We start from the raw sequence: 57,671 nt of genomic DNA, 5'->3' as shown, positions 1-57,671 counted from the left end.
TGTCGTTGTATTGGTTTTGGTGGGCTTTGCGAGCTTGCATTCATGGCGTATTCGGCGTTTAGCTGCGAGTGCTCGGCGTACGCTAGGTGAGCAAGGTGAATTGAGTATGCACTTGATTGCACAAAATTTTAAAGCCAGTAAAAGCCCCGATGAAATTGGCCAGCTGTCACGAAGCTTGTCAGTGTTGTTGATGCGTTTAAGTCGTCAGCAAGCGTACTTACGCAACTTGGCCGCTAAGTTATCGCACGAATTAAGGACGCCAATAGCGGTAATTCAAAGCTCATTGGATAACCTTTGTGCGCAAGGGCTCGATGACGGTCAAGCTCAATATGTCAAGCGAGCTGGCGAGGGGGCTAAGCGGTTATCACGTACATTAAACGCCATGAGTGCTGCGAATGCCCTAGAGCAAAGCTTAGAGGCTGTTGAGTGTGAGCGCGTTGATATGCGGGCATTGCTCGGTGATATTGTGGCGGCTTACCAAGAGGTGTATGCCCCGCAAACGATTGTGGCGCATATTTCTGATGAGGCCAGTACGGCGCAATCGGGGCCCTGGCCTCTTGAGGGTGCGCCCGAGCTGTTGGTACAAATGTTTGATAAGTTAATTGAAAACGCCTGCCAATTTGCCGCTGATAAGACGCCTATTCATTTTGAGTGCACGCGAATATTTGATGCGCACCAAGGGGGTGAGTGTATCCGGGTATCGATCCGAAATATTGGGCCGGCTTTGCCAAAGGGTATGGAGCAGCAGGTTTTTGACTCGATGGTGTCGGTGAGAGCGCCGACGCCAAGCACACACGCGAGTGAGTCGCACAGTGAGAGCGAAGCAGTCAAGCCGTTGCATTTAGGGTTGGGCTTGTATGTCGCCCGCTTGATTTGTGCGTTCCATCAGGGCAGTATCCGCGCCTTTAGCGAGCCTTATGCGCAGAGTGAAAATAGCGATGCGCCTCAGAGTAGTCATAGGTTGGCAACGGTGACGTTTGAAGTGCTGTTGCCAATAAAACAGTAATGTTTAAGTGAGAAAAGTATGCAGCAGCAATTATTAAAAATGTTAGAAATGCAAGATGCCATGAATGCACGAGTAACAGCCCAGTGGCGTGACGAGGGTTACCCGTGGTACCGCGCTATTTGGGTTGAGTGTGCCGAGATGCTAGATCATTACGGTTGGAAGTGGTGGAAAAAGCAATCACCCGATATGGAGCAGGTGATTTTGGAGTTGGTGGATATTTGGCACTTTGGTCTCAGCGACTTGCTGCAAAACAACAAGGAGGCTCACGCGATTGCACAAACGTTAAGTCAGAGTATTGCTGCGCACGCTAGCGCTGCAGGTGACTTTAAAACAGCACTTGAAGCCTTTGTCGCAAAAGTGCTGAGTGATAAGGCCTTTGATGTGGAAGGTTTTTGCCGTGTGATGGCAGTTGCTGGTTTAAGCTTTGAGCAGCTTTATGTGCAGTATGTGGGTAAAAATGTGTTGAATTTTTTTCGCCAAGATCATGGCTATAAAGACGGCACTTATCGCAAGCGTTGGTTGGGCCGAGAGGATAACGAGCACTTAGTTGAAGTGTTGCTTGAACTTAATGCCTCGAGTGATACTTTTCAAACAGATGTTTATGAGGCGTTAAAAGTACGCTACCTCCAAGGTTAGCCCAAGGGTTTTTCTTCAAAATACGTAATAACAGGCGTTCATTAATGGCAATGAACGCCAAAATACGCCTAGGCTAGGCACTTACTGTAACACCTAATGACATTTTAAGGGCATGCTCTATAATGTTGCCCGAAAACCCCTCTTCTAAAGGGTTGCTCAGTTGTATTGACTGTGTCGAATTTAGAAGTTTTTTATCCCAAACGGAGATTAATTGTGAAAGCACCCGTTCGTGTTGCCGTCACCGGCGCTGCAGGCCAAATCAGCTATTCCTTGTTGTTTCGTATTGCCGCTGGCGAGATGCTGGGTAAAGACCAGCCTATTATTCTACAAATGCTAGAAATCACGCCTGCTTTGGGCGCGCTGCAAGGCGTGGCTATGGAGCTTGATGATTGCGCATTTCCTTTATTGGCGGGCATGGTGACTACCGATGACCCTAATGTTGCGTTTAAAGACGCCGATTATGCTTTACTTGTTGGTGCGCGTCCGCGTGGCCCAGGCATGGAGCGTAAAGACTTATTAGAAGCGAATGCCGCTATCTTCTCTGTTCAAGGTAAGGCCATTAATGACCATGCTTCACGCGACATTAAAGTGTTGGTTGTTGGTAATCCTGCCAATACCAATGCCTTAATTGCACAGCGTAACGCGCCTGATATCGACCCCCGTCAATTTACCGCCATGATGCGCCTAGATCATAACCGCGCTATGACCCAGCTGGGCCAAAAAGTGGGTGCATCGATTAACGATATTACCAAGATGACGATCTGGGGCAACCATTCTTCTACGCAATATCCTGATTTGCACACCGCATTGGTGGGCAGTGATGCAGCGATTGATAAAGTGGATACAGCTTGGTATGAAGAGACTTTTATCCCCGAAGTTCAACAGCGTGGTGCAGCGATCATTAAGGCCCGCGGCGCGTCTTCTGCAGCTTCTGCGGCCAATGCAGCGATCTTCCATATCCGTGACTGGGCTCTAGGTACCCCTGAGGGTGACTGGGTTAGCATGGGTGTTTATTCAGACGGCAGTTACGGTATTGAAGAGGGTTTAATTTACTCTTTCCCTTGTACCTGTAAAGACGGCGATTGGCAAATCGTGCAAGGTTTAGAGATTAATGAGTTTTCTAAAGCGCGCATGAAAGCTACCGAAGACGAATTAAAAGAAGAGCGCAACGCGGTTAAATCTTTGTTGCCTGCTTAAGCGTAAGTGTTTGAGCTGAGTTTTAAAAACCGCACTGAGTTGCGGTTTTTTTATACCTGTTATTTGTTCAACGTGATGATCCAAAATACAGTGGAGCTGCAATGGAATTCCCAAAAATTGGTAATAAAGCCCCGGCTTTTAGTTTAAAAAATCAGCAAGGCGAGTACGTTAAGCTGGCTGACCTTAAAGGTAAAAAGGTGGTGTTATATTTTTACCCCAAAGCGATGACGCCAGGCTGTACAACCCAAGCCTGTGGTCTGCGCGATACAAAAGCCGAATACGAAGCGGCTAATGTGGTGGTCTTAGGCGTCAGTCCAGACCCTTATGAGCGCTTAAAAAAGTTTGAAGACAAGCATGAGCTCAACTTTGATTTGTTAAGTGATGAGGATCATGCCGTTGCTGACAAGTACGGTGTGTGGGGTCTGAAGAAGTTTATGGGGCGTGAATTTATGGGTATTCACCGAGTAACCTTTATCATTGATGAGCAGGGGCGCTTGGCGCATATTATGCCTAAAGTTAAAACAAAATCGCATCATGATGATGTGCTTGCATTGATTGCTGAAAGTGGCAGTTGAATCGTGCATTGTGTTTTAGCCGCCTAGCCAAGGTCGTGTAGTTAATGTTGTCTAGATGTAATAGCTCCTGCGAAGGGGCTATTTTTTTGCTTTTTGATTAGCTTTTGGGTAAAGGTTTTTACTTTTTTTTTAAATTTTTTTAAGGCTTAAGTAAATTGTTGATTGTGAGCGGCTTGCTGCAAATCAAAAAGCTGCGTATTAATGCGGCCATTAAGGCATCAAAGGGTTTTTTTTGGCGCTATTATGCTTATTGTTAAGCAGGGTTGCGGCGCTCAATATCGCGTCACAAAATCTAAATATAAAACGTTTGTATTAAAAAAACCTTTGTGTTGATGGGTTTTATTCATTAGATTTGGCGTATGGACTACTTTACTTGTTTTTTGACGCCAGTGTATTTTCAAGAGTATGTATGTGTATTTCTGCCAATAACAACTCTGTTTTGGGGTTATCCATTTACTTGTTAACTAAATGGTCGGCATGTAACATATCAATTAATGGCGCTAAAGGCCGTATTTTGGCGCGAGTCGTTCTAGTCCCTTTGTTTATATGGCGCATAATTCGCCATGTCGAAAATTGATACTTTAGATTGATTTTTAAATTTGATTAATGCTTACAGGTGGTGGAACTTTGAAACTTCATGCTCATATACATACTCACTCTATGCCAGCCTCAGGCTTCACACCTGATTTGTCTGGTTTAACCTTTAATGACTCCGAATCACGCTTAAAAGCTTTATTTAAGGTGCTCGTGCGCTCAAATCACAGCGATGAGCGTACTTCGGGCGTTATGCACTACTTGAATTTAGGTTGTGCCATGTTTGGTATGGATTATGGCTTGTTGCTTAGGCCGTTATCGGGCCAAGTCGCTGAGGTCATGGCGGTAGGTGATAATGCCGATAGCTTTTATGTTGGTCAGCACCTCACTATAGAGAATACATTTGCCGCTGAAATCTTTGAAGACGAAGAGCCCAAGGTAAGTGCGCGAGTGATACCTACGCCATCCTCTGTGCCTGTATGTACGTACAATGGTCATATCGTCAATAGTTACGTGGGTGCGCCACTGTATACGGCTAAAGGCGAGACTTGCGCGGTCGTGTTTTTCGCTTCATCCTACTTGACAAAAGAGTTACAATCTTCCGACATTGAGTCACTTGAGTTACTGGCAGAAGGAGTCGCCTGCATGAATGATTTACATAAATCGCAATCTCAGCGCAAAATGACCGATCAAGCAATGTTCGCGTTAGGTTCTGTCAAGACGCTTGATGAGTATTTAGAGCAGTCGCGATTGCCTGAAGTGTACGGTATTCCTTCGCGTGTTGTTGAAGTGTTGCGCAAGCGCATCGCTCAAGCGCCACTCGGGATTGGTGATGTTGCTGAAGAACTCAATTTATCTAAGCGCACTTTGCAGCGTCGGTTACAGCAGCAAGATATTAGCTTTGCTGATTTACGTGATCAGGTGCGCTTTCATTATGCCGTTGACTACTTGGTTAAGCAGCATATGAGTATTGACGGTATTTCGGTGGCGCTCGATTTTTCTGATCGTACAAGCTTTACTAATGCCTTTAAGCGGTGGACAGGTCTATCCCCGAGTACTTTCCGTAAATTATTCCGCGATTACGTATAATCGCGGCTATTGACTGTCAACAAAAGCCCGCCTCGAGGGCTTTTTGCTTTTGTGGTGAAGAGTTTGTGTTGATGCTTAATAGCAAACTCTGTAGAGTTGTGCCTTTTTTAACTGCCGTTTAATATAAAAGGGGCGCAAAAATGTCTTTTCTAGTTTCAGAAGCCGTAGCTCAAACCGCGCAAGGTGCACCGCAGGGTGGCGGAGATATGTTCTCGCTATTGATGTTGGTGGGTTTGGTTGTATTAATGTATTTTATGATGATTCGTCCGCAGCGCAAGCGTCAAAAAGAGCATGAGGCGCTTGTGAGTGCAATCGCTAAGGGTGACGAGGTGGTGCTTACCAGTGGTATGCTCGGTAAGGTTGTTGAGGTCGATGATGCTTACGTGGCTGTTGATACGGGTGAGGGCGTTAAGTTGCGCTTTCAAAAATCAGCTGTACATGCAGTCTTGCCCAAAGGCACGATGAAATCACTCTAGCCACGAGTGGCTAGAGTAGCGACTCGTCAGATGCCATACTCTCAGGATAAGTGATGTACGCGCACAAAAAAACCCGCTGTTGCGGGTTTTTTTGTGCGCGTACATGATGGTTGTTGACGTGCGTGAGGGTATGCCTAAGGCTATACTCGGTCAATTGTGCGTAATAGCCAAGGTGCCAAAGGTGAGGGGGGATGGGGTGAGTCAAGTGCAGGCGACGAAAAAGCTCGTGGTTGCGATTAGTTCAAGAGCATTATTCGACTTAAGTGATAGTCATGAAGTGTTTGAGCGCCAGGGCCTAGAGGCGTATTCGCAGTATCAAATTCAGCATGAAAATGACGTGCTAAAACCCGGTCAGGCGTTTGCCATGGTGAATAAGTTATTGGCGATCAATAAATTGCTAGGGCGTGAATGTGTTGAGGTGATTTTATTGTCGCGTAACAGTGCCGATACAGGGCTGCGGGTATTTAATTCTATACATCATTATGGCTTGAATATTGTGAGGGCGGCATTTACAGGAGGAGAAAGTCCTTTCCGCTATATTAAGCCTTTTAATAGTCAATTGTTTTTGTCGGCGGATGCTGATGATGTAGGCCGTGCGCTCGAGCATGGAATAGCGGCGGCGACGCTGCTGTCTGCGGGCGCTACTTCTGAGTCACAAGCGCAGCTGCGTTTCGCATTTGACGGGGATGCCGTATTGTTTAGTGATGAAGCTGAGCGTATTTATCAAGCGCAAGGACTGGAGGCATTTGCGCGCAGCGAAAAAGCATCGGCTAAAACCCCTTTAACGGGAGGGCCATTTAGGTCTTTTTTAGCCTCTTTGCAAGCTATTCAGCAGGAGTTTTCGGAGTCTGACTGCCCGATTAGAACTGCCTTAGTCACGGCGCGTTCGGCGCCTGCTCATGAGCGAGTTATTTTAACGCTGCGAGATTGGGGGGTGAGAATTGATGAGTCACTATTTTTAGGCGGACTAGATAAGGGGATGTTTTTAAAGGCTTATGGTGCGGATGTGTTTTTTGATGATCAGCGCAGTCATTGTGATTCGGCGGCCGAGCATGTGACCGCAGGCCATGTGCCGCATGGAATATCGAACGAGTAGCACGTTTTTTTGAGGGTCAGCCTTGCAATTATGGGGTTTTTTTGGTAAATTCCGCGCGCCTTCTCTTAGGTGAAGGGTATTTAAATATTCAATATTTCATACATGGCAGACCCACCAGCATCCGCTGCCATTATGAAGCTTATTCATAGACCCGTGTAGCTGGAACACGGTGAGTGACAAAAATGCATTAACTTAGGCTTAATCCTTTTTTTATGCTGAGTCACGCAAAAACATGACAGGTATCGCAATGAGCGAAAGCTTTGCAGAACTCTTTGAAGAAAGTTTATTAACCGTAGATATGGTTCCCGGTTCAATTGTAACGGGTGTTGTTATCGACATTGACCAAGACTGGGTGACTGTTCACGCAGGTCTTAAATCTGAGGGTGTTATTCCCGCAGAGCAGTTTTACAATGACGACGGTAAGCTGACTTTAGAATTGGGTGATGAAGTACAAGTTGCCTTAGAAAGCGTAGAAGATGGTTTCGGCGAGACGCGTCTCTCACGTGAAAAAGCCAAGCGCGCAGAAAGCTGGAAAGTACTTGAAAGTGCACATACAGCTGAAGAAGTGGTTACAGGTATTATTAACGGTAAGGTTAAGGGTGGCTTCACCGTTGACGTTGCTGGTATTCGTGCATTTTTGCCGGGTTCTTTGGTTGACGTTCGTCCAGTACGTGAGACCACGCACCTCGAAGGCAAAGAGCTTGAATTTAAAGTTATCAAGTTAGATCAGAAGCGCAACAACGTTGTTGTTTCTCGTCGTGCTGTTATGGAGCAAGCCAACTCTCACGAGCGTGAGCAGTTGTTAGCCACCCTTCAAGAAGGCCAATCTGTTAAAGGTATTGTTAAAAACCTTACCGATTACGGTGCTTTCGTTGACTTGGGCGGCGTAGATGGCTTGTTGCATATCACGGATATGGCGTGGAAGCGTATTAAGCATCCTTCTGAGATCGTTAATGTTGGTGATGAAATCGACGTTAAAGTTCTTAAGTTTGATCGCGAGCGCAATCGTGTTTCTCTTGGTCTTAAGCAATTGGGTGAAGATCCATGGGCCGACATCACAGGTCGTTACCCAGAAGGCGCCAAAGTTAAAGCGAAGATTACTAATCTTACCGACTACGGTTGTTTTGCTGAGATCGAAACCGGTGTTGAAGGTTTGGTTCACGTTTCAGAAATGGATTGGACCAACAAGAACATTCACCCCTCTAAAGTTGTGCAGTTAGGCGACGAAGTTGAAGTGATGATCTTGGATATCGACGAAGAGCGTCGTCGTATTTCTTTAGGCATTAAGCAATGTCAAGAAAACCCATGGGATGCTTTCTCTAACCAATTCGCTAAAGGCGATAAAATCAGCGGTAAGATCAAATCTATCACTGACTTTGGTATCTTCATCGGCTTGGATGGCGGCATTGATGGTTTGGTTCATTTATCGGATATTTCTTGGAACGAGACTGGCGAAGAAGCCGTTCGTAAGTTCAAGAAAGGCGATGAGCTCGAGACTGTTGTATTGGCCATAGACCCTGAGCGTGAGCGTATTTCTTTAGGTATTAAGCAATTAGACGAAGATCCGTTTAGTGCTTATGTTGCTGAGAACGACAAAGGTACTATTGTTACCGGTACTGTTAAAGAAGTTGATGCCAAAGCGGCTATCATTACTTTAGCCGACGATGTTGAAGCGACTTTAAAAGCGTCTGACATCAGCCGTGATAAGATCGAAGATGCACGTAATGCCTTGAAAGAAGGTGACGAAGTTGAAGCGAAGATCACTAATGTTGATCGCAAGAATCGCGTTATCGTTCTTTCTGTTAAAGCAAAAGATGTGGCTGATGAGAAGCAAGCGGTTAAAGAGCACAATAAGCAAGCCCCTGATGCGGCTGTTTCTGGTGCCACAACCATTGGCGACTTGATTAAAGCGCAAATCGAAAGCCAAGATAAGTAAGTTTCACGGCACTTAGCTTTCTAAAACCCGCTTACCGTAAGGTGAGCGGGTTTTTTTGTGCTTGAATTTTTTACTGCCTAGATATTATGGGAAAGCTCTTGCGCCGAGTGCTTGTCGCCAGTATGCTGCGCGCCTGTTTTTAGGTGCCTCGTTTGATGTTAAACGGGAAGCAGGTGAGAGTCCTGCGCTGCCCCCGCAACGGTAATGGGTTGAATTGCTTTATGAGCCACTGTGTTTTTTTAGCCTTAAGGGTTAATTAAAACATGGGAAGGCAAAGCAAGCTGTGCAGGTCACTGCATAAACCATAAGCCCGGATACCGGCCTAAAAACGTTTCTCGATGTTGCGGTGGGCGACATCAGCAGTTCCTGCGTATCATTTGCGCCCGTTCGGCTATTCCTGCCTGTAGCATCATAGTCTCATCTGTTTTTAGAGAACGCTATGATCCTTTTAAATCACAAAAAATCGACCCTTGGGGTCTTAATAGCTGCTGTAGCGATGAGTCATACCGCTGCATATGCTGCTGAATCAGAAAATGACGCGACCTCTCAAGCGGCGCCCACAGAAGAAATTTTTGTTACTGCTGCGCGCGCTGAGCAATCCATTAATGATGTTATGGGTTCGGCATCGATTATTACCGAGCAAGATATTTTTAATATTCAGCCCTATGACCTCAATGATATGTTTGAGCTGCAAGCGGGTGTTGATGTACTGCGTACAGGTAGTCGGGGCTCTACCGCGAGCGTTCAAGTGCGAGGCGCGAGCTCTGCTCAAACGTTAATGCTTGTTAATGGTATGCGCATTTCGAGCGCGACCTTAGGGGTGGCAAACTATTCACTGATTCCGCCTGAGCTAGTGGCTAAAGTCGAATTATTACGCGGTTCAGCGTCTTCATTGTATGGCAGTGATGCAATAGGCGGTGTGTTTAATATATCAACACACGCTGATGCGGGCACTAAGACCGGCGTGCGTGCCGGCGTGGAATACGGCAGTCACAATTATCATCGCGCCGCGATTGTGGGCAATGTGAATGGCCAAGCATTAGATACTGCGGTTGCCGTGGTGCGTGAAAGATCAGAAGGCATTAATAGCATTATTAGTAGCAACACCCTTGACAATATTGCTGACGATGATGGCTACGAACGCTTAGGTGGTGTGATTAGCTTAAACTATAAACCTAATGAAGATTCTGAAATCAAGGTGTTAAGCCTCACCAATAGTGGTGAGTCGGAGTACGATAGCGGTTTTAATGTCGAGTCTTTACCTTATTCTGATCAAAAATTGTCGGTCCATCAGCTAGCGGTCACTCAGCGGGTGAATGCATTTTATACCACCGATTTTATGATTGGCCGCTCGACAGATGAAAACAATGTTAAAGAAGATAACCCCGCGCTCACGCCTTTCCCGAGTGAATTTAAAACCACTAATCAAACGGTATCGTGGTTGAACGAATTCAATGCTTATGGCCAGACGGTGGTGGTGGGTTATGACAATGTTATCTCGACAGTTTCAGGTTCGGGTAATTATATCGATAAAAACGGTGAGCCCATCTCGCGTCGTCAGTCGCAAGCCGGTTTTATTCAGCTAACCGGTAGTATCGCTCGTTTTGGTTATGCTTTGGGTGTTAGGCGTGATGATGTGGGTGAGCTAGGGCAGGAAAGCACACCTAACGCAGCCGTTTCTTTTGAGTTTGGTGGTGGCCATACACTTTATAGTCGTTATGCCGAAGGGTTTCGCACGCCTACCTTTAATGATGCTTTTTACCCGTATGGTGGCAACCCTGATTTAGAGCCCGAAGCCTCTGAAAGTATTGAAGTTGGTTATAAATTGGCTTTATCGAGTGCCTCTTTCGCTTTGGCCGCTTATGCCCGGGATGTGACTAACCTGATTGAGTGGGTGCCGCAAGCCGATACTACATGGGCGCCGATTAATATCGGTCAAGCAAGCTTTGAAGGTGTCGAATTAACACTGGATGTTGAACTCGGGTTTTTAGGCCACTTAACGTTAGCGACCGATTATTTAGAGGCCTTAGATACCACCACACAAGAAAAGCCACTAGAAAATCACGCCAAAAAAACGCTGCGCATGAGCTGGCTCAAAACCTTAGGGCCAGTCTCTTTGGGTTTGCAATCTAAGATACAATCGGGCCGCAAAGTTTCTACCGATGTTGACTCGAGTGGTTATAGTGCGGGTTACGGTATTTTAAATGTTACAGCCGCTTACCAAGTGAGCAATGTATGGTCGGTGCAAGCAAAGGTCGGTAATGCCTTTGATAAGGCCTACACGTTAAACCCAGCCTATCATGAAGACAGCAGAAACTGGCAGTTGGCTTTTAAAGCGGCTTTTTAAGGCCGCTTTTTTAAACTGCTTTGAATGAATGACTTTAATGCACACATTTGCACACGGATGTGCACAATTATAGAGGCATACCATGACAGACGATAAAAAAAACGCAAAACATAAAGCCGCGATGGAAAAACAAAAAGCCAGTGTCGATGCCAATATTGCAAAGGCCGATTTAGAACGTGGTGTCGCTGTTTTATTAACCGGCAATGGTAAAGGCAAAAGCAGTAGTGCTTTTGGCATGGTGATGCGCGCTTTAGGCTATGGCCAAAAAGTCGCGGTTGTACAATTTATTAAAGGCGCGCAATTATCGGGCGAAGAAATGTATTTAAAAGAGCATTGCCCGCACGTTGATTTTTATCAGATGGGGACGGGTTTTACTTGGGATACGCAAGATCGCACAGCCGATATTGCAGCGGCAGAAGCGACTTGGATAGAGGCACAAAAGTATTTGACCAGCGACAAGCATGACCTCGTCGTACTTGATGAAATGACCTACATGCTCGCTTACAAATATTTAGATGAGGCGAGTATCTTAAAGGCTATAACGGCACGGCCGTATGAGCAAAGCGTTGTCGTCACAGGGCGCGGTGGCGGCTCTGCTTTGCAAGATATTATGGATACCGTCTCTGAGGTAAAAGACACGAAGCACGCTTATGCTAATGGTATTAAAGCGCGTAAGGGTGTTGATTATTAATGTTTGATTTGGCGCAGTGCGGTATAGGTGTTATCGCCCCCTTAGATGAAAGCTTTCGTGAGCGAGTGCAATACACGCTCGATCATAAAACAAAACCGGTGGGCTCACTTGGGGTCGTTGAAGAGCTGGCACTGCATATTAGCCTCATTCAAAAAACACTCACACCGAGCCTGCAAAAACCCCACGCATTAATTTTTGCCGGTGACCACGGTATTTGTGATGAAGGTATTAGCGCCTTTCCTCAAGCGGTAACATCGCAAATGGTGACTAACTTTTTAGCTGGTGGAGCAGCCATTAGCGTGCTGGCTCAGCAAAATAATATGGCCTTAAATGTGATTGATGCAGGGGTCATTGGCGAGTTCGAAAGTCACCCTAAGCTGATCAATAAAAAAATTGCACCAGGGACAAAAAATTTCGCATGCGAGCCCGCGATGAGCTTGGTGCAAGCTCAGCAGGCAATCGCGGCCGGCGCTGATGTGGTGCAGTCGGTTTTTACGCAAGGGTGCAATACCGTATTGATGGGCGAAATGGGTATTGGTAATACCACCTGTGCCGCCGCTTTAATGCACTGGATAACCGAGCAACCTATTGAGCAGTGTGTGGGCGCAGGTACCGGCTTAGCCTTGCACGGCGTGCAACATAAAGCAGCGGTGATTAAAGCGGCCATGGTGTTGCATCGCCCTCAATTAATAACGCCCTTGCACGCCTTGGCGACATTAGGCGGTTTTGAAATTGCGATGCTCGTTGGCGCTTATTTAAAGGCGGCGAGTTTAGGTATGACTATTTTAGTGGATGGTTTTATTTGCACAGCGGCTTTGGCGATAGCCTCGCAAATGAATAAGCAGGTGTTGGCATATTGTATTTTTACCCACAGCTCGGCCGAGCAAGGCCACGTTTTATTATTGCAGTATTTAAAGGCTAAACCTTTGCTGAATTTAAATATGCGTCTAGGTGAGGGCAGTGGTGCAGCCATGGCGTATCCGCTGTTAGCCTCTGCGGTGGCTATTTTAAATACGATGGCAAGCTTTGATGAAGCGGGCGTAAGCGGCAAAAATGCTTGAGCGTTGTTGGTCTAAACTCACAAAAAAGGCTCGTCGATTTTTAGTGTTGTTTTTTAATGCCAGTGTTTTTTTAACGCGCTTACCTGCGCCTCAGTGGGTGCCCTTTAATAATGGCTTATTACGCCTATCAGCGGTTTACTTTCCTTTAGTGGGAGTGATGGTTGGGTTTTTGGGCGCGCTGATGTGGTGTGTATTGGGTGGTTTGTTTCCGGTGCCGCTTGCGTTAGTGCTTACGTTGTGTTTTTGCATTTACTTAACCGGGGCTTTTCATGAAGATGGTTGGGCAGATAGCTGTGATGCGCTAGGTGGTGGCTATAGCAAAGAGGCTGTCCTTAAAATCATGAAAGACTCCCGCCTAGGAACATATGGGGTGGTCGGTTTACAGGGCATGTTGGCGGTAAAGTTTTTATCGTTGTGGGTGCTGGCTGAGCAGTACGGTATTTTAAGTGCAGGTTTATTGCTGGTCGTGGGGCAGGGCCTGAGCCGATGGTTTGCATTAGCGGTCATGGCAACACTGCGTTATGTACGTGATGATTTTGGTAAGTCTAAACCCTTGGCGCACAGCATATCGCTCGGCAATTTGGTTTGGGCTGCTTGCCCGGTTATTGTTGTGAGTGCGTGGGCGGTATATTCAACAGTACTTACTATAGGCGTTATGGCTTTAGCTTTTTTAGTGGCTTATGGCTTTGTGGTGTATTTTGCACGACAGTTAAAAAAAGCCATTGGCGGCTATACCGGCGATGGCTTAGGTGCCGTGCAGCAGTTATCTGAGGTAGGGTTTTATTTGGCGGTTATAGCGTTACAGGGCGTGTAAAGTGGCGGTTAAAATTTACGCCATTCGCCATATGCCGGTCGATATGAGCGGTATATGTTATGGCCAAAGTGATGTACTTGCGCAAGCGGCTAGCGCGCAGGTGCTGTGCAAGATCCATCAGCAATTACCCTGCGGCTTTAGTTTACGCACTTCTGTATGCAGGCTATATAGTAGCCCCTTACAGCGATGTGTGGCGTTAGCCCAAGCGCTCTTTCCAGCACAAGTGCTGATCAGTGATGTGCGTTTACAAGAGTTGAACTTTGGGGATTGGGAATTGCAGCCGTGGGATGCGATTGAGCGTGCTCAATTAGACCTATGGGCGCAAGAGCCACTGGCTTTTTGTATGCCAAATGGCGAGAGTTTTGCGCAATTGATTGCACGTGTTGAGCGGTGGTTAGCGAGTTGTGTGAGTCACGAAGAGAGTGAGGCTAATAACCCGTTAGTGGCTGTAACCCATGCAGGGGTGATTCGCGCCTTGGCAGTTATTTGCGGCGGCGCGAGTGTTAAGCAGGCGCTAAACCTTAAAGCGCCTTTTGCGAGCGTGCATGTTTTTGAATACGCATCGAGCGGCAAAAGCCATTAATAACACGGCCAAATATAAAGGCGACCCGCTACCGCCGCTACTTGAACGAGTGCGCGTTGTGGTTTTGGGGTTAAGATTCGCTGCACTGTCAGGGTCTGCATTTAACACCACAATACTCTCGACTATAATCAGGTGCTCTGTGACATTGCTGCCAGCTGTCCAATCTTTTAAGGGGATACCGGTAAAATCGCCGCCTTGATTTGACGGCGGGACCGCTGCAATCGCATCAACAATAGCCATGCCCTGCGTCACCTGACCAAAGACAGTAAAGCCGCCATTTTGATTGTCGAGGTTGCCGGTATTGTCGGCTAAATTAAAAAACCACTGGTTAGTGGCGCTATCGGGGTTGCCGCCTTTTTTTGCCATAGCAATAGTACCGCGAACATTGGCGTAAACGGGTTCATTGCTCACATTAGGCTTGCTAGCGATAGGGGCTATTTTTTGCTCATCATTTAAATAAAAGCCACCACCTTGCACAATAAAGCCCGGAACCGAGCGATGGAAAAAAGTATTGTTATAGCTGTCATCTTCGACATAAGCTAAAAAATTAGCGACAGTCTCGGGGGTGGCGCTGTCAAAAAGCTCGACTTCGATATCGCCCATATTGGTTTGAAACTGCACACTGGTCGCCAATGCCAAGGTGGGGCACAGTAGGAGGGTGGTTGCAATAAGGTGTCTGATCATAATGCCTCTCTTATTATAAATGGTGTGAGTCTAACACGCGTAAACACCTATTTTGTGAAGGTTTGTAATCACTGTAAAGGTTTTTGAGTGACTTTTGCTATTGGGGGCGAAGCAATAATAGTTTGTTCAATGAAACGTAGCGTTCTGTTTTTTCGGCAAAGCGCTCGAAGGGGTGAATGCTGGGGCGCGTAAGGCTTTGAGCAACGTAGCAGAGGAAGCACAAAATAAGTATTATTGGATAATGTATTTTTTCCTTGTCCCTTAGGTCGCTGTTGTTGGAAAGTCGCGTAATTAAGCCTTCAAACCGTCGGTCGCACAGGGTACACACTTGATAAGGCACTTGTCTCTAAAGCGCCAAAGCTCAACTAAGCTGAATAGACTGTTGTATTCGAGGCTTGTGTGGTGCGTTTACTAGACACTTTTCTTGTTCGTTGTATAGCCACTGTTCTTGCGGTTATTACGCTGTATTTGCCATATAGCGCACATGCGTCGCTGGCGGCGCAGTGGCACTTTAATGAAGACGCTTGGAATGGCACCGCCGGTGAAATTAAAGACAGTAGCGGCCAAGGCTATAACATGAGTTTGGTGAGCAATGGCGGCTACCCCAGTAATGCGCTAACCGCGCCAGCGATCACGGGCGACCCAGGTACTTGCCGCTACGGTGTTTTTGATGGTGCCAATGATGGCTATGCCACAGTGAGTGACCCAGGCGTTAATTCTAATTTAGATTTAATGAATAATTTCACAGTGGCGATGTGGATTAACCTTGATGTGATTCCTAGTGACCATGTTTTTGCCATGGAAAAGGGCGCAGGCTTTGCGCTTGAGCTGACGCCTTATGGCAGCGTAGAGGCTTGGTTAAAAATTGATGGTTACTTTAAGTATATCGATACACCGCGCGATACTTTTTCGGTGGGTACATGGGTGCACCTGGCCCTGACTTTTACGAGTGGCCAGCAATACTTGTACATTAATGGCGCTATGGTACGTAGCAGTGCGCATGTTGGGACTTTAGCCGATAATAGCGACCCGCTTAATATTGGCTCAATCAGTTGGGCATCAGAGTATTTTGATGGCTCAATGGATGAAGTGCATATTTATCAGAGTGTACTTAGTGGTGCCGAAATTTCAGCGCTAATGAACAGTACCCAGCCGTGTACAGCGCTCACCCCCTCGCCAGAGCCAACCTTGGTGGGTGAATGGCGCTTTGATGAAAGTGTCTGGGATGGCACCGCCGGTGAAGTTAAAGACAGTAGCGGCCAAGGCTATAACATGAGCTTGGTGAGCAATGGCGGCTACCCCAGTAATGCGCTAACCGCGCCAGCGATCACGGGCGACCCAGGTACTTGCCGCTACGGTGTTTTTGATGGTGCCAATGATGGCTATGCCACAGTGAGTGACCCAGGCATTAATTCTAATTTAGATTTAATGAATAATTTCACAGTGGCGATGTGGATTAACCTTGATGTGATTCCTAGTGACCATGTTTTTGCCATGGAAAAGGGCGCAGGCTTTGCGCTTGAGCTGACGCCTTACGGTACCGTAGAGGCTTGGCTAAAGATAGACGGCTCTTTTCAGTACCTCGATACCGGCAATGTTTTTTCGGTGGGGACTTGGGTGCACCTTGCTTTCACCTTTACCAGTGGTCAGCAATATTTGTACATTAATGGAGCTGTAGCCGGTAGTAGTACGCATGTTGGATCCTTAGCTGATACAAGCGACCCGGTTAACATAGCTTCAATGAGTTGGGCGTCAGAGTATTTTAATGGCTCGATTGATGAGGTGTATATGTATCAAGGTGTTTTAGATGCTACCGAAGTATCGACGCTAATGAACACGACACGACCTTGCTCGGTTAGTTCGCCAGAGCCCACGCTAGTAGGCGAGTGGCGCTTAGATGAAACCGTTGCTTATAGTGGTATTGCCAATGAGGTGCTAGATAGTAGCGGTAATGGTTTGCATGGTGCGGCGAATACGGTGAACCCACCGACAACATCATTTGCCAATCCTGTAACAGCGGGTTCACCGAGTCAGTGCCGTTACGCCGAATTTGTGGAAGGCGTGACTAAAAATATTCTTGTGACTGATAACGATGCGCTAGATTTTGCTGTTGGCGATGAAATCACCCTCATGGCATGGGTTTATCCTACCGCCGCCTCGTTAGCGATAGATGCCGTATTACTCGAGAAATCTAACAACTACATGCTTTATTTAGAAACGGATTTGGCCATAAAGCTATGGGTTTATGGCGATGCTGATCAAAAGGTTTGGAGTAGCACGAAACTGCCAGTCAATACATGGAGCCATGTGGCGGTCACATTCAAAGATGGCGAGCAAAAAATTTATATCAACGGCATGTTAGATAACAGCGCGTCAAGAAGTTTGGCGGGTGCGGCTGGCAATACCGAAATGTTTAAAATTGGAGATGGCACGCAAGATTTGGGCGCTAATGTCGATGAAGTACGCTTTTACCGAGGGTTGCTCACTGCGAGTGATATTAGCGCGGCGATGAATGAAACACGGGCGTGCCCAGCCGGTACAGAGCCAGTTGCTTTGGTGGCGCAATGGAATTTTGATGAATTGAGTTGGGATGGCTCGCTAGGCGGTATTCTTGATAGTAGCGGTAATAATTACCACGCCACAGTGGTTTTAGATGGTGTGTTGGGGCCCAATACGGCAAACACCGATCCGGTGGTTGCCGGCGGTACAGGCACCTGCCACTACGGGGTATTTGATGATAACGATGGCTCTTATATTGAGCTCGTTGACCCTGGGGATAGCTCGGTATTTGATATGGGGCCTAGCGATAGCTACTCGATTGCTGCTTGGGTACGGCTCGATACCGAGCCGACCTCGCGAGGTCAAATATTACGCAAGGGTAAAAACTACCGTTTTTACGTCGAAAATGATAAAATCCTAACACTGCAATGGTCGATGAATGATATCGAGTATTTTGTTGCAGCGGATAGTCATATATTAAACCTCGATACTTGGTATCACGTGGCCGCAACAGTTACGCCAGATGAGCAAAAGCTCTATATTAACGGAGCTCTCGTCAAAACGGCTAATATCGCGATTGTAGCGACACAGACGAACAATGCTAAAGTGACGCTGGGCGATTCGCTCAGCGGTAATGCCTCAGGGTTTGAGGGAGCGATTGACGAGGTGCGCCTATTCAGAGGCGCCCTGAATATTGATGAAATAAATAACCTCAAAAATCAGACGCGAACATGCCCTGTTGAGGCCGCGGTGCTGATTGCTGAATGGCGATTTGACGAGCCCCTTTGGAATGGTACCGAAGGGGAAGTGCTTGATAGCGCGGGTGCTCATCCAGCCACCTCGACCCTTAAAGGCGATTACCCCACAACAGAGCTCGCGACACCGGCGCTAGGTGCGAGTGTGGGCACTTGCCGCTATGCGCAGTTTAATGGTGCCCAAGATGGCGTGATTACATTAGACGATCCCGGTAACAATTCTGATTTTGATCAGCTGTCTTTATCGGTTAGCTTTTGGCTTAATCCGTCGGCATTTCCAGTGAGTGACTTTCATACGGTATGGGCAAAAGGTGACTCTTTTGATGTGCTATTAACCCCTTCACAGACTGTGCGATTATCATGGTTTGATAGCGTGGCGTGGCACAATTTGGCGAGTACAACGGTTTTGCCTGCGAATACGTGGACGCATGTGGCCCTCACATTTACCAATGGCGCACAAAAGTTATATATCAATGGCGTTTTGGATAATAGCTCTGGCTTCGCGATGGATATGAAAAATAATAACGCGACTATTTTCTTAGGCGGCGATGACTTGATTGATAGCCGTTCATTAGACGGCTTGTTGGATGAATTTCGTTTTTATTCGGGGGTTTTACAGGCTTCAGAGGTCGCGGCCATTTATACGGACACACGTCCCTGCCCTGCAGGCAGTATGACAGAACTCATAGCCCAGTGGCGACTCGATGCATTAAGCTGGGACGGCACGGCCAACGAAGTACAAGACAGCAGTACGAATGGCTACCATGGCGCGGCCAATAGTGCCGAAACCCCGCCTGTTACCGCTAACGAAACGCCAGTTGTGGCCGGTGATACTGGTACCTGTCGCTACGGGGTGTTTGAAGCTTCGACTAATACAGAGCTTGTTATTCCCGACCCGGGAACCGATTCAGACTTTGATTTTGACGACAGCGATGCCTATTCGATGGCTGCTTGGGTGTATTTAGATGGCGAACCTGCGTTGCCAGGTACGGTATTACGTAAAAATAATAATTACCAATTACTCATATCCGATGCCAAAAAAGTCGTTTTATCGTGGGGTGATCAAGGCGGTCCACAGACGCTTAAGGGAGATATTGCACTGGCAATTAATACTTGGCACCATATTGCCGTCACGGTGACACCTAGCGCGCGGACTATTTATGTGGATGGCGTTCAAGATGTGGTGAGTGCACAGACTGTTAACGGTGTAGAAACTGACGACTCGCCTATCATGATCGGTGGTAAAGAAGCGGGACTGAGCGCCTACGATTTTAATGGTTACATCGATGAGGTTAATCTCTACCGCGGTGAGTTGACGGCGAGTCAAATCAACACGCTCAAAAATGATGTGCGTACCTGTCCTGATGAACCTGCTGCGCTTATTGCCGAATGGCGCTTTGATGAGTTTGTGTGGAATGGCTCGGCCGGTGAGGTGCGCGATAGCAGCCCCAATGAGCTACATGGTACTGCCGAAGCGGGCGTGACGCCAACAACTCACAACGTTAACCCCGCGCTCAGTGGCGCGGTGGGTACCTGTGGCTATGGTGAGTTTTTAGCCGAAGGCAATACTAAAATTGATGTGGCCGATCCTGGTATTGAATCCGTCTTGGATATGAGCGAGAACGATTCGCTCTCTATCAGTGCGTGGGTCAATATTGACCCTGCGGCCTCGCAGGCAGGTTTTATTGTGCGCAAGCATGATAATTATCGATTGCTCGTAGAAACGGATAATACTATTGGCTTTCGATGGAAAGACAGTGGCACCAACTTTCAGTTTAACTCGACAACGGCACTCACGCGGGGCGAGTGGTATCACGTGGCAGTGGTGATTAAACCTAATTTACGCACCATCTATATTAATGGTGTAGCGGATGCAACTGATACCCGTATAGCGGTTGATCTGCTAGAAACCGACTTTCCACTGTATATCGGCGGTATTGCCGATGGCGGGGGTGATACCTATGGTTTTTATGGTTTATTAGATGAGCTCCGTATTTATCAAGGTGCGCTAACGAGTGCACAGGTGAGCGAGCTAATGACGCAAAGTCGGACATGTCCGCAAACCGCGGATAGCTTAGTGGCGCAGTGGAGTTTTGAGCAGTGGGAGTATAATGGTACCGCCGGCGAGCTATTGGACTCTACCAGTAATGCCTTGCATGCCGACGGTATTACTGGAGGGACAGCACTCTATCCGCCCACAAGCTCAGTTAACCCTGCAATAGATGGCTCGCCGGGTACGTGCCGCTATTTTGATGGCTCGCGTAGTAATGGCGCTTTTACATTACTTGACCCTGGGAACGATTCGGCACTTGATGCCAAGTCATACACTATTAGTGCATGGGTTAAATTAAAGGCGTCAGGGGGGGTAGACAGCGCGATACTCACTAAAGGAGGAAACTATAGTTTGCGGGTGACAGGTGAAGGAGGCCTGAGTAACTGGCTGTGGGATACCTATTCATCGGCGTGGGTCGGGCACGAGTCAGCGCCAGGTTTACTGACCGTGGGTACATGGCACCACGTTGCAGCGACTTATACCGATGGCGAGCAAAATTATTATGTGGATGGGGTTTTAGCTCAAAGCTTAGCGCTAGCGAGCTCACCAGATATTACCAATAATGAGGTCTATATAGGGACGAACTTCGACAATAGCCGTTTAGCCAACGTGGCACTGGATGAATTGCGCTTGTATAACCGAGTGTTAAATGCATCTGAGGTGAATGCTGTCATGGGCGAAACCCGTGCTTGCGCTACACTTGCCGATTATTTGGTGGCTGAATGGCGCTTTGATGAAGACGAACAGTGGCGTGCAGTTGCCAACGAAATGAAAGACAGTGCAAGCCAGAGTTTGCACGGTGTTGCAGTCAATGATGGTGGCGTACCTCAGCGCGCCTTTACCTCGCCGGCGGTAGGCACTGTAGGGGCGGGTACCTGCGCCTATGCCGATTTTTCAACCAATGATGGCTACTTTAGTATTGCCGACCCAGGCCCTAACTCGCCACTGGATATGGCGACTGAGTATTCTATCGTATTGTGGGCTAGACCTCATGAGCATCCAGGCGCTAATGCGACCAACCTATACTCTAAAAATACCCAAGGTGAGTTACGTTTAGTGAAAAACACAGGCCAATTAGCCTATTTTTGGCGGCACGATGGCGACTGGTACAATGTTAAAACCCCCAATGCCGTCGCATTAAACACTTGGCAGCATATTGCCGCGACCTATAAAAACGGTTCGCAAAAAATTTATATCGATGGTGTAGAAATTGTTGCACAAACGCATACAGGGGGTGTTGAGGTTAACGATACTGCTATATTGGTTGGCCGCGATGACGGTGCACTTGACACTTTTGTGGGCGATATTGATGAATTACGTCTTTATAGTAAAGCCCTGACTGCCGAGCATATTCAAAGTGTCATGAGTGATACGCGTACGTGTTCTACGGCGTATCTTCCTGCCAGTATTGAGGTCAGCAGCCTCAGTACTGCTAGCACTTGCGCCCCGCATGCTATAACGGTGAGCATTAAAAATGATAGCGGTAATATTATTACCGATTATGTTGGCACCGTAACGCTAAACACCAGCACAGGCCACGGCGATTGGGCGACTACCGGTATTGCAGGTGATGCCTACGGTAGCTTAAGCGTTGGCAGTAGCGATAGCGGTACAGCCACTTATACCTTTAGTGCCGATGATAAAGGGAGTGTGACTTTGCACTTAGCAAACCCGCGCTCGGAGTCGTTGACAGTGGCCGTTGTGGAATCGCTCGCTGGTGCTACAGGTGTCTCGTCTGCGATTGGTTTTACGACGAATACGTTTGAGTTGACGTTTTTATCGCACGGCAATCGCACGGTGGGTTTACCCGGTATTTGGCGTCTCGATATGTTGTCGGTAGACCCCGATACAGGAAGTTGCTCGGTCAATAATACCTACAACCAAACCAATATAAAAATATGGCTCGATCGTCGAGACGGTGATGGGGGGGGCGCGGTGCCGACAGTGGTCGATAACAACTCGGGCAGCACAGCCACGGTCGTTGATAGCGAGCCTGCGAGCAACAACTTTAACTTAACCTTTGTGAATGGTAGTGCGCAGTTTACTTTATATACCACCGACGTCATTCGTTTTAGATTGCGTGTTGCCGACGATTCGCTCAGCTTTGCGCAAACTGTACTCAGCGACTCGGCAGATGATCAAAACTATACGCCATTTGGGTATTTTGTTTCTGTGAGTGGTAACCCATCGGCAACGACGGCAGCTGGGGCAAAGTTTAAAGATGCAGGCAGCCCCTTTAGCGTCACTGTTAGCGCGGTAGCTTGGCAGGCCGAAGATGATCTTGATGGTAACACGATACCCGATGGTCACAATACCGCGGGGCTCTCCACACGCGCTGACCTATCTAATAACCCCGTTATTGCGAGTATTGGTAGCGAAAACCCACCCGAATCGATTACATTGACTGCGTCGCTGTTGTTGCCTGCCGGTGGTAATAACCCAGGTTTGCAAGATGCGGCTGGCGGCAATGGCCATATTATTACTCAGTTTAGTCAAGGTACCGGTAGTGCTGATACCTTATATTTTGATGAGGTAGGCATTATAGAAATTAAAGCTGAGGTGACCGACGGCAAGTATTTTAGTAAAACTGCGGATAAAACGGCTACCAGTCAAAGCTACTCGCAGCCGGTAGGGCGTTTTTCAGCGGCTAAGTTTATGTTTAACTCGGGCACCTTAGCCTCGGCATGCACTACGGGGTTAGATTTTGCGTATATGGAACAAAACTTTACCGGTGAATTTACGTTTACCCCTCAAAGCAAGAATAACAATACCCTACAAAACTATCACAGTGGATTTAACAAATTAACGATCGGGGATTTTGAGTTTTATGCTCGCGACAATAATACCGGCGCATTGTTAACCGACCGCTTAGCGGCGACGGTCAATAGCTTGTCATGGTCGGGTAGTACTGGCACGGCGAATGCCACGTTTAATATTGCACGTGCGAGCGCCCCCGATGGGCCCTATACAACAGTCGGTGTGAGTACGTATTTTAATGATATGGATAATAGTAACCTTAAAAATGCGAGTAAGAATACCGATGGCGATGGTGATGGCTCTGCTGAAAGTGCGTTAATTGAGGCTACCGAGCTACGCTTTGGTCGCTTGCGCTTAGGAGATGCCCATGGCCCCGAAACATATCGCTTGAATGTACCGTTGGTCGTGGAGTATTGGCAAAACCCTGACTGGCTCATTAATGAAGATGATAGCTGCACAGTGTTACCGCTAACAGCTATTCATTATCCAAGTGGTACAGCGAATGCGTCTGCTAATCGAACAGTGACGTTAGGTGGTGGCTCAACGGTGGGGCAGTATGCGGGCTTAGGAGCGGGTGTTGTTCCTTTTATTGCCGGTGAAATCGAGCATAGTTTTAGCGCACCTGGTGTGGGGAATGTGGGTAGCTTCAATACCTTTATTGATTTAACGACCTTCCCTTGGTTGCAGTATGATTGGAATGCCGACGGCAGCTATACCGATAGCCAGACACCCGACAACCATGTTAATTTTGGGAGTTATCGAGGTCATGACAGAATGATCTTTTGGCAGGAATATTAAACAGCCAGTCAAGGGCCTGAGTAGCTGGCTGTTTAATGACTCGCGTTTGACACACACAAAACACACAAGCGTTTAAAAGCCAAAAGCCAGTGTACTAGGCGCGGGCTTTTGGCGACAGTGACCGATGGCCGGTCTATAGCTCGTAGGTAATTTAGCCTGTGATTTTAGCGATTAATGTGTCCGCAATCGCGCTGGCCTCAAGTTGTGTTGACTCGGCATCGCGACGGTATTTATACTCAATCTCACCTTTTTCTAAGCCTCTATCACCGATAACCACGCGATGAGCAATCCCTACTAGCTCGATATCGGCTAGCATACTGCCTAAACGTGCCTTAGGTTCGTCCATCAAAATAGCATCGATACCTTGCTGCTTTAAGGTGTTATACAGTGTTTCGCAGGCTTCGCGTACGGCTTCTGACTTATGGATGTTGATCGGTACAATAGCTACTTGAAACGGTGCAATAGCTTCAGGCCAAATAATACCGGCGGCATCATTATTTTGTTCAATGGCTGCGGCGACAACACGGCTAATACCAATCCCGTAACACCCCATCGTCATTACGCTATCTTTGCCGTTAGCATCCAATACCGAAGCTTTCATGGCTTGTGAGTACTTGTCGCCCAGCTGAAAAATATGCCCCACTTCAATACCGCGTTTAATGATGATGTTGCCGCTACCACAAGGCGATGGGTCACCCGCTTGCACGTTGCGAATATCTTCAGTACGTGTGTAGCTGGCATTGGTTGTCCAGTTGCTATTTAACGTGTGAAAGCCGTCTTTATTGGCGCCGCACACAAAATTGACACATGCAGCGGCTGTGCGGTCGGCAATCACCGTTATCTCGGCAAGCGCGCCATCGCGGTTAATCGGCCCCAGCGAACCTGGCGCAACACCGGTGGCAGCCAAAATTTGTGTATCGGTGGCAAAAGTTAAAGGTGCTGCAATTTCGGGTATTTTTTCGGCTTTCACTTCATTAAGTTCGTGGTCACCGCGCAGGCACAGCGCAACAAGCGGTTGCTTGCCTGTGTCGTCGTCTTTCTCGCCCAATACAAATAACGTTTTGACAATAGAGGTGGTGTCGATTTTTAAAAACTGTGCGATATCATCGATTGTTTTTTGGTTTGGCGTGGCGATATCTTCGGCATTGGGGTTGACCACTTCTGTGCTAGGTGCCGGCGCTAGGGCTTCGGCCTTTTCGATATTAGCGGCGTAATCACTGCCGTCACTAAAGGCAATGTCGTCTTCGCCGCTTTCGGCTAGCACGTGAAATTCGTGCGAACCCGAACCGCCAATCGAGCCGGTGTCAGCTTCTACGGGGCGAAAGTTTAAACCTAAGCGGGTAAAGATTGCACAGTAGGCGCCATGCATTTTTTGGTAGGTGTCTTCTAATGAAGCCTGATCAACATGGAAAGAATAAGCATCTTTCATGATGAATTCTCGCGAGCGCATGACACCAAAACGAGGCCGTACTTCATCGCGAAATTTGGTTTGAATTTGATAAAAGTTTGCAGGGAGTTGCTTGTAACTTTTGAGTTCGCTACGGACTAAATCGGTAATGACCTCTTCATGTGTTGGGCCCAAGCAAAAGTCATTGCTATGGCGATCGTTAAAACGTGTCAGTTCTGCGCCAAATTGCTCCCAGCGGCCAGACTCTTGCCAGAGCTCGGCCGGCTGCACCACGGGCATCAGTACTTCTTGTGCACCGACGTTATTCATCTCTTCACGCACAATTGTTTCAACTTTACGTAACACTTTAAGGCCCAAAGGCAACCACGAATAGAGGCCAGAAGAGAGCTTGCGGATCATACCGGCGCGTAGCATTAATTGGTGGCTAATGACAACGGCATCGGAGGGGGTTTCTTTTTGGGTCGCGATTAAAAACTGGCTTGCGCGCATAATGTGTGGCACCTAGTAAAAGCAATGTGCTTGTTGATGAATTCAAAAAGTAGAGTGTCGCTAATGCGCTAAATATGAACTAGCAGTGAGCGCATTTGGGGTGTTAGTGTCATTTTAAGTGAGCTTAGCGAGCTTGTCAGCGTCTAAGTTGTGACTTTTAGAGCAGGCATAAAACGGCAGGCACAAAAAAAGGGGCAACGCCCCTTTTACAATCACAAAATAGTCATTGTGTTTATAGCGCCATTTCTTTTAGTTTTTTGAGTGGGCGCACTTTTACCGCAATACTGGCAGGCTTCGCTTTAAAGATGGTTTCTTCGCCATTAAAGGGGTTGATGCCTTTGCGTGCTTTGGTTGCTGGCTTTTTAACGGTCACAATTTTTAACAGGCCAGGTAAAGTAAACTCGCCGACGGCACGTTTTTTAATGTGGGCTTCAATAATGTTATCGAGTTCGCCAAATACGGCAATGACGTCTTTGCGGTTGAGCTCGGTCACTTCACAAATGCGGTTGATAATGTCCGTTTTAGTATAGCGCTCTTGTAAGGCTTTTAACGCTTTTACTTTGGCGGCGGGTGCGGGCTTAGCAGCTGCTTTACGCACGGGAGCTTTCGCGGGAGCTTTGACAGCAGCTTTGCGAGCCGGAGCTTTACGGACAGGGGCTTTGGCTGGCGCTTTACGTGGTGGCATGTGGTTTCCTCTTGTGTGCTTCAATGATCAAAATTTTGTTATTAAAATATATTATGTGGTGCGCGGGGCGCGCGCAACAACCTCGGTACTGGCTGTTTTGCGGTATATATAGAGTAAAGTAGCCTATGCAGCAATAAAAAATTCTAAAAACCCCTATAAAACAGGCTAAAACACGATTTTTTTATAGTTAAGCGACAAAAGAGTCTTTTTTTAGGGGCGATCGCTCGCTGGCGTGATGATGTATATCACTGAGGATTGCTGTGATTAGCACTTGCTTGTGCTTGGGTGTGCTCATGTATAATGCCGCACTTTTGTTTTGCTATGATGCACGCTTGAGCATTGATTGAGCAAAACGCGCTGTTAACAAGACTGTAGGAGTGAGTAATGCCTATTTATGAATACCGATGCACTGAGTGTGGTCATGAGTTAGAAGCGTTGCAAAAAATGAGTGATGCCCCATTAATTGACTGTCCAGAGTGTTCAAATCCGTCGCTCAGTAAAAAAGTATCGGCCGCAGGGTTTAGGCTGAGCGGTAGTGGGTGGTATGAAACCGATTTTAAATCAGGTAGCAAAAAGAACCTTGCTGGCGATAAAACCGCCCCCAAGGCAGAAAAAAAGACTGACGCTAAACCCAAAGCCGCCAGCAGCAGTAGCTAAGGTTGCGATTAAACATAGATTAAAACACAAGCAGAGTTTGTGATTTTACCCATTGAGAAGGTGATTATAGGAATGAGTATGCGCAGTATTTATTGTGGAGCGGTTCGCCCTGCACAGATCGACACAGAAGTAACACTTTGTGGTTGGGTAGATCGTCGTCGAGACCACGGCGGTGTTATTTTTATTGACCTGCGCGACCGTGATGGCATTGTGCAAGTGGTGTTCGATCCCGATGACCAAGCCAACTTTGAGCTGGCAGATAAAGTTCGTAACGAATATGTCATTCAGGTTAAGGGCATTGTACGTGCACGCTCTGAAGCCACCGCCAACAAAAATATGGCCACGGGCGAAATCGAAGTTTACGGTAAAGCGATTGATATTCTCAATGTGGCTCAAACGCCGCCGTTTCAATTAGATTCGCATATTAGTGTAGGTGAAGATGTTCGTTTGAAGCATCGCTATATTGATTTGCGCCGTTTAGATATGCAGCGCAACTTGCGCTTGCGCTCGAGCATTACAACCGAAATTCGTAACTTTTTACACGATAACGGTTTTTTAGATATTGAAACGCCTATCTTAACGCGTGCGACACCGGAGGGTGCTCGTGATTATTTAGTGCCATCACGTACCCATGAGGGCAAGTTTTTTGCGCTACCTCAGTCACCACAGTTATTTAAGCAGCTACTCATGGTATCGGGGTTTGACCGCTACTACCAAATTGCTAAGTGCTTTCGTGATGAAGATTTACGTGCAGATCGCCAGCCAGAATTCACTCAGATCGATATCGAAACATCGTTTATGTCTGAAGATGAAATCATGGCGATTACTGAAACAATGATTCGTAAACTGTTTAAAGAAACGCTGAATGTTGAATTTGGTGATTTCCCGCGTATGACATTTGCTGAAGCCATGGATAAATACGGCTCAGACAAGCCGGATCTACGTATACCCTTGCAGTTAGTAGAAGTGAAAGACTTAATGACAGAAGTCGATTTCAAAGTCTTCTCGGCTCCTGCAAAAGACCCTAAAGGTCGCGTAGCTGCACTGAAAGTACCGGGTGCTGCAGAGAAGCTTTCACGTAAAAATATCGATGATTACACTAAGTTTGTGAGCATTTATGGCGCCCGCGGCTTAGCCTATATTAAAGTCAATGATGTCACTGATTTAGAGGAAGGTTTGCAATCCCCAATTGTGAAGTTTTTACCTCTAGAAGTACGTAAAGCGTTGATGGAGCGTTTAGAGGCGCAAAATGGCGATATCATCTTCTTTGGTGCTGACAAAGGCAAAATTGTCTCTGAGGCACTCGGTGCATTGCGCTGTAAAATTGGTGCTGATTTAGCCTTGTATACCACCGAGTGGGCACCTATGTGGGTGGTTGATTTTCCGATGTTTGAAGAGTTAGACGGCGGTAAATTTACAGCGTTACATCACCCGTTTACCGCACCATCTTGTTCACCTGAAGAGCTAAAAGCCAACCCAGCCACTGCGTTAAGCCGCGCTTATGACATGGTCGTTAACGGAACTGAACTCGGCGGTGGCTCTGTGCGTATTCACAATCAAGAGATGCAACACGCTGTGTTTGAAATTCTGGGCATTGAGCATGATGAGCAGCGTGAGAAGTTTGGCTTCTTATTGGATGCCCTAAGCCATGGTGCTCCACCGCACGGTGGTTTAGCCTTTGGTTTAGATCGCTTAATTATGCTGATGACTGGCTCTGAATCTATTCGTGATGTGATAGCGTTCCCTAAAACGCAATCGGCAGCGTGTGTCATGACTGATGCGCCAGGCGCAGTGGATACGTTGCAATTGCATGAATTAAACATTGCACTCAAAAAGAAAGCGGATAAAAAAGCGGACTAAGATAATCAGCGCAATGCGTCACGTTTGAGTATTACCTTAAAACCCTGCAGGGCTCTGTGGGGTTTTTTTATACGTTAAAACTGGCGCTTTGAGCATCGGGGGCTGGTTGTGCCCGTGCTATAATCGCGTCGATAAAGAAAGTTCCCTAAGGCTGTTACTGCTTACCTGAGCGGTTACTTTGCGGTAGCACTGAATGGGGTTGTATTATTTTGATTGAGATGAACCTATTGAATACTTCAAATATCACGTTAACCGCAAGCTCCCCTGTTGTCGTTGCTTTAGATGTTGATAATGAAAAAGCCTGCTTAGCATTAGCACGTAAGCTGTCACCGAAACTCTGTCGTGTCAAAGTAGGTAAAGAGCTGTTTACCGCATGCGGGCCTCGTATTGTTGAGCAGTTGCAACACTTAGGCTTTGAGGTGTTTTTGGATTTAAAATTTCACGATATCCCCGTCACAACAGCAAAAGCGGTGAAAACCGCCGCGCAGCTAGGTGTATGGATGGTCAATGTTCATGCGAGTGGCGGTATGCGTATGATGAGTGCTGCTAGCGAAGCCATTGCTAATGTACAGCGTAAACCTTTATTAATTGGCGTCACAGTGCTTACCAGCTCCACCCAGCAAGAGTTGAGTGAGTTGGGCATTGAGCGAACACCCGAGCAGCAAGTGCTCCATCTCGCGGGATTGGTTAAAAATGCTGGTTTAGATGGCGTTGTGTGCTCTGCACAAGAGGCAACAGCGTTGCGCGCCCAAAATGGGCGCGATTTTGCATTGGTGACTCCGGGTATTCGCCCTGCCGGTAGCGATAATCAAGACCAGCGCCGCGTGATGACACCCGAGCAAGCCATGCAAGCGGGTAGTCATTATTTAGTTATCGGTCGGCCTATTACCCAAGCGGCTGACCCTATCGCCGTGTGTGAACAAATTGTGCACTCGTTAACTTTCGATCACACTGCCGTGGAGTCTAAATGATTATCACCGTTGACGGCCCCAGTGGTGCAGGTAAAGGCACTTTGTGCCAGTTGCTTGCTAAGCATACGGGCTTTACCTTACTTGATAGTGGCGCATTGTATCGCCTAACGGCGTTAGCGGCACTGCGTGAGGGCATTGATTTAAGCTGTGAAGAACAAGTGGCTAATATTGCACTGGGTTTAGAGATACACTTCAAACCCACCGAACAGGGAGTACAGGTGTGGCTAGCTGGGCAAGATGTTTCACGCCAAATTCGCGAGGAACATATTGGTATGGCAGCGTCTAAAGTGGCAGCGCTGACGCCTGTACGTAAAGCTTTATTGGTTCGTCAGCGCGCATTTGCTGTCGATGGCCAAGGCTTAATTGCGGATGGCCGAGATATGGGAACGGTGGTTTTCCAAGAGGCTGAGGTGAAATTGTTTTTGACCGCCAGTGCGCAAGAGCGAGCAAGGCGTCGTATTGCGCAGTTAGAGGAGGCCAAATTACACGTTGACCCCGAGCAAATATTGCGCGATATTCAAGAGCGTGACAGGCGGGATACTGAGCGTAAAACATCTCCCTTGATTCCTGCTGCAGATGCCATACTATTAGACTCAACCCATATGGATATTAACGCAGTTTTTGAGCAAGCGTTAAGTGCCTTTGAACATAGTAAGCAACGCAGTGATAGTTTACGTTAGCTGGTATGAGTTATCTCTAAAAGAGTAGTAACTCTCAGAGGTACCGAATGGAGACTAATGGATCATTGTCTGGGCTACTCAAGCTTCCACGGGCGCTGTAAAGCGCTACCGGCGCTTAAATGGCCAGAACATAATCCATCAGCACCCACCAAGTAAAATTTTTCAGCTTGGCTGAATAGTTACAAAGAGTATTACTAACACAAGAGGCAAGCATGGCGCTATTGACAGTATTGGGCAAATGGATAACAAGGCTATTAATGGTGCTCTGGCTATTGGTATTGGGTTTGGCGGTTGTACACTTTGTGATTGAAAATACGAGTACCGTTGCACTGACTTTTTATAAATGGGATTTTACAGCGGTACCTGTACCAACGTTATCTCTCGTGCTCTTAGGTGCTGGTATGCTCGTTGCTTTTTTGTTTTTACTGCCTTGGTTATTATTAATGCAGATGAAAGTACAGCATCTTCGCAAGCAAGTCACTCGGCACCAAAGTGCGTTGAAGTCGGTTGCCAAAGTGCACTAGAGTGCCCCGAGAAGGAGCGTAGGCATCAACGCGTTATTGATTTTTGTATTACTCTTTAGTGCCTTAGTCATTGGCTATTGGCTAGCTAAGTACCCCATTCATCTAAAGCGCAGGCCCCAGCGGTCACCTTCATCGGCGTATTTAGAGCGTTACTACGAAAGTATGCACCTGTTACTGGCCGAGCAGCCTGATGCTGCGATTGATGCATTCATGGCAACACTGGATGTTAACGCCGAGACGCTAGAAGCCCATATGGCGTTAGGTGTAATGTTTAATAAGCGCGGCGAAATCGATCGCGCTATTCGTGTTCATCAAAATATTTTAGCCCACCCGCATTTATCTGCTCGCCAAATACTGCAAGCTCGCTTGGCATTAGCTGAGGATTATCTGTTGGCGGGGTTGTTTGATCGTGCTGAAGTCTTGTATACCGAATTGAGTCAGTGTTGCGAGGTGCCGGTGGCGCAGCAAGCGTTAATAAAGCTTGTTGATGTTTATCAACAAGAAGGTGAATGGCAGCAAGCTATCAATACACTCACGGTGTTATGCGAACATAGTCAGGCGCTTCAAGTGCCGACCAACAACTGCCAGCAAAGTTATCTTGGCCAAGGCCACGACACATCATGTCGCATCACTCAGTGGCGTCAATGGCAGGTGTATTTTTACTGTGAGTGGGCGCAGGTCTGTTTGTTAGAAGGGCATGAGCAACAGGCACAAGCGGTTCTGGCGAAGGCCAGTGTGATCGAAGGCGATATAACGCGTGTACAGATTTTGCAAAGCCAGCTGGCCTCTATGGGGAATAACCCAAAGCAAGCGTTAGCCTTGTTGCAGCAAATCGTGTTAACCAGTTCTCTGTATCACGCGGTGGTTTTACCGTTATGGCTTGAGGCCTTTTATTGTGTTGAACCTGAAGGCAACCCGAATAGGCACTTAGCCGATATTTATCAGCAGCAGCCCTCAGCACTGCTGTTACCGGCGACCGCAAAAGCCATTGCTCAGCAAAGCGGTGAGTCCCAAGCGATTACTTTTTTGGTATCTGCTTTAGCACGCTGGGAAATACTGGCTACAGTACACGAAGCATTGGCTCTGTTGCCGACAACAGCCTATGCACAAATAACGCTACCTTCTATCTTAGCGATTATTGAAAAGCGCTTGGCGCAAGCGCAAGGGTACGAGTGCCGCGTATGCGGCTATCAAGGGCATGAGCATCACTGGCAGTGCCCCAGCTGTAAAAGTTGGGGGGCAGTAGTGGCTAAGCTCTAAGTTACTCCACTTCGGGTGCAATAATGCACAAATCGTCTTTAATCATATTACCGCACTCATCAATAAAAAACGGTGCAATCTGACCGCTAGAGTCAGCCGCCGCCAAAATCATTGACTCCATATAGGTTTCAAATGAATCAGAAAATGTATAGGTGCTGATGCAGGTATCATGAAAGCTAAGGCGATATATGGCTGTATCGCTAGCGTCACAGATGAGGTAGTCAAAATGGCTGTCGTAGTGGGCAATTAATAGTGCTTGAGGCGGTAATGGACTATCGGCGCAGGGTTGGCCGCTTTTAAAGGTAGCCCAATGAAAATCAAACTCTTCGGCTATTTCTTTTAAGTCATCAAAATAAATAGAGCTCCAACCCGCTAAGTGCCCGGCAGAGCGGCCACAAGCCCCTAAAAACGCCCGGTAGGCGGTAGGAAATTGAAGGTTGAAGTGCAATTCCATTGCTTGAATTTCTGTTGAAGGGACTCCTACAAAATCGCCCAGTTGAGCAATATCGTTAGAGATCATTAAGTCTAGCAAGCGCTGGAATGGCATCATAGGGATGATCAAATCTGTAGTGTTTTTATTAATATTTTTATGTCAGGCCTATTCTAGGTTAAAGCGCTTTAACGGCAAACAAAAAAAAGATGTTTGACGTTTTTTAATTTTGAATTAACGTTTATTTCACATAAACCTTAATTTTGACGTTAGTGGGTGCACTTGCGTGACACTTGAAAGGCTTATGCTTGGGAGTATTCTGAGTGCTCATCACTATGCCTTTTTAGTATTAAAGTTTTGATTTAAATCCACTTGCCGACTATTTTTTGTACAGCTTTCCCGTTACACTCACTATGTCTCAGCCGTAAACGATAAGGGGGAGAGTACGCATGAACGCCATTATCCATAATGGTCTCAGCAGCATGCTGCAAAGTCAGCAAGCGATGCAGCAAAGCGCGCATCATATTGCCCGTGCGAAGCCAAGCCTAGAGCCTACTGAGGGATCTACTAGTAACGGCCACAATACGGCGCCATCAAAGACCGATACACCGCTAACAACCGATGCGGCATTGGCCCATGATGCGGTAAATGCACCAAATGATCCGTCGGGTGCTAATCGTGCGGGTGAATTTTCAAACGGGGCGTTACCCGTCAACCAGAGTGCGTATAACCACGCGCAAGAGCTTATCAATTTGCAGCAGCAAAAACAGCTCTTTACGGCGTCCGCGAGTATGGTGAAGGTCGGTGTCGACGCGGTGGGCAGTTTGATTGATGATTACAGTTGATCATACTTGAAGTCGTGGCGAGGAGGTCTTTGATATGAATATTCCTAATGCACTACACCCTTTACCCACAAGCAGTGCCGCGCCTACTGTCAGCTATTCGCCCGCAGCATCAACGCATCAAACGGATCTGCAAGCGAGTGTTTTTAAACCTGTGAGTCAGGTTGCGCAGGCTGAAAAACAAACGGTCGCGTTCAAACCTGGCACCGTGCCTAGTCCACTGCATAATGCCGTTCAAGCTTATGGTTTTGAGCCTGATGTTGCAGCTTCTTTGGTGACTTATGGCGCTAACGGCAAGTTAACAGCGTTACCCGGTGCACGGAGTACCGCTGACGTTATCTTGTCCGGTCAAGCGCGTTCCTCGGCAGAAGAGGGGGCTACGGGTTCTGATGTGGCTGCCACCAGCAATGATCATACAGGTGACAAAAGGTCTATAGGCAATGGCGGAGAATTAAGTGATGAGGCGAACACCGGGCAAGCCCTTGAAACTGAAAAGCAAAAAGCTCAACGTATCAAGGAGCAAGAGCAGGAAGAAATCCGTATGTTGGCTGCGCGTGACCGAGAGGTTAGAACCCACGAACAAGCTCACGCCGCCGTAGGTGGTGCTTATGCTGGTGCACCTAAATATCAATTTGAGCAAGGTCCCGATGGTGTCAATTATGCCATTGGTGGCGAAGTACCTATTGATGTAGGGCCTGCTGCCACGCCGGAGCAAACCCTCGAAAAAGCACAAACCGTTAGGCGTGCGGCGATGGCCCCGTCAGAGCCATCGCCGCAAGATCGGCAAGTGGCACAAGAGGCCACACAATTAGAGGCGCAAGCACGTCAGCAACTTGCGGCACAACGTGCACAAGAACTAGCAGCAAAAAATGAAAGTGGGTCAGCTGAGGTGTCGATAGATCAGGCTGAAATAGAAGCTTCGGCAGAACCTTTAGCGTTGAACGCGCAGAGCGCGAGTATCCGTTTGGCTGATACCGGTTTTGATCATACCGATGCCCGTTCTTCGGGTGCTAGCGCCTCTGACACAGCTAGCCTCAGTGCTGTTGTGACGAGTGCGTCGTCGGACGAGCGTACATCAGACGATTTGACATCGCGTATTGCCCAAGCTTATCGTGCAGTGAGCGAACCGATCGATGAGCATTTACGCGTTTTGGCTTAGCGATATCTTATTTGATATGAATCAAGTGGTGCTTGAGCGATTGTACTAACCTATTAAAAATAAATAAGTCTTTAATAGGAGGCTGTCATGCCATTTGATTTTGTAATTAGTCTGAGTTTAATAATTGTTGTCGCTATGCTGGTAGGTATGGGCTATGCCATTCGTTTTGCCGCGAAGCATATTGCAGAAGATGCCAAAAAAGCCGAATACAATCATGCATCCTCATGTGATGTACAACCATAATATGCTAGTAAGCGAACATATTATGGTTCGCCACTGGGTGCAATTTGATGGTAGTTTTGGTTACTTAACCAAACCGATTGGTAGGGAGCGAGTGTGATCTCTGTTGTATCAGGCGCTAGTGCCTGATCGCCTAAAAGGTCCCACCAAGCATCCAGAGTAATTAAATTGATATCTGAAAGAGTGACCGTTTGTATTTGATCGCTAATATTGTTGAGGCAAAAAATACTTTGTACACGATTACTGCATTGACGCCAAAAAGCAAAAATAGACTCGCCTAAATGCAGTGTAAATTGGGTGGCGTTGGGGTGAAAAGCCGGTTGCCCTTTACGTATTGTCAGCAAGTGTTTGATGCGCTGAAACACTGCCGAATGATGGCTTTTTTCATCTTCAAGTACTGTGTGTAGTTGCTGTAAGTCCCATTGATGGCGGTTGATTGCACGATTGTGCCCAGTATTTTGTGCACGAGCGTAATCATTGGTTGTGGCAAATAAGCTGTGAATATAAATCGCGGGAATTCCCTCAATAGCGAGCATAATGGTATGAGCACTGATAAAGCGTTCAAGCTGTAGCTGATCATCTTCACTGGTTTGTGTGCTCTTAAGAGCATCCCACAATGCAATATTCAGCTCATAAGGTTTCATGTGATTAGCGTCGACCGATCGCCATGAAATCTTACCACCATTTCTCTCCATCAGTTGTGCAAGGCTTTGTGTTTGCGCATCGCTGAGCAGTCCTTCGACGGGTCTTAGACCAATACCATCATGACTGGCAATGAAATTTAAATAGGCGGTGCCCGCTTGTGCTGGCGGCATAGACATGAGCCAGTGTTTAAGTGCAGTGGCGTTGCCGCTGGTCAACGTGTGCAGTAATAGTGGCGGCAATGAGAAGTTATAGACCATATGCGCTTCGTTGGCGTTACCGAAATATGAAATGTTTTCGCGGTTGGGGATGTTGGTTTCGGTAATAATAATGGCTTCGGTATTACAGTGCTCCACGAGGGTGCGTATTAACCGAATAATTTCATGCGTTTGTGGCAGGTTAACGCTATGTGTCGTGATATCTTTCCATAAAAAGGCGACAGCATCCAATCGAAAAATCAGAGCGCCACGGTCTAAATAAAAGCGAATAATTTTGATGAATTCTAATAAAACCTTTGGGTTTGAAAAATCCAGATCAACCTGATCGTGACTAAAGGTACACCATACATTTTTAGTGCCGTTGACGGTTTCGGTAGGGCGTAGTAATGGCGATGTTCTGGGTCTTGTAATATGGCTAAGATCTAAACTTGGGTCTATATCGATAAAATAACTGGCGCCAGGCTCTAGCCCTTTTTTGTAGTTATCAAACCAGCGGCTTCGAGAGGAGCAATGATTAATCACTAAATCGGTCATTAAATTAAAGTCGTTAGCAATAGCCGAAATATCATTCCAAGAGCCATGTCCTTCATTAACCTGCAAGTAGTCAATAACCGCAAAACCATCATCAGAGCTCCAAGGAAAAAATGGGAGTATGTGAACTCCGTTTATATAACCCGTTAAGTTTGCGCGTAAAAAATCACGTAGGGTTTTTAATGGCACTTCCCCGTCAGTTTTTATACTGTCGCTATAAGTAATAAGCAGTGCGTCCTGTTGAGTCCAGGGATTGTGATGTGGTTGTGGTGTTGCAATAAATTCATCCAGTCGCATTAATGTGATTATTTCGTGAGCCAATTGCTCGGTTGTCAAATTAATAAAAGACGTACCGTGTGAATCACAATAAATACTATCGAGGTGAGCTTTGATGCGTGATGTTAAATGTTCTATGGCTGTCATTAGGAATGCTCCTCCATATCTAAGGCGACTGCCTCTAACATCGATTGTTGTAAATGAGGCAGCGCACTGCTTACGCGGTTCCAGCTAGGAATAAAAGGGCGCTCCATCGGGTTTTCTAAAAATGTGAGGCCGGCTTTAAGAATATTTGCTGCAAACAATTCTACGGCTTGTTCTTCTTTATGAATGTCCATTGTTAAGCCATTCATGGTGGCATCATTGGCATAGGTTTCGATAAGATCTAAGGCAATACGAAAATAAGTGGCTTTAATTGAGCGAAATGTTTCACTAGAAAAGACCACGCCATTGGTGGCGAGCTTTCTAAAAATTGCCTTACTAATATCAATAGACATTTTTGAAAGACCGGCTTGATCGTTATCTGTTGATAGGCTTTGATGTTTGTGATCGTAGACATCAGCAATATCAGCTTGGCAAATACGGTTTGTGGAGTAGTTGCGTTTCATTTCGGCCAGTACGCCAATTTCTAAACCCCAATCACTGGGAATACGGATATCCTGAACGGAGTCGGTGCGCATTGAAAATTCCCCTGCGAGAGGGTAGCGAAAACTATCGAGGTACTCTAAGTACTCTTGATGGCCAAAGATTTTTCGGAGTGCACGCAATAAGGGGGTAACCAGTAATCGACTGACGCGGCCATTCATTTTCCCCTCGGCAATGCGAGCATAATAACCTTTGCAAAACGTATAATTAAATTGCGGGTTAGCGACAGGGTAAAGTAAACGTGCGAGCAGATCACGCTTATAAGTGACAATATCACAATCATGAAGTGCAAGCGCGCTACTGTCTTGGGATGCAAAAGCATAACCAAAGCAAAACCAGACATTACGGCCTTTACCCGGTTCGCCAATAGATAAGCCAGCATTGGTTAATTGTTGATGGGCTTGCTGCAGGCGCGGTCCATCATTCCATAAGACTTTGTAATTTTGTGGCAATTGCGAAAAAAACGTCAGTGCTTTTCGGTATTGCTCTTGTGTCGCGCGGTCTAGGCCGATAATAATTTCATTGAGATAAGGAACTTTAGCGAGCTCTTCCACAATAGGCTGCATTGCAGGCCCTTCAAGTTCGGAGTATAAACACGGAAGGACTAAGCCGAGTTTACGGGTTTTATTAAACTCACACAGCTCAGCTTCTAAGGCCTCAATGGGGCGGCGGGTTAAGTTATGCAGTGTGGTGACGATACCATTTTGATGAAATTCACCCATGAGTATTCTCCATTGTTTTGAGTTGGCTGATGATGGCATCGTTCCAGCCAAGCGGACCGTATGCACTCGTATAATGAACGTTATTTTGGTTGTGAGAGAGAACGGGGAAATGACGTGTAGGATTATTAACCACAATTGCCGTATCGGCTTGGCTCAGCATGGCAATATCATTATTGCTATCACCTAAAGCAATAATATGCGCGTTGGGCATATTGAGTTCTTGCTTTAGCTGCTCAATTGCGTGCTGTTTAGAAACGCCCCGGCTCAATGCGTGGTAAAAGCGGCCGCCTTGCACAATATCGATATTGGCTGAACGACACAGCGCTTCAAAAGAAGTCAACGAGGATGGTTTGTCTTGCCATAAAAAAGGTTCACTGTAGCGGCGTTTTTTGGCATCGCTGGCGTCTTCGAGGCTGAGTTGTGTGTGCTGGGCAATGTCTGCAACATTCATTGCGCTAAACCCAGTAAAACGAAAACCATGACGACACTTGATTGCCTCTAACGCTGCCAGCAGGTCGTTATAGTGCGGTGCAAGGTCGATAATTTTATTGGGGCTTAGCGCGATACCCGAACCATTTTCAAAAATAATCGGTCCGGTTAAATTCATGTCGGCAGTCAATTTTTGGGTTTCGTGGAGTGTTTTGCTTGTACAAGGAATAATGGGAATATTGTCAATGCGCGCTTGAGCTATAGCTGGTTTTGCCGCCTGCCAGCTGTAGGTGTGGTGATCGAGTAGTGTACCGTCCAAATCCGTAACAATCAGTGTGTGCGCTTTTTGGGGTGATACTTTTTGTGCCGTGAATGCTTGCGTCTTGTTTGTATGCTGCATGTACTTACCTTACACCAATAAGCAGGTGTTTTATGGGCGTACACAGTGCCTAGCATTTTTAGTGCCTAGTTTTAAAGAGTCCTTTTTCGTTTTTTAGCGCAAATATTGATCGGCAAGAGCGTATTGCGAGCAGAGGGCGGTAAGTGTGATCCATATTGGTGCTTTAGGCCTTTGCTCGCAGTACTTTTTGGTGCGCTTGTGCTGGCTCACTGGGCAGAGGACTGTTTAGCTGTCTAACCATACATCGGCCGCCCAAGACCAGATAGATGGCCAGCTCCCCGGTTCTATTTGCCCGTCAATCCATTCAATAATTTGATCTTCCATATCCAAGCAAAAGTAACCATTAGCGCTCTGGCATATGGGTAAGAGCTCGCGCGATAACCCTTGCTCCCAAGCGTGGCAAGTGAGTTCTGGTAGGTAGGTATGTGAGTGGGGGTCGGTGACTGTGGCTGGCTCTAATGCTCCAATCACCAAGTCGGAAGCGGTCAATAAAAAGTCGCGATAATCCCCGCGAATTTGCACGTAGATGGCTTCCTCGATCGCTGTAATTTCATCATCCTCGGGTAGCTCAAGAGCAACGACAGGCGATTGATGAGCAGCTTGTAATAAGGGAAGAACAGAATTTTTGTCGGCCATTGTATCACTACCTAAAATAAGAGGCTCTATTGTTGGGTAAAGAAGAAATATTTCAACCTTTTAATAAAGGCTCATTAGTTATTTTGATTTTATAAGAGAGGCAAGGGCTTTTATTATCGCTGTAGAGTCGCTATATTCATAGGCATTTATCAGCTGCTGTTGGCCCGTTATTGTTTGCTGTACATGGTTGTTAGTCATGTTCTTAGCGTCTCAGAGAAAATAAAAACGATAAGAAATGCCCTATTGTTGATTACTGCGTCGCTATCGGTCAGCAAAGAGTGATACCCAGTCGTAAATAATGAAAGCAGTGGCTGATAATCACAAGAGTCGCTGATAGTATGCGCGCCGCTGGGCCTTTTCGGTTAGCGCCTGAATGATGCATGAGTGCTGCCGGCACGAAAACGTTTTCGTCATTGTGTTATTTGAGTAAAATTATTGACGGCAAATCACCATTTTTATTTCAACACAATCCAATAATAGAGACTAAAAAGCAAATAGGAATCGCATATGCGCTTAATTAAATGGTTATTTGGGCTCGCCATTACACTAGCTGTGCTACTCGCATTAATGCCGCTGGCAGGTAAATATTACGCCTTGCATTGGTTTGAGGCGCACAACTATGACGCCAAAATAAAATCATTCAATATGAATCCATTGACAGGTAAGCTGACAGTGGCAGGGCTTGATGTGCGGGTGAATGATGAGCAAGGTTTGCGTATCGATATGCTGGAGGCGACGTTTAAAATCCCCGAGCTCTTTAAAAAAGAGGCTATTGTACGCAAGTTAAGAACGCAAGGTGTACAGCTTAGCTTGGGCAAGCTAGACCCAGAGCTAGATCGCTTTGTGAATCCTATTGAGCGATTTGTTAATCGCCATATGCCGGCATGGCGTTTTGCGGTGGTTAACTCTTTAAATGAAAACGCAAAAATTTGTCGAACAGGCGCGACCACCGAGGGTAAGGTGGTATCTCAATGCGTGAGTATTGGCAGCTTTAGTGTGACGGATACCTCGCTGCAAAATACCCGTAAAGGCTGGCAATTGAGTACGCGTTCGACGGCGAGTTTTCAGCGTATTTATTTTAAAGATCACTTCGAAGATACGGCACTCATCTATATTGGCCAGCTCGAGGTGCGCGATGTCATCGCCGATAATCATGAACGCCGCATTGGCCAGCTCGCACTGAAAAGTTTTTATTTGGTCGAGCGCAGTGAGCAAGAAACCCAGCGTTTAGATATTCCTTATCAAACGCAAATAGAAAACATGTTGATTAACAATATTGTTGCAACACGTGCTAAAAAGCAATTGCGGATCAATGTTGAGTTGATTGATATGACGGCACTTCGGCAAACTGTCCATCGCAATCATGAGGCGGGCTTTGTGATGGTACAGCGATTACGTGATATTTTCCCGATGCTTAATAGCGTATGGCATAGCGAAGCGTCAGTGCCTGAACAAGTGCCACCAGAAGTTGTGGTAAGCGTATTAAAAACGCGTGTACTTGATGGCTCTTTAGCGTGGCTAGATGATTCGGTATCGCCACCGGCTAAAGAATCGATGACGGCGTTGTCCTTTGAATTAGGCCCTGTGATGAGTGATGAGCCAGATCTTCGCGCCCCAGTGACCCTTGATGCCACACTAGGTGAAACAGGTCGCATAGCCGTGAATGGTCATATTGCACCTTTTGCCGAGCGGGCTAATTTTGATTTGGCGGGTAGTATTAAGGGGCTGAATATGCACAAGGTGGCAGGTTACGCCGAATCCTTGTTTGCCGAAAAAATACAGCAAGGCATACTCGATACTCGGTTTACTATGAGCGCTCAATCAGCGCATATGCAAGGGGATGCGGCGATACGCTTCACCAATTTACAAACGCACGGGGGTACAAATCGCGCGGGCCTATTAAGTTTACACAATGCTTTTAATCAGCTCAAAGGGCACAACAATGCGGTCGACTTTGATGCTTATTTTGATATTGATATGACGCATTCTGAGTCGTTGGTCGAAGCGCTAGGGCGCGATATTAAGCGTGCACTGAGTAACAAAGCGAACGGTTATGTCGATAAGCCTCGTAAAACGAGTAGCAAGGCTAAAACCGGTATGAGCTTTGAGCCGTTAAAATATAACCCCAAAACACATGAATTACGCGGCGCTCAAGCTATTCGCTTTAAAGATATCTTAGTACTCGCTAAACAAAGCCCGCAAAAAACGTTAACGTTATGCCCTATTACTACTGGGGGTGAGTGGGCAGCGTTGTATCGGCAGGGTAAAAAACTAAAATCGGGCGAGCAAATCCCTTCGGTCGAATACGATCATTTAATGAACATGTCTATTTTGCGAGCCAAAGTTCTGCGCGATGTGCTGACTGAGGCCGGCATCGCTCGCGAGCGCTATAGCCTGTGTGAGCCACGAGTTGATCCTAGTCATAGCGGTCCCTCGTTCGTCTCGGCACAATTGCGCTAGCCTCGGTATATGTCACTACTAACTTAGGCTTAACTCTGACCTAAAACAAGAGGCGGATACGCCCTTGTTTTAGGTGCTCGTTGTGGGTTCTTGCTTAAACGCACCGTAATAAGGGTTGCATCCTTGTGGCCAGTGCTTATAGTTTCCCGTCTTTTCAACATTAATAGAACTGTTTATGTCTGATCTTCTAATGCCTGGGGCTGATGAAGTCCTCCCCTTAAGTGAATTTACCGAAAAAGCTTACCTCGATTACTCGATGTATGTGATTTTAGATCGTGCTTTGCCGCATGTGGGTGATGGTTTAAAGCCTGTGCAAAGGCGCATTATCTATGCCATGAGTGAGCTAGGCCTTAAAGCCAGCGCCAAATTCAAAAAATCCGCGCGTACGGTCGGTGATGTGATTGGTAAATACCACCCGCACGGTGACTCGGCTGCTTATGAAGCGATGGTACTCATGGCGCAGCCCTTTTCATTTCGCTATCCGCTGGTGGATGGGCAAGGTAACTGGGGGTCGCAAGATGACCCTAAGTCGTTTGCTGCCATGCGCTATACCGAGGCGCGCTTAACACCATTTGCCGACGTATTACTCGGCGAGTTAGGGCAGGGTACGGTAGATTGGCAATCTAATTTTGATGGCACTATGGACGAGCCTATTGTGCTACCGGCACAGGCACCGACGGTGTTATTGAATGGCACAACAGGCATTGCTGTGGGTATGGCAACCGATATCCCTCCGCATAATATTCGCGAAGTGATCGATGCGACAATTGCACTGCTCGATAAGCCCAAGTCAACAGTCGAAGATCTGTGCGAGTATATTCAAGGGCCTGATATGGCCACCGCCGCTGAAATTATTACGCCACGCGCTGATATGATCAAAATGTATAAAAGTGGTCGTGGCAGTGTCAAAATGCGGGCTTTATGGGAGCAAGAAGATGGCGATATCGTAGTCACGGCCTTACCGCACCAGGTGAGCGGTAATAAAATACTCGAGCAAATCGCCAGTCAAATGCAAGCAAAAAAACTCCCAATGGTCGCCGATTTACGTGACGAATCAGACCACGAAAACCCGACACGCTTAGTGATTGTGCCTCGCTCTAACCGTATTGATATACAGAGTGTGATGGATCATTTATTTGCCACCACGGATCTTGAGCGCAGTTATCGCATTAACATGAATGTGATTGGTATTGATGGTAAGCCCGCGGTGAAGCCATTAAATATTATGCTCGGCGAATGGCTAAGCTATCGCGCCGATACCATTCGCAAGCGTCTACAACACCGCCTAGATTGGGTTGATCGTCGATTGCATTTACTCGATGGTATGTTGATCGCTTATCTGAATTTAGATGAAGTGATTGAGATTATCCGCACAGAAGAAAAGCCCAAGCAAGTCCTTATGGAGCGCTTTGAACTCACCGAAGCGCAAGCAAACTACATCTTAGATACGCGTTTACGCCAATTGGCACGCTTAGAAGAGATGAAAATTCGCGGCGAGCAAGATGAGCTCGCAACAGAAAAAGACAAGCTAGAAGGTATTTTAGGGTCGGAGCGCAAATTAAAAACGCTCATTAAAAAAGAACTCAAAGCGGTTGCTAAAGAGTATGGCGATGCGCGCCGTTCACCGATTGTCGTGCGCGGTGAAGCAAAAGCCTTTAGCGAAAGCGACTTGCTCGGTTCTGACCCTGTAACAGTGATTTTATCAGACAAAGGCTGGATTCGTGCTGCCAAAGGGCATGATATTGACCCAGCAGCGCTCAATTACAAAGCTGGTGATAGCTTCAAGTTGCATGTTAAAGGTAAGAGTAATCAGCCGGTTATTATGATCGACTCAACAGGGCGTAGTTACTCAATGCCTGCGCATACGTTGCCGTCGGCACGCGGCCAAGGCGAACCTGTGACCGGTAAACTAAACCCACCGAGTGGGGCGAGCTTTGAAGCGTTAATCATGGGGCCAGATGATCAAGCAGTGCTGCTCGGCAGCGACGCCGGTTACGGCTTTATTACTAAGCTGGCCGATTTACAATCAAAAAACAAAGCGGGTAAAGCCTTATTAACTTTGCCGCCCGAAGCGAAAGTACTGCCGCCTAAATTAGTCACCGTGACGGCCGATACCTACTTGGCTGCTTTAACTAATGAGGGCCGGATGTTGGTTTTCCCTATTACTGATTTGCCTATTTTAGTGCGTGGTAAAGGTAATAAAATTATTAGTATTCCCTCGGCCAGGGCCCAGTCACGCGATGAGTACATGATTGATGTCGCGGCATTGATGCCTGGGCAGAGCTTAAAGGTGTGGGCAGGTAAGCGACACCTAGCCATGAAAATCAGCGATATGGAGCATTATTTGGGTGAGCGTGGTCGTCGAGGGCATAAATTACCCCGAGGCTTTCAGCGTGTTGATCGCCTAGAAGTTGTTGATTAAATACACATTTTGTCGATTAAGTGGGATGTTTTGTATGCGTGATGCTTAGCGTGTTATTTTAGGCATGCAGAACCTCCCATAATTGTCACTTCTCGTCTAAAAATTGAACCCTATAGCACGATGAGGTGTTGGTTTTTGTTACACTTCGCATCACAGCAAAACATCTCCATATATTGAAGTCTGAGCGCCATTTTAAAGGTCGCCCTGTGATGTTTGCATCTTGTTATTCACGTGTCATTGTTGCTATTTAATACACACTATTTTTGATTGAGGTAAAACCCCATGTTGTTAAAGCTCACGCGCGAAGGTTTAGGTCGTTTAATTGTGTTTGGTGATTGGGTGTCTCGCCCGCGTCCTGTTAAGCGTAGTGCGCGCGCACAAGAGTCAGTCAATGAGGCTGCGGCTGCGTTGTCGTTATATCAATTTCATGCTTGTCCTTTTTGTGTCAAAGTGCGCCGCAACATTCATAAGCTGAATATCCCGATTGAATTACGAGATGCCCAAGGCGATACTCCTTTTCGTCAAGAGCTTGAAGCTCAAGGCGGCCGGGTTAAAGTGCCTTGTCTACGTATTGAAGAAGAGGGGGAGGTGCGCTGGTTATATGAGTCAGATGATATCAATGTATATCTACATCAGCGTTTTAGCGGTATTTAATGCTGCAAGCTTTTGACCCTGTCACCCAGCAGCTTATTCAAAGTCTAATTAACCTAGTCAATCGCTCTAACGGTGTGGTTGATGGCGCTCGCTTGATTATTTCATCGCAATTTGCCAGTGGTTATGTGCACGGCTCGCAAGCGAGCCGTCATATGAGTCATCAAGCCTTAGCGCCCTTGCAAGCGGCAGGGCTTATTGAGTGTCAGTGGCACCTCGAAGTCCTCGAAGACTTTGAAACACTCAAATCGATCTTAGTGCCCACAGGCAAAGATTTTTTAGCGTACTTAAATATCGCTACGCAAGTCGATCGAGTGCTTAATGCCGCAAATACCTTGCAAAAGCTCAAATGTAATATCGATTGGATTGATCAAAAGCTCAATGAAATGATTGAGCGTTGGCATATGGGCGCACGATATGTGCAGCTTGGCCCTGAGCATATCGCAGAGGTGGTGATTGCCGTGAAAGTGGCACAGCGATTGGCGACTGAGCAGCTGCGTGGGCGCAATATTCGTGCGTTAAGTCTTGATTGGTTTGGTACAGCTTATGCGATTGATGAGCATAGGCAAATTATTACCCTGTTTTGTGAGTCACAAATACACAGTACTGCCAAAGAATTAGAGTTTAACGATCAGCTTGCGAGTCTAGGTTTATTACACGGTCCTGCTTTAATGTATATGCGCGGTCCTTTCGAGGCTATTTGTGATGACGATAAGCTTCTGGACGTGAGCGCAGGGACAGGGGCGGCGTTATGTCATGAATGTATTCGGGGGTTTGAGCGCAACGGCACGCCTAGCTATGTATTGACAATTGAAAACTTCACACTTTATCAGCGCTATTTAGCGCATGTGCAAGGCGATGCACTGATTATCTATTTGGGTGACTTTCCTTGCCGGCGGTTATTAATGCTTTATCGCGTGTTAGTTGACCTGCTACCGGCTGATACGCCGATTTACCACTGGGGTAATATTGACTTTGCCGGTTTTAAAGTACTGATGGCGCTACAGGGCTGTATCGGTGGCCGAGAGGTGATACCTTTTCAGATGAGCGCCGAGCAATTGCGCCACAGTCAGGATCTTGGTGCAGCAATCGATCGCACTCGGTTGCGCAAGTTGGCGTTTTCGTCTCAGGGGGCGCTGCGCGACACGCTAATTGATATTGCAACGTTACCCCAGGCTTTGATCAGAGAGTGTTCCAGCGAAGCACTGCCTATTGCGATTCCCTTGCATGCATAACATTGCATCCAGTCAGTTTGTCTTTATAAAGCGGTATTCATAAAACGGGTGTTGATGGCCTTGTTTTGCTGAGTATTACAGCCTGCATCGATGATTTTCTACTGATTTTTCGCATCGCTACCGTGTTAGCACTAGCTTGCATTCTTCTATTGCGCATTATTGAAAGCGTTTCATATTAGGTGCTCTAGCCCCAAAGTTGGTCGTCTAGACCCACATTCGGCGCCCAATAAAGAATGCATGCAGTATCGGTTCACAATTTAAATACGGGTGTATTGTAACGCTACAAGAATACCTTAGAGTACTTAATGACATTTGGAATTCTTTCATTAAGTGAGTGTGGATTATGATATGTAGCACAATAAAGGCACGCATACTAAAGCAAGTATTGTTGCTTGGTGTGGTGTTAATATTTAGCGCCTGCACGGGCGATAAAGAAGTTTCTAGTGAAAGCTCGAGTCAGCGTAACAGCAGTACACCTCCGGTGAGTAGCGTGCCTCAGGCTAGCAGTACGCCCGCGGTGAGTAGTATGCCCCCCGTGAGCAGCGCAAGCGCGTCAAGTACAGCATCTTTACCTGTCACCATTAATGCAGAAAAAGTGTATGGCGAGCAATGTTTGGCTTGCCATGGCGATAAAAATGGCGATCATGTCGAGCTGGGCGGGGCATTAACATTTTTTGAATGTGGTTCGTGTAGCACTGTTGCATCGTTAGCCAAAAAAATCGAAGAAGATATGCCGCCTGCTGGCGTCAATAAATGTGACGCGCAATGCGCCCAAGCGTTAGCGGTGTATATTCGCAATGAGTTTGCAGGCTTTAGCGATACGTTAACCGGTCAGCAGCTATATAAAGGCTTTTGTGTAGATTGCCACGGCAACGGCGAAGAGCAGGCAGGTCTGCAAGGTCCTGTACTTAATGGTTTAACATGTAACGCCTGTAAAAACGAAGAAGTGCTCACACAGCGCATTAGCCGTACTATGCCTGTCGGCAATAGCGCAGCTTGCGAAGGCGAGTGCGCGAGTAAAATTGCATCGTATATCCGCGAAAACTTTGTCACCGATATAATCGATGAACCCCTCAAGGCCAACCTTTCACAACCTGAAGGTTTCAGGGTATGGCATTCTGGTAAAAACATGACGATTCGGTGGAAAGCATTAACCACTCCCCCGGATTACTGGATATTAGATGCGTGGGATTATGCACAAGCTCGATGGGTCAATGTTGCAAATATTGCTTCGGATAAGACCGGTTATACAGATAACCGCGTAACAGGCCTTTACCGCTTGTATGCCGTTACCAACAATATCGCCTCTACGCCAGCGTTAGCACGAACCCACGGGATGACAATACGCTCTACAGGTAAAGATTACTGGGGTAATAGCGATAGTGGCTACTTTGGCTACAAAAATGCATCCGGTGATTTCACTGCAGAGGTCACTGTAGACTATTTACACGGCGTACACCCATGGACTAAAGCTGGTCTTATGGTTCGTGAAAAAGATACCGCCGATGCGCGTCATGTATTTACCTTTATTACGCCGAGTAATGGTTTAGGGTTTATTAGCCGCGACAAGAACGGCGGTGCCAGTAAAGGCGATGGCGATGCTAAACCGGCCTTGCCCGTAAGGTTGCGTATTCAGCGTACAGGCAATGTGTTTAAAGCGAGTTATTTAACACAAGGTCAAAACTGGAAAGTCTTTGTGACCAAAACCTTAGCATTACCCTCAGATGTACTGGTGGGCCTAGCGCAGTCATCACATACCGCAGCACAACAAGCCGAGGCTAGCTATTCGGGGTTCACCCTTGACGGTAAAGGGCAAGTTAATTTAGTGCGCAAAAAGTTTGATGCTCAAGCTACGATAGTTGGCCACTCGGCAATCGCGCACGATAAAAGCCAAGTGGAGATTAACCCCAGTGTAGGAGCGTTACCACTGAGCCATTTAAATCGCTTTGAATTTCAAAACAGTGTGAATGACTCTTTTCCGGGAAATAAATTTAACTTTATTAGCAGTTTAAACTCAGATGATACCAGTACAGGATTCGAAGTTGGTTTAAATACCTCGGCGCTTGGTGTTGAAAAGTATTTAAATGCAGCGGATACCGTCGGTGTGGCCGCTGCACCTAATGCACTGATGGCGATGACCTGTACGGCTACTGATACGCTGTGTGTGCGCCAAGAAATTAGAGCATTGGCGCTAAAAATATTGCGTGCTCCTATTGCCGAGCAAACGCTTAATGGGTTGATGAAGGTGTATAGCGATACACAAAGCACCTTAGATCAGCAAAATGCCATGGCTGCGGTATTAACTACGCTTGTCAAAATGCCCAGTGCTTATTATAAATTCGATGACACCGGCGTGGGCATGAATAGCGATACTTTGGTGCCTGTGACCGGTTACGCCATGGCTTCGCGTTTAGCGATGACGCTATGGGCAAGCGCCCCCGATGCACAATTATTAGAGGCCGCAGCGAAGGGGGCATTGGTGACGCCTGCACAAATTAAAGCACAAGCCGAGCGTATGGTTGCCGACCCCAAAGCCAAGCGCGGTTTTCAACGTTTTTATCGACAATGGCTCACCTTAGATGATCTTGTACAAAAAGATAAAACATTGCCAGGTATTACCTTCAATAAAGCGATGATCAATGGCCTCTACAGCGGCATTGATAGCTACGTCGAATCTATTGTATTCGGTGGTGCAAAAAAAGGAACATTAAGTGATTTATTAACCACGCCTAAAGTGGGTAATAATAAAGCCATTAAAGCTATTACAGGTATCAATACCAATAAAACGCAAACCGAAGTGGTGAGTACTGCGGGTACCGCAGGTGGTCAGCGCACGGGCTTACTGGGCCAGCCTGCCATGTTGGCCTTATTATCTCAAAGTGATACAACCGCGATTGTTCACCGAGGTGCCTTTATTAACATACATCTCATGTGTTCGGACTTTCCGCCACCTCCTGAAAATGTTCCTCAGCTCGATAGCATTGATCCAGCCGGTAAAACCTCACGCGAAGTACTTGATGTACTAACAAATACCAACGGTTGTATTGATTGCCATCGCTTTATTAACCCTGTTGGTGGCGCTCTCGAGAACTTTGACCCTGTAGGGCGTTATCGCGAATATGAAAATGGTGGTGTGTTAATTAATGTGGCTGCGGGTATTTACTCACGCGAAACAGCACAAATTGAAAAAGAAATTGATGGGCTTGCTGAACTGAATCAATATTTAGCCAAGTCAGATTTGGTGAAATCTTGTTTAGTCAGCCAGTATCTGACCTTTGCCACAGGGCGCGAGCCAACCACCGAAGACATTAGTTCTGTCAAATGGTTAACTCAAAAAATGGAACAGCATAATTGGGTGATTGAGCGCTTGCTAGTCGAAGCCACACAAACACCTGTATTTCTCTATAAAAAAGTTAAATAAGCGGCGGATATTATTATGACTATCATCAAAAAAGACCGTCGTCGCTTACTCAAAAAGTTAGCTACGACAACAGCAAGCTTACCTTTTTTAAGCCAGTTACCCAGTTTGGGGGCAGCAGAAATGCCACGTAAACGGTTTATTACCATGTTTACACCCAACGGGACTATTCCCGAAGAGTTTTTCCCTAGCGGCGGGATGAACAACTTCACCTTAAATAAAATATTAAAACCCTTAGAGCCCATTCGCGATGAGCTGCTTATTATGAAAGGGTTAAATAATAAAATACCGCTGCCTGGTGATGGCCATCAGCGTGGCATGGGCGGCTTATGGACAGCAGCGCATTTAACCAATGGTGATACGGTGAGCGGTGGTAACCCCGCAGCAGGCGGTGTCGATTGGGCCAGTAACATATCGATTGATCAGTATGTTGCTAATCAAATTGGTAATGATACGCGCTTTAAATCGTTAGAATATGGTGTGAAATGCGGCTCACCCGATGTGTGGAAGCGCATGTGCTATAAAGGTAAAAACCAACCTTTAGAGCCCGAAATGAACCCTATCGCCGCTTTTGATCGTTTATACGCAAATGGTGCGCCACAAACCTCAGGTGGCACCGCCGATGACCAGCAAGCGCGATCTATTCGCTTGGTCAGTGTCTTAGATGGTGTGCTGGGTGATTTTAATCGTATGCGAAGTTACTTGTCGGCAGAAGACAAAGTCAAGTTAGAGCGCCATGCCGAAGCTGTACGCGATCTCGAGAAAGCAATTGAAGTACCCGAGCTAGGTATGGAATGCGATATCCCTACTAAGCCGGGCACGCTCAATTTAAACTCTGATGCGAATATTCCTGCTTTAGGCAAAATCTTTTTAGATTTAATGGTATCGGCTTTTGCCTGTGACCAAGCAGCCGTAGGCAGTATGCAATGGTCGTACTCGGTGGGTAATAACCGCATGCCTTTTATTGGTGTGAATAGCGGCCATCATGGTATGTCGCATGAGCCCGATAACAATCAAGAGGTAAAAAACAAGCTCATCAAAGTGAACACATGGTACGCCGAGCAATTTTTGTATTTAGTTCAGCAGCTCAAAGCAACACCCGACCCTGCTGGTGGCGGGTCGTTACTAGATAATACTTATGTCATCTGGGGCAATGAACTGGGTAAAGGAAATTCACATACTCGTAATAATATTCCGTTTGTGAGTGCGGGTAGTGCACAAGGGTACTTTAAGACAGGACGTTTTATGACTTATAACGGTTTGAATCATTCGCGCTTATTAACCACAATTGCTAAAGCTTATGGCGGTAATGTGGATGGGTTTGGTGACTACACCGAAGGTGATATCCCTAATTTAAGAGCTTGATTGAAAACTTGATTAAGAGCTTGGTGTGTTAAATACAGAAGACTAAAGTTTACCGATACCACTTTGTCAACACGGGTGTTATCGGTAAACCTCTACAAGCCGGCTCAAATCCAAGAAGGCTACATTCAGTACGTTAAGAAGGCTATGTTAAGTAAGAAGGCTATGCTCACAAAAACTCCCTCCATAAGGGAGTTTTTTTATGGGTTTTGATTGCGCGACATCCATAATTGAATGGTGATTAAGTACTTTTTGGTGGGTGAGCAGGTGCAGTGTCCCCAGTCATCGTTTATGTGCATTGTTTATGTGCATTGCTTATGTGCATTGTTTAATTTAATAATTACGTGATAGCGTGCCGAACTTAAGCTCGGTCTATACAGTATTCAAAGCTCAACCTTGCTACAGGGTTGGGCTTTTTTGCGTTGAGGTTTCGGTGGCTGTACTGAATTTTCGTTAGGCTTTGCTCGATAGGCTTTACTCGATAGGTATAGAGCGACTTGCAACTTTTCGAATAATCAGTAGGCTAATGTTCTTATTGCATCACTTGCTGGCCAGTAGCGGTAGCGCATCGAGAGCTTGTTTAAAAATGTACTGAAGGCTCGCGCCTGCAGCCTGTAAGACATAATATTGCAAAGTAGGGTTAAAGCAGCCAAGGTGAGAATACCGTCAGCTACACCCAGCAAATCAACCTTCGTACGCTCTGGCGATATGATCGACTCATAACAGGCACAGCGTTTCACTCTGTAGCAAGGCGGATTTATGGCCACCAGCCGACAAATTTTTGATTTAACGATACTAAACCATCGTCATCGCGATATGCGTGCTTTGCGACGAACCCACGGCTTGCCCAGTCATCACGGCAATAAGCTTTGGCGCAGTAGTGTGCTGCTAATGGATTATTTACAAGAGTTTCCAATTAGCCAAGGAGCTCGGGTTTTAGAGGTAGGATGCGGTTGGGGCTTAGCCGGGATTTACAGCGCAAAGGTCTTCGATGCGCAAGTCACTTGCAGTGATCTTGATGCCAGTGTCTTACCCTTTGCTGATCACCATGCCTTTATTAATCAGGTGACGATTACGACTTTGCAAAAGGGGTATCAAAAATTTACCGGTGCCGACCTAGCGCACTTTGATGTCTTAATGGGTGGTGATATCTGCTTTTGGGATGAGCAAGCGTCGCTGGTATACAATTTAGTACGTCGCGCTCAAAAAAATGGCGTACGCACAATCATTGCCGACCCGGGCCGTACACCTTATGCCGAGATGGCTTTGCGTGCGTGTGATAAGCTTGGAGCGATGTGTGACCCTTGGTTCGTACCGCACCCACATAATGCGCGTGGTTATATACTAGATGTGCCTGCCGTATAATCCTACTTTTTGTCAATATGTCGCTTGTTCTTCCCTCAATAAAAGGCTTTTTATGCTTGTGCAAAATCATCACAACACGCGATTACGTGTAAAAACCACAATACAGACCGTTATAGCGGCGTCTTGGTTAACACTGGCTGGCTGCCAGATGGTTGAGCCACAAGCCGATGTCCAAGCGCCTGTTGTTGAATTATCGACTGTTGCTGAATCATCGGCTGTTGCTAAATCACCAACCGCCGAGAAGGCTATTGCAAATGTGCATGCCTCGATGACTGGATCAACAACGACCGCACAGCCCTACGCTGTTGTTTTACCGCAGCAAAAAGGCGCGGTTGCCACAGTACAGCCACTGGCCACCCAAGCGGCCGTCGATGCCTTTAATGCCGGTGGTAACGCCATTGATGCCGCACTTGCCGCCGCTTTTACCTTGGGGGTTGTTGACAGCCATAATTCGGGTATTGGCGGGGGCTGCTTTATTATTGTGCGTTTGGCCAGCGGTAAAGTACTCGCGATTGATGGCCGCGAAATGGCACCGGCTAAAGCGCATCGCGATATGTATTTACGTAATGGGCAGGCAGATAAAAATTTGAGCAAAACAGGGGCTTTAGCCGTAGGCGTACCAGGCTCGGTGATGGCCTATCATCATTTGCAGCAGCTCGGCGGTCAATTAAGCTTTGCCGATGTGCTTTTGCCAGCGGCTAATTTGGCCGAGACAGGGTTTGCCATTGATTACACGTTAGCCAATAGGCTGGCGCGTACCAGTGCTAAAATGGCAGCGTTTTCGGCCAGTAAAGCTGTATTTTTTAAGAACGAACAACCACTGAGCAAAGGGCAAATATTAAAACAGCCCGACCTAGCACGTAGCTATAGGGCTTTAGCGGCACAAGGGCCTAACTGGTTTTACGTGGGTGACTTTGCACAAAAAACCGCCAGCTGGATGGCAAACAATGGCGGCATTATAACCCAGGCCGATTTTGCCAATTATCAAGTACTCGAGCGCGAGCCCGTACACACTCAATTTAATGGTTATGATATTTACGGCTTTGGGCCACCGAGCTCTGGGGGTACACACGTTGCTCAAATGCTCAATATTTTAGAGAGCGACAGCGAGCAATTAGCGACGATGCCTGAGGCCGAACGCTACCATTTAATGATTGAAGCGATGAAGCTTGCTTTTGCTGATCGTGCTCACTGGTTGGGTGATGCAGATTTTGTGCCTGTCCCCAAAGGCTTGGTGGCACCGGCTTATGGTCAAAAATTGCGAGCACTGATTGATGGTGCCAAAGCGGCAACTGTTACCGGCCATCATTTACCCCCAGAAGCCAGCACAGCGTTTTTTTATGAACAGCTGAATAAACATACGACGCATTTAACAACAGCCGATAGTGAAGGTAATTGGGTGGCCATTACAACCACGCTCAATACCAGTTTTGGCAGTAAAGCCATGGTGCCAGGCACAGGCGTATTACTCAATAACCAAATGGATGACTTTGCCGCAGCACCAGGTGTGACCAATGCCTTCGGCTTGAGCGGTGCCGAGGCCAACAGCATTGCCCCTTATAAGCGCCCGTTATCGAGTATGAGCCCGACGTTAGTTCTTAAAGATGGTCAGCCAGTACTTACTTTGGGCGCCGCCGGTGGCCCAACTATTATTACCCAAGTCACTCAGGCGCTTATTAATTACTTGGCATTAAATAAGCCACTCGAGCAAGCAATTGATACCCCGCGCGTGCATCAGCAATGGTTGCCCGAATGGGTATTTACCGAACTGCCATTAGAGGGAGAAACGGCACAAGCACTCAAAGCAAAAGGGCACAATTTAAAATCAGCCGGTGATTTTGGCGGTACCCAAGCAATTGGTTTTAAAGATGGACAATTTACCGCTGTCACCGAGCCCCGAGTCATTCGGCGCAATGCGCAGTAATAGTGTATGGCATTATGAGAACAGCGTGCGCCCATAAAGACTGCTTCATAGGTAGGCACCTAGGCTAATGCCAGATACTGTGATTGAGCTTTACAATACCACTCAGCGTTTCAGTTATGATTGCAATATTAAAAAATAAGTGAGTGATCAAGTCAGGCAATAAGCCTGCCTTGATCGAGTGCTATGGCGTATTAGGCCTGGGTAGCGATGTGCTGGCTGTTGATTAAAATTGATGTTGGTTAAAGAGTAGCGTGCGGGCCAAACACTTCATAGTGAATATTATGATCGGGCACACCAAGGGTGAGCAATTGCGCTTTAGCAAATTGCATAAAGCCTACAGGGCCACACAAGTAAAAATCACCTTTGCTAATGGGTAAAGTCACAGCGCTCAAATCCATGACTCCCACTAACACAGATGATGATGGGGCTGGCTCGGTTTTGTACCAAGTGTGCTGCTGCCATTGGTTGTTTTCAAGTAACTGCTGGGTGCGTTGCGCAAAGGTGTGCTGCGCGGCATTATCGCAAGCGTGTAAAAAATGAATGGGCTGCGCATATTGGTTGTGCGCTAGCACATCGGCGCCCGGTTCACTATTAAATAACGCCCTGCAAACCCAAACTGCGCCATCGGCCTGTGTGCCTGCAACCAATTTGCGCCAAGCAACCGAGCAATTTCAACGGCAATTAATTACCCAAGCGTTAGACCACAGCCAAGGCAACTGGGCCGCCGCCGCACGGCAACTCGGTACCGACCGCGCCAATGTTATGCGCATGGCAAAGCGCTTGGGTATTCAAGTGGTTAAAACGGTAGTTTAAAAGTAGTTTAAAGGTATTGGGGTTCGTAGGTTGGCTTTTGAGTGACGGCATCGCTCAATAGCGATAAAGGCGAGAGCAATGACTCAAAAGGCGTAGCCGGCAATGTAGAAGTGGGTGCGGGTGAGCCGGTGCTTACCCTAGCTTATACCTACACGACTAAATCTGAGGCTAAAGCCGCTGTAAAAGTCCATCTTAGGTCATCAAAGAGTCGTTCACGGCGACGGCTGGCTTTCCTCGATCTTATCGATATAGCCGCTGAGGGTTGCTTAGAGGTCTCGGGTTTCGATTCTTCCATTAATGGCTTGTGGCGCATTGATGCTGTTGATATTTCGGTGAACAGTCATGGTGGGTTGCTGAGTGTCTCTTGTGATCGGGTGGTGGTTTGAGGGTTGCTCGATCTAGGGCTTTTTAGTTCTTAAGTTTTTAGCCTTTAAGTTTTTAATCCGTTTTTAATAAAGACAGCGAGTCCCAGGCTTCGCTGTCTTTATTTCCCTCCCCTTGCAGGCATCGGCCTGCTGTCGGTATCTTCTGCTTCCTTATTCCTCTTTTTATTCATTATTTGAGCTTTATTATATTTTTTTATTTCGATTGTTAATAGGGTAACTATATTTTCGTTTTTGTTGCTTTTTGGCGTGAGTAATGGATTTCAAAGGGGGGGGTGGGTGGTAGTGTTTGTTTTGTGGTTTTGGGGGTTTGTGGTTTATGTTTTGTGAAGAATAATCTACTTAGACAGGCATGCCAAAAAGAAAATGACACTAAATTTTATCGACTATTGTATCGCCACGCCAAAATAATTGCTAACAACGCATTAATGTAATAAAGGCGCTTTACTGGGACAGGCACTGTAGGCCGGCACCCTTCAAATAGGTTCCTGCTGAGCCAAGTCAAGCGCTCAAAACTCCGGAATCGAGTATAAAGATACACCAATGCATTAAGGGCGGTTTTTGAGTACTGACGCTAGATTGTCCATCAATCGCTAAATGGCTTAAAAATAGCTCAATATGAACGCTGCTCATATCTTTGGGGTGCTGTTTTTGATGGAACAGGATGTAACGCTTGACCCAAAAGGTATAGGTTTGGATCGTGCGTAGTGATGTGAAACCATATGCTTGTGGATATCATTTAGGAAGGGTGAATGAGCCATGGAGATACTTCAATTTTAACTGTGTATGCATACAGTTTAGGGGCGATTCGGTATTTTTCTTGAAATGGCATAGATTTTTTCCGCCTATCTATGCTCCAGATTGGTGCGGCTCTGTATAAGGCTTGCCACGCGGGCTTGAGCCATGCTAGATTGGTGGAAAACTTAGATATACGGATTGAGGTCCAGAGATATATAGATTTTTTCCGTCTAATATAATGTTAGGAATCATAATCGTAGGGAGACCTGTGTGTTAAATAAAATATATTCTGAAGTTGAGAAACAATATTTTAGTTCTGGTGATTTTAATGGCTTGCCAGTCTACAATTTACAATCTAATTTTGATGTAATAGAAAGTGAACTTCGCTCAATCATCAGGGAGGGTATTGAAACCGATGTGTTCACTGTTGAAATATATGGAAACACGCATATAAAAGCATTTTCTAAAGTAACTAAAGAAAAAATGCTTGAATGTTATGACACTGAAGATTTCCCTGCAAATATGTGTCTTTATCCTCACTCACATAAGCTTCAAGATAACCCATTACTTGAAAAGTATAAGGAGGCTCCTTATCAATTTGATTTAGCGAAAGGTGGTGGCCAATTAGACTACAATACATTTGACTTATCAGTGCTAGAGTTTTATCGAAATGATCCTCGTTATACATACGAAACTGATTTTATACATGGGTATATTTGTATAACAAACGAATACTTCGAGTCAGGGTTAGTTCCTGAAAAGGATCAGATTTTATTAAAGACTTTTGGTTTTGCATACGACGATGAACTGAATAGGTATGTAGCTGTATTTTCTAGGTATTTAGCTGGCTTGAGTCCAGAGCATCAACAAATATGGCGTTCGAAAGAGGTAAAAGGAAATATCAAACTTCATCCCGACTATTATGCAAGTAGCATATTGGGGTCATGGGGAACTAAACTTTCTATTTTTGAAGCCTTTGTTCAAGAATTAGAGATAATAAATCAAATGTGTCAACTTATGCGTAAGCCTTTCCTATTTCACAATAGTTTTTCACAAGAGCGACCAAAAGAGTTCGGCTTCCTTTTACGCCCTACAATATCTGAATTTAATTCATTTATGCTTCTACTAGACAAAATGATGTCAGATAATTTGAATAAAAAATTTTTTGAAAATGATGTAAGTGTAGAGGTTGAAGAAGAACGTGACGATGGAAAAATTATTATTAGGCCTAAAGGAACTATCCAAATTTTAGAATCTTGGATAGATATGTATTATCAAACACCTGATCGAAAACATGTCGATCAAATGTTAGCTGCTTTTAGAAAAGTCAGGAAATTAAGACAGAAACCAGCCCATAAAGTTAATGTAGATTCATTTGATCAAAGCTTATTTAAAAAACAACGAGATGTGGTAATTAAAGCATATGACGCAGTTAGAACTTTGAGGTTAATGTTGGCTAATCACCCCGCAGTAATGGCTAACCCTCCTGAAATAAATGATAGATTATTTAAGGGTGAGATATGGGATATTTAAAGTGCTAACAAGCACTTCAAATCGGAACAAAAACAGCGGGCTATGTTTCGTTCCTCAACAAAATTTTAGCCCACAA

The 57,671-nt window shown here is 46.5% G+C and carries 44 protein-coding genes and 1 riboswitch (1 of these 45 running past the window's edge); of the genes, 34 read left to right on the top strand and 10 right to left on the bottom strand.

Annotated features, from left to right (window positions below; genetic code table 11):
* From AC438_RS10135 to AC438_RS10075, 13 genes are all read left to right on the top strand, one after another.
* Nucleotides 1-1,006: the final stretch of a histidine kinase dimerization/phospho-acceptor domain-containing protein gene (locus AC438_RS10135; RefSeq protein WP_053981145.1), read on the top strand. The gene continues 1,136 nt to the left of window position 1, outside the view; the window shows 1,006 of its 2,142 coding nt (coding positions 1,137-2,142); its start codon lies beyond the left edge, outside the window; its stop codon occupies nt 1,004-1,006.
* An 18-nt stretch (nt 1,007-1,024) separates the two neighbouring features.
* Nucleotides 1,025-1,642: a dUTP diphosphatase gene (locus AC438_RS10130; RefSeq protein WP_053981144.1), complete on the top strand. Its 618-nt coding sequence runs from the start codon at nt 1,025-1,027 to the stop codon at nt 1,640-1,642.
* A 213-nt stretch (nt 1,643-1,855) separates the two neighbouring features.
* The gene (locus tag AC438_RS10125; RefSeq protein ID WP_053981143.1) at nt 1,856-2,839 is read left to right on the top strand and encodes a malate dehydrogenase; all 984 of its coding nucleotides are present in this window, start codon (nt 1,856-1,858) and stop codon (nt 2,837-2,839) included.
* Between the two features lie 101 nt (nt 2,840-2,940).
* On the top strand, nt 2,941-3,414 hold the full coding sequence (gene bcp, locus AC438_RS10120) for a thioredoxin-dependent thiol peroxidase (RefSeq protein WP_053981142.1): 474 nt from the start codon (nt 2,941-2,943) through the stop codon (nt 3,412-3,414).
* Nucleotides 3,415-4,041: 627 nt separating this feature from the next.
* Nucleotides 4,042-5,037 carry a helix-turn-helix domain-containing protein gene (locus tag AC438_RS17210; RefSeq protein ID WP_238376365.1) on the top strand — a complete coding sequence of 332 codons (996 nt, stop codon included), beginning with the start codon at nt 4,042-4,044 and terminating at the stop codon, nt 5,035-5,037.
* A gap of 140 nt (nt 5,038-5,177) precedes the next feature.
* Nucleotides 5,178-5,513, top strand: coding sequence for a preprotein translocase subunit YajC (gene yajC, locus AC438_RS10110; protein WP_053981141.1), 336 nt, complete (start codon nt 5,178-5,180; stop codon nt 5,511-5,513).
* A 103-nt stretch (nt 5,514-5,616) separates the two neighbouring features.
* Nucleotides 5,617-6,609 carry a 5'-nucleotidase gene (locus AC438_RS10105; protein ID WP_238376364.1) on the top strand — a complete coding sequence of 331 codons (993 nt, stop codon included), beginning with the start codon at nt 5,617-5,619 and terminating at the stop codon, nt 6,607-6,609.
* A 247-nt stretch (nt 6,610-6,856) separates the two neighbouring features.
* Nucleotides 6,857-8,545, top strand: coding sequence for a 30S ribosomal protein S1 (gene rpsA, locus AC438_RS10100; RefSeq protein WP_053981161.1), 1,689 nt, complete (start codon nt 6,857-6,859; stop codon nt 8,543-8,545).
* 124 nt (nt 8,546-8,669) lie between these two features.
* Nucleotides 8,670-8,885: riboswitch (cobalamin riboswitch) on the top strand.
* Between the two features lie 99 nt (nt 8,886-8,984).
* Nucleotides 8,985-10,892, top strand: coding sequence for a TonB-dependent receptor plug domain-containing protein (locus AC438_RS10095; protein WP_082354087.1), 1,908 nt, complete (start codon nt 8,985-8,987; stop codon nt 10,890-10,892).
* 82 nt (nt 10,893-10,974) lie between these two features.
* A complete protein-coding gene (gene cobO / locus AC438_RS10090; RefSeq protein WP_053981139.1) occupies nt 10,975-11,583 on the top strand; it encodes a cob(I)yrinic acid a,c-diamide adenosyltransferase in 609 nt (202 codons plus the stop codon).
* A complete protein-coding gene (gene cobT / locus AC438_RS10085) occupies nt 11,583-12,644 on the top strand; it encodes a nicotinate-nucleotide--dimethylbenzimidazole phosphoribosyltransferase (RefSeq protein WP_082354086.1) in 1,062 nt (353 codons plus the stop codon). Before cobO ends, cobT begins: the two co-directional genes overlap by 1 nt.
* On the top strand, nt 12,637-13,458 hold the full coding sequence (locus AC438_RS10080) for an adenosylcobinamide-GDP ribazoletransferase (RefSeq protein WP_053981138.1): 822 nt from the start codon (nt 12,637-12,639) through the stop codon (nt 13,456-13,458). Before cobT ends, AC438_RS10080 begins: the two co-directional genes overlap by 8 nt.
* A 1-nt stretch (nt 13,459) precedes the next feature.
* Complete coding sequence (locus tag AC438_RS10075) at nt 13,460-14,041, top strand: histidine phosphatase family protein (RefSeq protein ID WP_053981137.1); 582 nt, start codon at nt 13,460-13,462, stop codon at nt 14,039-14,041.
* Here the strand turns inward: AC438_RS10075 and AC438_RS10070 are convergent.
* Nucleotides 13,973-14,725, bottom strand: a complete 753-nt coding sequence (locus tag AC438_RS10070) for a peptidylprolyl isomerase (protein WP_053981136.1) — start codon at nt 14,723-14,725, stop codon at nt 13,973-13,975. The two genes, AC438_RS10075 and AC438_RS10070, sit on opposite strands and share 69 nt — an antisense overlap.
* 402 nt (nt 14,726-15,127) lie before the next feature.
* On the opposite strand from AC438_RS10070, the gene AC438_RS10065 reads away from it, so the two are divergent.
* The gene (locus tag AC438_RS10065) at nt 15,128-23,587 is read left to right on the top strand and encodes a LamG domain-containing protein (protein ID WP_053981135.1); all 8,460 of its coding nucleotides are present in this window, start codon (nt 15,128-15,130) and stop codon (nt 23,585-23,587) included.
* Nucleotides 23,588-23,738: 151 nt separating this feature from the next.
* Here AC438_RS10065 and AC438_RS10060 read toward each other — a convergent pair whose 3' ends face one another.
* Both AC438_RS10060 and AC438_RS10055 read right to left on the bottom strand, forming a co-directional pair.
* Nucleotides 23,739-25,484 (bottom strand): proline--tRNA ligase, encoded by a 1,746-nt coding sequence (locus tag AC438_RS10060; protein ID WP_053981134.1) that lies wholly within the window; start codon nt 25,482-25,484, stop codon nt 23,739-23,741.
* A 232-nt stretch (nt 25,485-25,716) separates the two neighbouring features.
* The gene (locus AC438_RS10055; protein ID WP_053981133.1) at nt 25,717-26,169 is read right to left on the bottom strand and encodes an HU family DNA-binding protein; all 453 of its coding nucleotides are present in this window, start codon (nt 26,167-26,169) and stop codon (nt 25,717-25,719) included.
* Between the two features lie 384 nt (nt 26,170-26,553).
* Between AC438_RS10055 and AC438_RS10050 the strand changes: the two genes are divergently transcribed.
* The 6 genes from AC438_RS10050 (at nt 26,554) to AC438_RS10025 (ending at nt 32,121) form a co-directional block, all read left to right on the top strand.
* Entirely contained in the window at nt 26,554-26,826 is a 273-nt protein-coding gene (locus AC438_RS10050; RefSeq protein WP_053981132.1) for an FmdB family zinc ribbon protein, read from the top strand.
* A 78-nt stretch (nt 26,827-26,904) separates the two neighbouring features.
* Entirely contained in the window at nt 26,905-28,686 is a 1,782-nt protein-coding gene (gene aspS / locus AC438_RS10045; protein ID WP_053981131.1) for an aspartate--tRNA ligase, read from the top strand.
* A 227-nt stretch (nt 28,687-28,913) separates the two neighbouring features.
* Nucleotides 28,914-29,657: an orotidine-5'-phosphate decarboxylase gene (pyrF, locus tag AC438_RS10040; protein ID WP_238376363.1), complete on the top strand. Its 744-nt coding sequence runs from the start codon at nt 28,914-28,916 to the stop codon at nt 29,655-29,657.
* On the top strand, nt 29,654-30,337 hold the full coding sequence (cmk, locus tag AC438_RS10035; RefSeq protein WP_053981129.1) for a (d)CMP kinase: 684 nt from the start codon (nt 29,654-29,656) through the stop codon (nt 30,335-30,337). Before pyrF ends, cmk begins: the two co-directional genes overlap by 4 nt.
* Nucleotides 30,338-30,549: 212 nt before the next feature.
* The gene (locus AC438_RS10030; protein ID WP_053981128.1) at nt 30,550-30,861 is read left to right on the top strand and encodes a lipopolysaccharide assembly protein LapA domain-containing protein; all 312 of its coding nucleotides are present in this window, start codon (nt 30,550-30,552) and stop codon (nt 30,859-30,861) included.
* Between the two features lie 36 nt (nt 30,862-30,897).
* The gene (locus AC438_RS10025; RefSeq protein WP_053981127.1) at nt 30,898-32,121 is read left to right on the top strand and encodes a hypothetical protein; all 1,224 of its coding nucleotides are present in this window, start codon (nt 30,898-30,900) and stop codon (nt 32,119-32,121) included.
* Nucleotide 32,122: 1 nt separating this feature from the next.
* Here AC438_RS10025 and AC438_RS10020 read toward each other — a convergent pair whose 3' ends face one another.
* The gene (locus AC438_RS10020; RefSeq protein WP_053981126.1) at nt 32,123-32,671 is read right to left on the bottom strand and encodes an SMI1/KNR4 family protein; all 549 of its coding nucleotides are present in this window, start codon (nt 32,669-32,671) and stop codon (nt 32,123-32,125) included.
* A gap of 329 nt (nt 32,672-33,000) precedes the next feature.
* Between AC438_RS10020 and AC438_RS10015 the strand changes: the two genes are divergently transcribed.
* From AC438_RS10015 to AC438_RS16825, 3 genes are all read left to right on the top strand, one after another.
* The gene (locus AC438_RS10015; RefSeq protein ID WP_053981125.1) at nt 33,001-33,396 is read left to right on the top strand and encodes a hypothetical protein; all 396 of its coding nucleotides are present in this window, start codon (nt 33,001-33,003) and stop codon (nt 33,394-33,396) included.
* Between the two features lie 34 nt (nt 33,397-33,430).
* Nucleotides 33,431-34,552, top strand: a complete 1,122-nt coding sequence (locus AC438_RS10010; protein ID WP_053981124.1) for a putative metalloprotease CJM1_0395 family protein — start codon at nt 33,431-33,433, stop codon at nt 34,550-34,552.
* A gap of 87 nt (nt 34,553-34,639) precedes the next feature.
* Entirely contained in the window at nt 34,640-34,795 is a 156-nt protein-coding gene (locus tag AC438_RS16825; protein WP_156317058.1) for a hypothetical protein, read from the top strand.
* 20 nt (nt 34,796-34,815) lie between these two features.
* Here the strand turns inward: AC438_RS16825 and AC438_RS10005 are convergent, their stop codons facing one another.
* The 4 genes from AC438_RS10005 to AC438_RS09990 form a co-directional block, all read right to left on the bottom strand.
* Nucleotides 34,816-36,606: an alpha-amylase family glycosyl hydrolase gene (locus tag AC438_RS10005; RefSeq protein ID WP_053981123.1), complete on the bottom strand. Its 1,791-nt coding sequence runs from the start codon at nt 36,604-36,606 to the stop codon at nt 34,816-34,818.
* Nucleotides 36,606-37,826, bottom strand: a complete 1,221-nt coding sequence (locus tag AC438_RS10000) for a glycosyltransferase family protein (RefSeq protein ID WP_053981122.1) — start codon at nt 37,824-37,826, stop codon at nt 36,606-36,608. Before AC438_RS10000 ends, AC438_RS10005 begins: the two co-directional genes overlap by 1 nt.
* Nucleotides 37,819-38,655 carry an HAD-IIB family hydrolase gene (locus AC438_RS09995; protein ID WP_053981121.1) on the bottom strand — a complete coding sequence of 279 codons (837 nt, stop codon included), beginning with the start codon at nt 38,653-38,655 and terminating at the stop codon, nt 37,819-37,821. Before AC438_RS09995 ends, AC438_RS10000 begins: the two co-directional genes overlap by 8 nt.
* A 225-nt stretch (nt 38,656-38,880) precedes the next feature.
* Nucleotides 38,881-39,291: an SMI1/KNR4 family protein gene (locus tag AC438_RS09990; protein ID WP_053981120.1), complete on the bottom strand. Its 411-nt coding sequence runs from the start codon at nt 39,289-39,291 to the stop codon at nt 38,881-38,883.
* A gap of 507 nt (nt 39,292-39,798) precedes the next feature.
* Here AC438_RS09990 and AC438_RS09985 point away from each other — a divergent pair.
* From AC438_RS09985 to ggt, 8 genes are all read left to right on the top strand, one after another.
* Entirely contained in the window at nt 39,799-41,751 is a 1,953-nt protein-coding gene (locus AC438_RS09985) for a DUF748 domain-containing protein (protein WP_053981119.1), read from the top strand.
* A gap of 175 nt (nt 41,752-41,926) precedes the next feature.
* The gene (gene parC, locus AC438_RS09980; RefSeq protein WP_053981118.1) at nt 41,927-44,173 is read left to right on the top strand and encodes a DNA topoisomerase IV subunit A; all 2,247 of its coding nucleotides are present in this window, start codon (nt 41,927-41,929) and stop codon (nt 44,171-44,173) included.
* 282 nt (nt 44,174-44,455) lie between these two features.
* On the top strand, nt 44,456-44,827 hold the full coding sequence (locus tag AC438_RS09975; protein WP_053981117.1) for a glutaredoxin family protein: 372 nt from the start codon (nt 44,456-44,458) through the stop codon (nt 44,825-44,827).
* Nucleotides 44,827-46,059 (top strand): Wadjet anti-phage system protein JetD domain-containing protein, encoded by a 1,233-nt coding sequence (locus tag AC438_RS09970; protein ID WP_053981116.1) that lies wholly within the window; start codon nt 44,827-44,829, stop codon nt 46,057-46,059. The genes AC438_RS09975 and AC438_RS09970 overlap by 1 nt, the downstream gene beginning before the upstream one ends.
* Nucleotides 46,060-46,402: 343 nt before the next feature.
* Complete coding sequence (locus AC438_RS09965) at nt 46,403-49,480, top strand: DUF1588 domain-containing protein (protein ID WP_082354085.1); 3,078 nt, start codon at nt 46,403-46,405, stop codon at nt 49,478-49,480.
* A gap of 15 nt (nt 49,481-49,495) precedes the next feature.
* Nucleotides 49,496-50,842, top strand: a complete 1,347-nt coding sequence (locus AC438_RS09960) for a DUF1552 domain-containing protein (protein ID WP_053981114.1) — start codon at nt 49,496-49,498, stop codon at nt 50,840-50,842.
* Between the two features lie 756 nt (nt 50,843-51,598).
* Nucleotides 51,599-52,204: a class I SAM-dependent methyltransferase gene (locus AC438_RS09955; protein WP_053981113.1), complete on the top strand. Its 606-nt coding sequence runs from the start codon at nt 51,599-51,601 to the stop codon at nt 52,202-52,204.
* Between the two features lie 52 nt (nt 52,205-52,256).
* Nucleotides 52,257-54,128, top strand: coding sequence for a gamma-glutamyltransferase (ggt, locus tag AC438_RS09950; RefSeq protein ID WP_238376362.1), 1,872 nt, complete (start codon nt 52,257-52,259; stop codon nt 54,126-54,128).
* Between the two features lie 239 nt (nt 54,129-54,367).
* Here the strand turns inward: ggt and AC438_RS09945 are convergent, their stop codons facing one another.
* A complete protein-coding gene (locus AC438_RS09945; RefSeq protein ID WP_202904744.1) occupies nt 54,368-54,700 on the bottom strand; it encodes an NO-inducible flavohemoprotein in 333 nt (110 codons plus the stop codon).
* 61 nt (nt 54,701-54,761) lie between these two features.
* Here AC438_RS09945 and AC438_RS16590 point away from each other — a divergent pair, with 61 nt between their 5' ends.
* Together AC438_RS16590 and AC438_RS09940 are read left to right on the top strand one after the other, a co-directional pair.
* A complete protein-coding gene (locus AC438_RS16590) occupies nt 54,762-54,941 on the top strand; it encodes a helix-turn-helix domain-containing protein (RefSeq protein WP_054114027.1) in 180 nt (59 codons plus the stop codon).
* A gap of 41 nt (nt 54,942-54,982) precedes the next feature.
* Complete coding sequence (locus AC438_RS09940) at nt 54,983-55,327, top strand: hypothetical protein (RefSeq protein ID WP_053981111.1); 345 nt, start codon at nt 54,983-54,985, stop codon at nt 55,325-55,327.
* Between the two features lie 498 nt (nt 55,328-55,825).
* Here the strand turns inward: AC438_RS09940 and AC438_RS17435 are convergent, their stop codons facing one another.
* Complete coding sequence (locus tag AC438_RS17435) at nt 55,826-55,987, bottom strand: phage integrase N-terminal SAM-like domain-containing protein (RefSeq protein WP_420798150.1); 162 nt, start codon at nt 55,985-55,987, stop codon at nt 55,826-55,828.
* A gap of 345 nt (nt 55,988-56,332) precedes the next feature.
* On the opposite strand from AC438_RS17435, the gene AC438_RS09935 reads away from it, so the two are divergent.
* Nucleotides 56,333-57,595 (top strand): hypothetical protein, encoded by a 1,263-nt coding sequence (locus tag AC438_RS09935; protein ID WP_053981110.1) that lies wholly within the window; start codon nt 56,333-56,335, stop codon nt 57,593-57,595.
* Nucleotides 57,596-57,671: the final 76 nt, after the last annotated feature.

The organism is Marinagarivorans algicola (assembly GCF_001292705.1).
In the GTDB taxonomy this organism is placed as follows: Bacteria; Pseudomonadota; Gammaproteobacteria; order Pseudomonadales; family Cellvibrionaceae; genus Marinagarivorans; species Marinagarivorans algicola.
Note: the sequence above shows the minus strand (reverse complement) of the source record. Positions and strands in the feature narration are given on the sequence as shown.

Excerpts from the sequence above, each read along its gene's own strand:
- AC438_RS10130 (WP_053981144.1), top strand. The coding sequence starts at position 1,025 with ATGCAGCAGCAATTATTAAAAATGTTAGAAATGCAAGATGCCATGAAT.
- bcp (WP_053981142.1), top strand. The coding sequence starts at position 2,941 with ATGGAATTCCCAAAAATTGGTAATAAAGCCCCGGCTTTTAGTTTAAAA.
- yajC (WP_053981141.1), top strand. The coding sequence starts at position 5,178 with ATGTCTTTTCTAGTTTCAGAAGCCGTAGCTCAAACCGCGCAAGGTGCA.
- AC438_RS10105 (WP_238376364.1), top strand. The coding sequence starts at position 5,617 with ATGATGGTTGTTGACGTGCGTGAGGGTATGCCTAAGGCTATACTCGGT.
- rpsA (WP_053981161.1), top strand. The coding sequence starts at position 6,857 with ATGAGCGAAAGCTTTGCAGAACTCTTTGAAGAAAGTTTATTAACCGTA.
- AC438_RS10095 (WP_082354087.1), top strand. The coding sequence starts at position 8,985 with ATGATCCTTTTAAATCACAAAAAATCGACCCTTGGGGTCTTAATAGCT.
- cobO (WP_053981139.1), top strand. The coding sequence starts at position 10,975 with ATGACAGACGATAAAAAAAACGCAAAACATAAAGCCGCGATGGAAAAA.
- cobT (WP_082354086.1), top strand. The coding sequence starts at position 11,583 with ATGTTTGATTTGGCGCAGTGCGGTATAGGTGTTATCGCCCCCTTAGAT.
- AC438_RS10080 (WP_053981138.1), top strand. The coding sequence starts at position 12,637 with ATGCTTGAGCGTTGTTGGTCTAAACTCACAAAAAAGGCTCGTCGATTT.
- AC438_RS10070 (WP_053981136.1), bottom strand. The coding sequence starts at position 14,725 with ATGATCAGACACCTTATTGCAACCACCCTCCTACTGTGCCCCACCTTG.
- AC438_RS10060 (WP_053981134.1), bottom strand. The coding sequence starts at position 25,484 with ATGCGCGCAAGCCAGTTTTTAATCGCGACCCAAAAAGAAACCCCCTCC.
- AC438_RS10055 (WP_053981133.1), bottom strand. The coding sequence starts at position 26,169 with ATGCCACCACGTAAAGCGCCAGCCAAAGCCCCTGTCCGTAAAGCTCCG.
- AC438_RS10050 (WP_053981132.1), top strand. The coding sequence starts at position 26,554 with ATGCCTATTTATGAATACCGATGCACTGAGTGTGGTCATGAGTTAGAA.
- aspS (WP_053981131.1), top strand. The coding sequence starts at position 26,905 with ATGCGCAGTATTTATTGTGGAGCGGTTCGCCCTGCACAGATCGACACA.
- cmk (WP_053981129.1), top strand. The coding sequence starts at position 29,654 with ATGATTATCACCGTTGACGGCCCCAGTGGTGCAGGTAAAGGCACTTTG.
- AC438_RS10030 (WP_053981128.1), top strand. The coding sequence starts at position 30,550 with ATGGCGCTATTGACAGTATTGGGCAAATGGATAACAAGGCTATTAATG.
- AC438_RS10020 (WP_053981126.1), bottom strand. The coding sequence starts at position 32,671 with ATGATGCCATTCCAGCGCTTGCTAGACTTAATGATCTCTAACGATATT.
- AC438_RS10015 (WP_053981125.1), top strand. The coding sequence starts at position 33,001 with ATGAACGCCATTATCCATAATGGTCTCAGCAGCATGCTGCAAAGTCAG.
- AC438_RS10010 (WP_053981124.1), top strand. The coding sequence starts at position 33,431 with ATGAATATTCCTAATGCACTACACCCTTTACCCACAAGCAGTGCCGCG.
- AC438_RS16825 (WP_156317058.1), top strand. The coding sequence starts at position 34,640 with ATGCCATTTGATTTTGTAATTAGTCTGAGTTTAATAATTGTTGTCGCT.
- AC438_RS10005 (WP_053981123.1), bottom strand. The coding sequence starts at position 36,606 with ATGACAGCCATAGAACATTTAACATCACGCATCAAAGCTCACCTCGAT.
- AC438_RS10000 (WP_053981122.1), bottom strand. The coding sequence starts at position 37,826 with ATGGGTGAATTTCATCAAAATGGTATCGTCACCACACTGCATAACTTA.
- AC438_RS09995 (WP_053981121.1), bottom strand. The coding sequence starts at position 38,655 with ATGCAGCATACAAACAAGACGCAAGCATTCACGGCACAAAAAGTATCA.
- AC438_RS09990 (WP_053981120.1), bottom strand. The coding sequence starts at position 39,291 with ATGGCCGACAAAAATTCTGTTCTTCCCTTATTACAAGCTGCTCATCAA.
- AC438_RS09985 (WP_053981119.1), top strand. The coding sequence starts at position 39,799 with ATGCGCTTAATTAAATGGTTATTTGGGCTCGCCATTACACTAGCTGTG.
- parC (WP_053981118.1), top strand. The coding sequence starts at position 41,927 with ATGTCTGATCTTCTAATGCCTGGGGCTGATGAAGTCCTCCCCTTAAGT.
- AC438_RS09975 (WP_053981117.1), top strand. The coding sequence starts at position 44,456 with ATGTTGTTAAAGCTCACGCGCGAAGGTTTAGGTCGTTTAATTGTGTTT.
- AC438_RS09970 (WP_053981116.1), top strand. The coding sequence starts at position 44,827 with ATGCTGCAAGCTTTTGACCCTGTCACCCAGCAGCTTATTCAAAGTCTA.
- AC438_RS09965 (WP_082354085.1), top strand. The coding sequence starts at position 46,403 with ATGATATGTAGCACAATAAAGGCACGCATACTAAAGCAAGTATTGTTG.
- AC438_RS09960 (WP_053981114.1), top strand. The coding sequence starts at position 49,496 with ATGACTATCATCAAAAAAGACCGTCGTCGCTTACTCAAAAAGTTAGCT.
- AC438_RS09955 (WP_053981113.1), top strand. The coding sequence starts at position 51,599 with ATGGCCACCAGCCGACAAATTTTTGATTTAACGATACTAAACCATCGT.
- ggt (WP_238376362.1), top strand. The coding sequence starts at position 52,257 with ATGCTTGTGCAAAATCATCACAACACGCGATTACGTGTAAAAACCACA.